A 57,671-nucleotide genomic window follows, 5' to 3' on the forward strand; every position below is an offset into this window, starting at 1 on the left:
CTGCTGTTTCCGCTATTCCGAATTGTGGAAAAGGAATGTTATTCTCTAATAACATTTTAGAAAAATGTCCTCTATCTTCCGCTAAATCTAAAGCAGCAAAACTAGTTCCTATAATTTTAATACCGTATTTCTCTAATTTCTCAGCAAGTTTAAGTGCTGTCTGCCCTCCTAGCTGTACAATAACACCTTCTGGCTTTTCATGAAGAATAATGTCATAAATATGCTCCCAGAATACAGGCTCAAAATAAAGTTTATCTGCAGTATCAAAATCTGTTGATACTGTTTCTGGGTTACAGTTAATCATAATTGTTTCGTAACCGCACTCTGCAGCTGCTAACACGCCATGTACACAACAATAATCAAACTCTATACCTTGTCCTATTCTGTTTGGTCCTGAACCTAAAACTACTATTTTCTTTTTATCAGTAACAACACTATCGTTAGCTACGTAGCGCTTTCCGTCGGCTGTTTCTATTTCTTCTTCAAAAGTAGAATAATAGTAAGGTGTCATAGCTTTAAATTCAGCAGCACAAGTATCTACCAATTTAAAAACTCTATTGATATTTAACGTTGTTCTTTTATTATGAACTTCACTTTCATAACAATCTAACATATGAGCTATCTGTCTATCGGCAAAACCTTTTTGCTTAGCCTCTAGTAACATATCTTTTGGTAAAGTCTCTATCGTATATGTTTCTATTTCTTTCTCTAAAACATGTAATTCTTCGTATTGCTTTAAGAACCACATATCAATTTTAGTAATTTCGTGAATTCTACTTAATGGAATACCTAATTGTATTGCATCATAAATGATAAAAACACGATCCCAACTAGGTATTGTTAGTTTACTTATAATTTTATCGTAATCTTTTAATCCTTTTCCGTCTGCTCCTAAGCCGTTTCTTTTAATTTCTAAAGATTGTGTTGCTTTATGAAGGGCTTCTTGAAAAGAACGACCAATACCCATTACTTCACCTACAGATTTCATTTGTAAGCCTAAAGTTCTATCTGATCCTTCGAACTTATCGAAATTCCAACGTGGTATTTTTACAATTACATAATCTAATGTTGGCTCAAATAAAGCTGATGTAGATTTTGTAATTTGATTATCCAACTCATCAAGGTTGTAACCTATAGCTAACTTTGTTGCAACTTTTGCAATAGGGTAGCCTGTTGCTTTTGAAGCAAGTGCAGATGAACGCGATACTCTTGGGTTAATTTCTATAGCGATAATATCTTCATTTTCATCAGGGCTTACAGCAAACTGAACGTTACATCCTCCTGCAAAATCACCAATACTACGCATCATATGTATCGCCAAATCACGCATTTTCTGATATGTTCTATCAGATAAGGTCATTGCTGGTGCTACTGTTATTGAATCTCCTGTATGAATACCCATCGGGTCCATGTTTTCAATAGCACATATTATTACTACATTATCATTTTTATCACGTAATAACTCTAATTCGTATTCTTTCCAACCCATTAGGGCTTTATCAATCATTACCTCATGTATAGGAGAAATTTCCAAACCACGACTTAATAATTCATCAAAATCTTCTGGCTTATATACTATTGAAGCTCCTGCTCCACCTAAAGTATATGAAGCTCTAATTACCAAAGGAAAACCAAATTCCTGCGCAATTTCTTTTCCTTTTAAGAATGAAGTTGCTGTGGCTTGTGGTGCCATCGGAACACCAATTTTCAACATCAACTCACGAAACTTCTCACGATCTTCCGTAATATTGATGGCATCAATATCAACACCTATAAGTTCTACTCCAAAATCTTTCCAAATACCTTTTTCATCAGCTTCAATACATAAATTTAATGCTGTTTGCCCTCCCATAGTAGGTAAAACTGCATCAATATTTGGATGTTTCTTTAAAATCTCTATAATAGATTTTGTCGTTAAAGGCTTTAAATACACATGATCTGCCATACTAGGATCAGTCATTATAGTTGCCGGATTACTATTTATTAAAATAGTTTCTATTCCATCTTCACGTAATGAACGTAAAGATTGTGAACCTGCATAATCAAATTCACATGCTTGACCTATAACAATTGGACCAGACCCAATTAATAAAACAGACTTTAAACTTTCTTTTTTTGGCATTGTAATCGTATTATATAGTGTGACTTTTTTCTAAATTAGGCAAAAAAAAAGGTGTTACTTAAAAAAAAGTAACACCTAATCTATTGAAAATCATTTCAATCATTATTTTTTATGTCTAGTTTCTGAAGATACAGTTAACTTCTTTCTTCCTTTTGCTCTTCTTCTAGCAATAACTTTTCTTCCATTTACAGACGCCATGCGTTCTCTAAAACCATGTTTATTTCTTCTTTTACGCTTTGATGGCTGATATGTTCTTTTTTGTCCGGGCATCTTATAATATCTTTAGTATCCTTTAATTCTATTCTATTTTAGTTTGGCCGATGGCTCGTCCAAAACTGGGCGCAAATATACAAAGAGTTTTTGCTTTCGCAAATCTAATTTAAAAAATATTTTAGATTGTTTTTATTACTTTTGCCAAATTCTAATTTACAAATATAAATTTATCCTTATAACACTCATAAAAATTAACTAAAAACATGTTTAATAAAATCTTTAAATTAATAATTGCTGGATTAATAATTGCATACGCTGTATACCAATTTACAGAAGGAAATATAGGTAATGGTATATTTTTAATTCTGTTTTCTTTAATTTTTATTTTTCTATACTTTAGAAACGAAATTATCTTACTTGCCTTTTTAAGAATGAGAAAGCAAGATTTAGCTGGTACAGAAAAATGGTTGTCTAAAATTAAAAACCCTGAAGCTGCTTTAACATTAAAGCAACAAGGATACTTTAACTACCTGCATGGTATTATATTTTCGCAAACAAACCTTACTACAGCTGAGAAGTACTTTAAGAAAGCCTTAAAACTAGGTTTAACGATGGATTATGATGTAGCAATGGCTAAATTAAGCTTAGCTGGTATCGCGATGCAAAAAAGAAGAAAGAGAGAAGCTACTATGTTACTTAATGAAGCTAAGAAATTAGATAAACAGAACATGCTTTCTGATCAGATTAAAATGATGAAAGAGCAAATGAAGAAAATATAAGCTTCATCTATAAAACAAAAAAAAAGCTTTAGCGAATGCTAAAGCTTTTTTTTGTTTTATTGTTTTGTGTATTGATAATAACCTTTATTCGGAATTTCAACAATATATTTTTTTCGAGAGTTATTGTTTAGGTGTGGCTCACGCAACCAAGGGTTGTGACGCTTTAGTATCTTATAATTAATTTCATATTCTTTTGCAAAATCTGCAAAATTTGTAACTGGCACATCTACTTCTACATTAAATGTTGGCACTTGCGTGTACATATCTTCTTTTGCTATATCAAAACCATATTTAGCTGGGTGAGAAAGAATTTCTTTTATGGCTAAAATTCTAAATACATAACGTCCTGTCTCCTGCCCTAACAATAAATCGTAATACGCAGCAACATCTTGTGCATTCATATATTTCTGTATACCATAAGATCCAGCATTGTATGAAGCAGCAGCCAATGTCCAATTACCAAACTTTTCTTTTGACTTTTTTAAGTACTCACAAGCAACCTCAGTAGCTTTTTCAATATGATAACGCTCATCAACATTATCATTAACTTCTAAACCATATTCTCTACCTGTTGTTTTCATTATTTGCCAAAACCCAGAAGCTCCTGCTGGAGATCTTACATTCTCTAAACCACTTTCTGCAACAGCTAAATATTTGAAATCATCTGGAATACCATTTTTTGCAAGTATAGGCTCAATAATTGGAAAATATTTATGAGCACGTTTCATTAATAAAAGTGCATTTGATTGCCAATATGTATTTACTAAAAATTCACGATCTACACGCTCCATAATTTCAGGATCTTCAAAAGGAACAGCTTCACCTGCAAAATTTAAATCTGCAGGGATATCTATAGCAGAAATTTTATAACCACCTGATTGTTGTGTTGTTGTTTTTTCTTCACTTGAAGGCTGACTCTCATCAGTAGTTTCTTGGACTGCAAATATCAATGTGCTTCCAACGAAAAGCACCCCTAAAAGCATTAATGTATTTTTCAAAAATTTCATAGCTACCATAATTTTGTGTACCAAAGATATTAAATAGAACTTGTATTTTTTAAAATAATTGTGGGAAGATGCTCATTAAACCATTTGTATCTATGAATAATCATAGTATGTGTACCCTTTGGTACTTTTATGCAGTTTTCTATGTTTTTTATAGGAAAAACAGGATCGTTATCTCCATGAATGTGGATTAAATTAAAATTATTCTTTTTCTCTTTCCAATTTACAATAATCTCAATAGACCAATCTATATATGCTTTATCTCTAACAGATAAATACTTTTCATACAAAGCCAATCGCTTAGGTACTGTTTCGCCAAATGCATACTTAGCAAGCAACTCTACATTATTGACTAAGCCTGTAGGCAGTAATTTATAAACCTTAGTCAAACTAGCAAATTTCATTCGCATAGGAAGCTCTTTTTGTAATTTTACGCTAGATATAATAATAACTTTTTTAGTCTCTATATGCATAGCCATTTCCTGTACCAACATGCCCCCAAAAGACACTCCAATCAAAACAGGATTTTTCTCTTTTATTTGTTTGCACATTTTTTTTGCATAAGCCTCAAATGATTCTCCTTTACCAGGAGCAAACCACTCTAAAAAATGCACATCGAATAGCTCTGGATCTAAAATCACGTATTGGAATATAGAAGATGCTGCTGCCAAGCCTGGCATAAAATAAACTGTAGTTTTTAAATTCATCATTTTAAGTAAACATAAGAAAACTAGGAAATTAGCAATAAAAAATGTAATTTTATGCTCTTGTTTTTTTTAAAATTATTATCTAATAAAAACTTTTACAACCCGAGAACCTGTACTTGTTTTAATTTAAAAAAACTAAAATCAAAACTATATGAATGAAGTTGAAATTAAAGACAATAGTTTTTTACGTCAGTATGAAACTAGTGTCGATAGTCATTTGGCTATAATTGAGTACTCTTCACAAGAACGTAAAGTATTCTTAACAAAGTTAATTATCCCTGAACAAATTACAAAAGAAGGTTTTAAAGAACAATTTATTGAAGCTGTTCTTGCTAATATTCAAGAAAAAAATATGCGTGTTGTACCAACGAGTCCAGAAATCGCAGGTTTTCTAAGAAAGAATAGCAGATATAAAGATATGCTTCCTGTCGGAATCAGAATCTAAAAAAATTAAAACCTCTCTTAAAGAGAGGTTTTTTTTATATTTTAATATTTTCTTCTACAAAAGAAAACCTAACAATGCCATCTTCATCAATCTCAGTAAGCTCCACTTCTTTTAATTGATTTACTAAATCTGGATTCCAAGGAGATCTTACTTTTACATAATTTTCTGTAAAACCATGTATATAACCTTCTTTATTTTCTCCTTCAAATAAAACTGTTCTCGTACTCCCTAATTGACTTTCATAAAAAGCTCTTCTCTTTTTAACTGATAAACCCCTTAGCATCTTACTTCGCTTACTACGTACATTTTGAGGCACAACATCTCCCATATCTGCAGCAACGGTATTATCTCGTTCTGAATATGTAAAAACATGCAAATATGAAATATCTAACTCATTTAAAAAATGGTATGTTTTCAAGAATAATTCATCTGTTTCTCCTGGAAAGCCAACAATAACATCAACACCAATGCACGCATGTGGCATTATTTCCTTAATTCTAGCCACTCTATCAACATAAAGCCCGCTTAAGTACCTTCTGCGCATTAATTTCAAAATCTCATCACTACCACTCTGTAATGGAATGTGAAAATGCGGTACAAAAGAATTACTTTGAGCTACAAAGTCTATTGTTTTATTTTTTAAAAGATTGGGCTCTATTGATGAAATTCTCAACCTATGTATACCTTCAATCTTATCAAGGGCTTCTACCAAATCATAAAAAGTATGTTCATGCTTTTTATTGCCGAACTCACCTTTACCATAATCTCCAATATTTACACCCGTAAGTACTATTTCTTTAATATCTTGAGCTGAAATTTCAGCTGCATTTTTTAAAACATTTTCTAAAGTATCACTTCGTGATATTCCTCTAGCAAGCGGTATTGTACAATACGTACACTTATAATCGCAACCATCTTGCACCTTTAAAAAAGCACGAGTTCTATCACCAATAGCATAACTACCTACATAAAAATCAGCATCTTCTATTTCGCAAGAGTGCACTTCTCCAAAATCATTTTTAGAAAGATCATTTATATAATCGGTAATTTTAAATTTTTCAGTTGCTCCTAAAACTAAGTCAACACCATGTACAGATGCCAACTCTTCTGGCTTCAATTGCGCATAACACCCCACAGCTGCTACAAACGCATCTGGATTTACTTTTTGAGCCTGCTTTACTATGTTTTTAAAGCGTTTATCAGCATTTTCTGTAACAGAACATGTGTTTATCACATACATATCAGCGTGTTCAGAAAAATCTACACGATCAAAACCTTCTTCTTGAAAATTTCTTGCAATTGTAGATGTTTCAGAAAAATTTAATTTACACCCTAAAGTATAAAATGCAACCTTCTTTTTCATTTTTACTCTTTTCTCCACTTTTTTGTTTCTTCAAAAACGTGTGTTAAAATTGCTTGTTCTTGAGTATCAAATTCAATTTCGCGTCTTGACATTACTATTCTGATAGTCTCAAAAGCTTTATTTTCTAAATATGTACTAAATCCAGAAGCTCCTCCCCAACTAAAACTAGGAATAAAATTTCTTGGAAAACCACCACCAAATATATTTGCACTCACCCCCACAACAGTACCCGTATTAAACATGGTGTTAATTCCACATTTACTATGGTCTCCCATCATTAAACCACAAAATTGAAGTCCTGTTTTGGCAAAACCTTCTGTTTCATAGCTCCACAAGCGAACTTCGTCGTAGTTATTTTTTAAATTCGAGTTATTTGTATCAGCTCCTAAATTACACCATTCTCCCAAAACAGCATTTCCTAAATAACCATCATGGCCTTTGTTAGAATATCCAAAAAGCACTGAATTATTAACTTCTCCTCCTATTTTTGAATACGGCCCTACAGTTGTAGCTCCGTAAATTTTAGCTCCCATTTTAACAGTAGAATAATCACATAAGGCAAAACCACCTCTTATCATAGATCCTTCCATCACCTCTGCCCCTACACCTATGTAAATAGGGCCATTAGTAGCATTTAAAATACTGCACTCTACTTTAGCTCCTTCTTCAAGAAATATATTTTGTGCATTAATTACTGAATTTGTTTCAGAAATAGGTTGACTTTCTCTTCCTTCTGTAATAAAATCAAAATCAGCCTGCAAGGCAACTGCATTTTTAGAAAAAATATCCCAAGTGTTTTCTATACGAATAACTTGACCAGAGAACTCTATAGCCTCATAAGTGTTTAAATCTACCTCTTCTTGTGTATCTTTTGAATAAAAAGCAATTACTTCATCTTCTAAAAAAATAGCTTGATTATCTGTTAACTCAGAAATCAAAGCCACCAACTCTTCATTTGGTAAAAAAGAAGCGTTAATAAGTACGTTCTCTTCCATTTCTACCATTGGGTATTTTTCCGAAAGATATTCTTCTGTAATTGTAGTTGTAGTACTTTTTAAAAAATTCTCCCACTTTTCTCTAATTGTAAATATTCCTACTCGAATATCAGCAACAGGTCTTGTGAAGGTAAATGGTAAAAGAGAATTACGAACGGTACCGTCAAAAAGTATATAATTCATTTAATCAAATTTTCTTGTAAAAATAAAAAAAGTCACACTCCGCATATTAACAGAGTGTGACTTTATTGCTAATAAAAGCGAATATTATTATTTTTCGAACTTCTTGTACTTGTTCTTAAATTTATCAATACGACCTGCAGTATCAACTAATTTAGCTTTACCAGTGTAAAAAGGATGAGATGTTCTTGAAATTTCCAATTTTATTAATGGATACTCCACACCATCAACCTCTAATGTTTCTTTTGTATCAGCCGTAGATTTTGTAAGAAAAACGTCTTCATTAGACATATCCTTAAATGCAACTAATCTATAATTCTGTGGGTGTATATCTTTTCTCATTTGTAAAAAACTTTGTAACGTGTATTTTTAGAGGTGCAAATTTAAGTTTTTTTCTTAAACCTACAATTTTTATTACTAAAAAAATACAAAAAAATAAAAACTCTACTTCTATAGAAGTAATTAAAGGCTATTTTTGCGCATTCAATCACAAAAATAAGCAGAAATTGGAAACAAATAATTCATCTTCTATTAAAAGTTTAGTAATACCATTTGCAATTATAGCAGGAATAGCTAGGGTTATATTAGATGTGTTGCCAAAAGTACTCTCATCAGGATCATTATTTTACTATTCGACCTTTTTAATTGCTTTTTTACTTGAAATAGTTGCTATCGTTTTTTTAATAAAAAAATACAAAGCTTTAAGTAATGGAGAGTTATCACTTAAAGACGCCATAAGTGTTGGATTAACTTTTATGCTTATCGTTGGTATTTTCTTTGCTACAAGTTCATATATATATGATACTTACATAGATACTGATTTTCAAATAAACACAGCTTTAGAATGGGCTGAACGTTACGGGAAAACACAAGAAGTGCAAGAAAAAATTAATGGCGATCCTGACAAAAACGGAGCTATCTTTGGTATTTTCACTAGCATACTAATGTTTTCTTTTATTGGTTTTGTTGTTTCAATACTTGCAGGAAGCATATTTAGAACTAAATAAAATTCCAATACTCAAAAAATTATATTCAATTTTAACGTTTACTAGAACAATAGTAAAATTAAATTAATTAAAAAGTAAAAGCACTCCATGTTAGATTTCAAATTTAACGAGTATAATCTTAAATTTGAGATTATACCATTACCCTTATTCATGGATTAATTATGAAGAAAGAAAACACCAGTATTTAAGCTCAAAATTGTATTTTTGAATATATTTTCAGAAGTTATACATGAATTTATCGATTATCATACCCCTTCTTAACGAAGAAGAATCATTGAATGAACTACACAATTGGATTGTTTCTGTAATGGAAAGCAACAATTTGACCTATGAAATTATTTTTATAGACGATGGTAGTACTGATAATTCATGGCAAGAAGTAGAAGAACTCTCTAACACCAACCCTTTTGTAAAAGGTATCCGTTTTTTAAAAAACTTTGGTAAATCTCAAGCTCTACATGCTGGTTTTAAAAAAGCTGAAGGTGATGTCGTAATTACGATGGATGCAGATTTACAGGACAATCCTGACGAAATTCCAGAATTATACCGATTAATTAAGGACGAAAAATATGATTTAGTTTCTGGTTGGAAGAAAAAAAGATACGATTCTATCTTAAGTAAAAACATGCCTTCTAAGTTATTTAACTGGGCTGCACGTAAAACATCAGGTGTCAATCTAAACGATTTTAATTGCGGCCTAAAAGCCTTCAATAAAATAGTTGTAAAAAATATAGAGGTATCTGGTGAAATGCATCGTTATATACCTGTACTTGCTAAAAATGCTGGTTTTTCAAAAATAGGAGAAAAAGTAGTCCTTCATCAAGCTCGAAAATATGGCAAAACAAAATTTGGAATGGAACGTTTCATTAACGGTTTTCTAGATTTAATTACCATCTGGTTTATTTCTAAATTCGGAAAGCGCCCTATGCATTTATTTGGTGCACTTGGTGTTGTTATGTTTTTGATAGGGTTCGGTTTTTCTATCTACTTAGGAATAGATAAATTAGCAATTAATAAAACAGGTCGATTAATTACTGATAGACCTCAATTTTTCTTAGCCTTAATAGCAATGCTTATGGGTTCTCAATTATTCTTAGCTGGCTTTTTAGGAGAAATTATGGTTCGATCTAGAAAAAATGAAACTCGTTATAAAATATCAGAAGAAATAAACATTTCTACTTTAGAAAATCAAATTTCTTTTTAAACTAATTATAAATATTACAATTTTAAGCTACACGTATGGACAATATTTTAAACACTGCTAAAACCTGGTTAACTGATTTTTTTGATAAAGACGTTAGAGAAGAAGTTCAAGACCTTATCGATAACAATACTGAAGAACTAAAAGATAGGTTCTATAAAAATATGGAATTTGGTACAGGTGGTATGCGTGGCGTTATGGGCGCAGGTACTAACCGAATTAACAAATATACTTTAGGTAAAAGTACACAAGGCTTAAGTAACTATTTAAATCAAACATATAAAGGTGAAGAAGTAAAAGTTGTTATTGCTTTCGATTGTCGCCATAATAGTGACACACTAGCAAAAACAGTTGCAGAGGTATTTTCCGCTAATGGAATTAAAGTTTTCTTATTTTCAGAATTAAGAACAACTCCTGAGCTTTCTTTTGCTGTCAGACATTTAAACTGCCACGCAGGTATTGTACTTACCGCATCTCATAACCCACCAGAATATAATGGTTATAAAGTATATTGGACAGATGGCGGACAAATTGTACCACCACAAGATGGAAAAATTGTTGCAGAAATAAACTCACTTTCTTTTGAAGATATAAATTTCACTGCCAATCCTGATTTAATCGAATTGATAGATAAGGAAGTTGATGAAGCTTTTATTTCTGAATCTGTTGCTAGAGGTAGTTTCAATGCAAAAGATAAAGATAATTTTAAAATAGTTTTCACATCACTACACGGTACTTCAATTACAGCCATACCTCAAGTTTTAAAACGTGCTGGATACAAAAATGTAACTATAATTGAAGAACAAGCTGTACCAAATGGTGATTTCCCTACAGTAAAATCACCTAACCCTGAAGAGCCTGAAGCACTTTCAATAGCAATTGCTAAAGCTGAAGAAATTGGAGCTGATATGGTAGTTGGTACTGACCCTGATAGTGACAGATTAGGTGTTGCTGTTAGAAACCTTGATGGTAAAATGGAAATTTTAAATGGTAACCAAACTATGGTTCAAATGACAAAATTTTTATTAGATAATGAAAAAGAAAAAGGATTTAAAGGCAATGAATTCATCGCTTCAACTATAGTTTCTACACCTATGATGGAGGCTATGGCTAATACATATGGCGTAGAATATAAAACAGCCCTTACTGGCTTTAAATGGATTGGTAAAATGATTAAAGACTTCCCGAATCAAAAATTTATTGGTGGAGGCGAAGAAAGTTTTGGTTTTATGGTTGGAGACTTTGTTAGAGATAAAGATGCTGTTACCTCTACCCTACTTGCCTGTGAAATTGCAGCAAATGCAAAAGCAAACGGCAGCTCTTTCTATAAAGATCTAATTGATTCTTATGTTGCATATGGCTTTTACAAAGAAAAATTAATCTCATTGACTAAAAAAGGTATGCAAGGTGCTGAAGAAATCAAACAAATGATGATTGATTTTAAAGAAAATCCTGTATTAAGCATCGATGGTTCAAAAGTTATTATTGTAGATGACTACAACACATCCACATCTAAAAACCTTAATACTGGTGAAGTTTCTACAATTGACATCCCTAAATCTAATGTGTTAATTTACACTACAGAAGATGGTACTAAAATGGCTGCTAGACCAAGTGGAACAGAGCCTAAAATAAAATTTTACTTCAGCATCAATACAACATTAGATAAAGCTGAAAACTTTAAAGAAGTTGATGCTAAATTAGAAGCTAAAATTGACCGTATTTTGAGTGAACTCAAATTAAATTAATGAATTATTTTAAAAAAATTATTCGCTATGCGAAACCATACCGTAAGTATGGATATTTAAATGTATTTTTTAATATTCTTTACGCTTTATTTAGCGCTTTATCTTTTGCAGCATTAATGCCTATGCTTAATGTACTTTTTGATAAAGGTAAAGCGCTATATGTAGCACCAGAGTACAAAGGCATAAGTAAGCTTAATGATTTCTTTTTAGATTATATGAACTATCGGGTAACAATATACTCTGATGGTGATAAAATGAAAGGACTTGTACTAGTAATCGGACTTGTTATTACTTTATTTCTATTAAAGAACATTGTTAACTATTTAGCAATGTATTTTATTACCTTTTTGAGAAATGGTGTTTTAAAAGATATTAGAAATGCTATGTATAATAAAATAACAAGCTTGCCTATTTCTTTTTACTCAGAAAAGAAAAAAGGTGATGTTTTATCTAGAATAACTACTGATGTTTTAGAAATTCAACATTCTTTTCTTTCTGTATTAGAACTAGTTGTTCGTGAACCCCTTACAATTGTTTTCACAATTGCTGTAATGTTTATTATTAGTGCTAAGCTAACTATTTTTGTATTTATTTTTATTCCTTTATCTGGTTTTATAATTTCTTTAATCGGAAAATCTTTAAAGAAAAAATCAGATGATGTTCAAAGAGAACAAGGAGAATTTTTATCTATTGTTGAAGAAACATTAGGTGGCTTAAGAGTCATTAAATCTTTTAATTCGGAATCTAGATTTTTTAAAAGCTTTTCTGCATCAACAAAACGTTTTTTTAAATTCAGCAATAAACTTTTAAATAGACAAAACCTAGCATCACCTTCTGGAGAGTTTTTAGGTATATTAACTATTGGTGTTTTATTATGGTTTGGTGGTAAAATGGTTTTGGTTGAAAAAACTTTAGATGCTACAGCTTTTATAACCTATATGACTTTGGCTTATGGAGTTTTAACACCTGCTAAAGCTATAAGTAAAGCATCTTACGGTGTAAAAAAAGGTAATGCCGCTGCTGAGCGTGTTTTAGAAATTTTAGAAACTAAAAATCCTATTACCGAGAAGTCTGATGCTATAACTAAAGCTACTTTTGATTCTAGCGTTCAACTTAAAAATATCTCTTTTAAGTATGAAGATGAGTATGTATTAAAGAACTTTAATTTAACTGTTCCTAAAGGTCATACAGTGGCACTTGTAGGTCAATCTGGTAGCGGAAAAAGCACTATAGCTAACCTTGTTACTCGCTTTTATGACGTTAACGAAGGTTTTATTAGTATCGACGATATTGATATCAAAGATTTTACAAAACACTCTTTACGCAACCTATTAGGCTTAGTTACTCAAGATTCTATTTTGTTTAATGAAACAGTTAAAAACAACATAAGTTTAGGTAAAGAAAATGCAACTGATGAAGAAATTATTGAAGCGGCAAAAATTGCAAATGCTCATGATTTTATTTCTGAATTACCTAACGGTTACGATACTAATATTGGAGATAGTGGTAATAAATTAAGTGGCGGACAAAAACAACGTTTATCAATCGCTAGGGCTGTTTTAAAAAACCCACCGATTATGATCTTAGATGAAGCTACTTCTGCACTAGATACTGAAAGCGAACGATTAGTGCAAGATGCTTTAGAAAAAATGATGCGTAATAGAACATCTATCGTTATAGCCCATCGTTTATCAACAATACAAAATGCAGATACAATTGTAGTTTTACAAAAAGGTGAAATTGTAGAGCAAGGTTCTCATGAACAGCTTTTAGCTGCGAATGGTGCTTACCGAAAATTAGTTGAAATGCAATCTTTAGACTAAACGTTTACATCAACTTAATAACCTTTCTTAATTTTGGTTTTTTTAATTAAATTTTAATTTCGAATTGATTTTGACATCATTCTCAAAATCAATTCGGAATATTATAGAATTGCATAATAACGTGATATAGCATTATTAATCACAATTAAAAATAGTTAATTCTAGCTCTTTACTTCATAAATTTTAACAATTTCACCCATTACAATTAAACCTTTTTATAAATTTAGAGTCATAGGTACAACTAAGGCATTAAAATTTGATAGAAGAAGCTCTCTTAGTAGAACAATTACAGACGCCTAATACACAAGCGCGTGCTTTTGAGTTGTTGGTAAACACCTACAAAGAAAAACTCTATTGGCATGTTAGACGAATTGTTTTAGACCATGATGATGCGGATGATGTTTTGCAAAATACATTTATAAAAGTTTTCAAAAGTATCAATGGATTTAAAGGAGATAGCAAATTATACTCTTGGATGTATAGAATTGCAACTAATGAAGCTCTTTCTTTTATAAAAATAAAAACTAGAAAACTAGGCTTAAATAATAATGATTTTCATGAAAAGATAGCTGACAATCTTGAATCTGACGTATATTTTGAAGGAGATCATATTCAATTAATGTTACAAAAAGCTATTGCTGTTTTACCAGAAAAGCAAAAACTTGTTTTTAATATGAAATATTATGATGACTTAAAGTATGAAGAAATTTCAGAAATATTAGAAACATCTGTAGGCGCACTAAAAGCATCATACCACTTAGCTACTAAAAAAATAGAGGCATTTTTAAAAGAGGATTAAACCTATTAACAAATTGATAGTCAAACAATAAAATGAAAAAAGCAGGTAATAGTTTCAAGGTTCCAGAAGGTTATTTTGATAGCTTCACTGATAAATTAATTAATAATTTACAGGAAGAAGCAACTAATATACCTAAAAATGAAGGTTTTAAAATTCCTGAAGGATATTTTGATACACTTAACAAAGAAATAAAACAGAAACTAAAGGTTAAAGAGCCTAAGGTTATCGCTTTAAAATCTTATAAAAAATATTATTACGCTGCAGCATCAATAGTAGCGATTATTACAGTAGTCATTGGTTTAAATATAAATAAAACGCCTGAATTAAGTTTTGATGATTTAGCAGATATAGATATCGAAAACTATTTTGAAAACAATGAATCTAGTTTAAGTAGTTATGACATTGCAGAGTTTATACCTGTAAATGAATTAGAAGTTTATGATGTGATAGACAACTATTTGAATGATGACAATGTAATGGATTATCTAGAAAATAATATTGATGACTTTGATGAATTAAATATAAACAGCAATGAATAATTTAAAAAAAATAATTCCCTTAGCCCTACTTATGCTTACTTTTTCGCTTTCATTCGGGCAAAAAAATGCTGATTGGGATAAAATAAAAACATTAAAAATAGCTTTTATAACAGAACGCTTAGACCTTTCAAGTAAAGAAGCAGAGGTGTTTTGGCCTATTTATAATGAATACCAAGCAAAAAGAGAAGAGCTACATATAAAAGGTCGTAAAGAGATTAGACAGAAAATTGATGAATCTGAAAAATTATCAGAAAATGATTCTGCCAAACTTTTAGATAAATATCTATTGTATGAAAAAGAAGAAGAAGAATTAGAGCAAACATATCTAAAGAAAATTCAAAAAGTTATCTCTGCAAATAAAACATTATTACTGATTAGATCTGAAGGAGACTTTAAACGAAAACTTATCAAACAGTATCGTGACAAACATAAAGATAATAAGTAAATAAAATTTAAAGATCCGTTACACAACAATGTAATGGATCTTTAAATTTAGAACTATTTGGTTTACTTTTAATCTATTTAAATGAATTTTAATAGCTTATTTATTTAAAAATTAATTCTGAAACTCTTCCTTTTCCTGCTGCATAAGCGATAGTATCATTTTTAAAACGAAGTGTAAAAAATCCCTCATCAGATAACTTTCTCCAAGTATTACCCATATCACTTGAATAACTTATTCCTGTAAAACCTACAGCTACCAATCCTTTTCCGCCTGAATTAGGTACAAATTGCACACAGCTTTTATAATTAGGTTCAGCTGTATCTGCAATCAAACGCCATGTTTTTCCTCCATCTGTAGTAATCGCTTTGTTTTCATTATTACTTTCTGGTTGTGTATAATCTCCACCAATAGCAAAACCTAAAGTATCATTATAAAAATCAATAGAGTAAATACCTTGTGTCGCTTCTGTATTTATAATTGGAGTTTTAGTTACTGTCCAAGTTTTAGCCTTGTCTTCAGAATAATAAATACGTCCGCTAGTAGTTGCAACCCATGTTTTGCTACCAATAACTTTTATATTGGTATTACTAGCAGCAAAAGCTCCTTCCCCTTCAATTCCTTCAGGTAAAGATGAGCACTCTTGCTTAACCCATGTTTCTCCGCCATCTCTAGTAACTATTAATGATAAACAACCATTCATACTATCTCCTACTGCAATTCCTTCTTTATCATTCCAAAATGTCATAGCATCATAAAAAACATTTTCATCTTCTTCTTTATATACCAATTCTAGTTCACCTTTATCTCCTGTTTTATATAATAAGGCAGGGTTACCGACTGATAATACAAAAACATCTTTCGATGTATGCGCTATAGATCTAAACTCAGGTAGTATAGAATCGTATTTTTGATTTTTAGCAAAAACTTTTCCTGTTGCTAAATCAATTGTACCAATAAATCCATTATTTGCACCTATTGCAACACTAGAACCAATTATTTCTATAGCTCTTATACTTAGTGAATCTTCATAAAGAGTCTCTATTTCGACAGTTTTAAAAGGAGTATATTTAACTTCTTCACTACAAGAAATGATAACAAAAAACAGTGTAAATACAAATAAGTACTTCATAATGATAAATTTCATTCAAAAATAAAGGGAATAACTTCTAATACAATACCTTTGCACCCTTAAATTTTAAATGATTCTATCAAAAAATATTTTCATTAAAGTTTAATTTTCAATAAATAATAAAGAGTAAGAAGTATGAAACTACATAGAAATTTGGTGTTTGCCGTTGTTGATGCCTTAAACCTAATTTTTAATGAGGGTGAATATGCTGATAAAGTAGTTCAGAAAGTATTAAAATTTGATAAGCGATGGGGAGCTCGTGATAGAGGCTTTATTGCCGAAACTACCTATGAAATAGTTCGTTACAAACGTTTATATACTGAAATAGCAGAAGTAAAAGCACCTTTTAGCAGACCTAATTGTTTTAGATTGTTTGCTGTTTGGGCTGTTTTAAGAGGTATTGAATTACCAGATTGGAAACAAATTGAAACTGTACCTACAAGAAAAATTAAAGGAAGGTTTGATGAATTAACTAAGATTAGAAAGTTCAAAGAATCTATTCCTGATTGGATTGATGAATTAGGAGAAAAATCTTTAGGAGACAAACGTTGGACTAAAGAGATACATGCTTTAAACCAACAAGCAGATGTTATTTTAAGAGCAAATACTTTAAAAACGACTAAAGAAGAGTTAAGAAAAATTCTTCTCGAAAATGGAGTAGATTGTGAGCCTATAAAGGGATATAAAGATGCTTTAAAATTAGTTGAGCGTGGAAATGTTTTTAGAACTGATGCTTTTCAAAACGGCTTTTTTGAAGTTCAAGATGCTTCATCTCAATTAGTTGCTGAATACTTAGATGTACAACCAGGCCAAAGAGTTATAGATACTTGTGCTGGTGCAGGAGGTAAAACATTACATATTGCTGCTTTAATGGAAAATAAAGGGCAATTGATTGCAATGGATATTTATGAAAATAAATTGAAAGAGTTAAAGCGTAGAGCTAAACGTAATGGTGCTTTTAATATAGAACCAAGAGTAATAGACTCTACCAAAGTAATTAAAAAATTAACAGGCAAAGCAGATCGTATTTTAATTGATGCTCCATGTACTGGTTTAGGTGTTTTACGAAGAAACCCTGACGCTAAATGGAAATTGCAACCTGAATTTTTAGAAAAAATAAAAGCTACTCAGCAAGAAATTTTGAGAAGCTATAGCAGAATGCTTAAACCAGAAGGTAAAATGGTTTATGCTACTTGTTCTGTTCTTCCTCAAGAAAATAATGACCAAGTAAAATCATTTTTAGCTTCAGAAGAAGGTAGAGATTTTAGACTTGTTAAAGAGAATAAAGTATCGGCTGCAGAAAGTGGCTATGATGGTTTTTACATGGCTCTTTTAGAAAAAATTCCTGCTAAAGCATAAATTTAAAATTGATTACTTTTCTTTTATAGACTTACAAAAGAAAAGTAATCAACAATTAATACTAAAACTGTTAATTATTCTCGAAAAAATATCGCTGAAAAAAATGTAAATTTGTGCTTTCTTAAAACGAACAATAAGACCACACATGATTCACTTTTTCGGGGATGCAACCAGTAAAGTTTTTGTAGTACAAACCAAAAACGAACTTTCAGAAGAAAACATAACAAAACTATCTTGGTTATTTGGCAACCAATCTAAAATAAATGCGGCGTCTCTTGACGCCTTTTTTGTTGGCCCAAGAGCTGCTATGATTACTCCATGGAGTACAAATGCGACTGAAATTACTCAGAATATGGGTATTGAAGGCATTATTAGAATTGAAGAATTTAAAGCTTCTACGGAGACTGCTACAGATTTCGATCCAATGCTTTTGCAAAAATTTAACGGTTTAAATCAAGATATTTTTACCATTGCAATAACTCCTGAAGCTATTCTTGAAATTGAAGATATAGCAGCATATAATCAAAAAGAAGGATTAGCTTTAAATGATGAAGAGGTTGACTACCTTAATCAACTAGCTAAAAAATTAGGTCGTAAACTTACAGATTCTGAAGTTTTTGGTTTTAGTCAAGTAAACTCAGAACACTGTCGTCATAAAATTTTCAACGGTACTTTTGTTATTGATGGAAAAGAAATGCCTTCTTCACTTTTCAAATTGATTAAGAAAACATCAATAGAAAACCATAACGATATTATATCGGCGTATAAAGATAATGTTGCTTTTGTAAAAGGACCAAAAGTGGTTCAATTTGCGCCAATAAGTGCTGATAAGCCAGATTTTTATCAAGAAAAAGACTTTGATTCTGTTATTTCTTTAAAAGCAGAAACTCACAATTTCCCGACAACGGTTGAGCCTTTTAATGGTGCAGCTACAGGTGCTGGCGGAGAAATTAGAGACAGATTAGCTGGTGGAAAAGGTTCTTTACCTTTAGCTGGTACAGCAGTGTACATGACTGCCTATTCTCGTTTAGAAGAAAATAGAAAATGGGAAAACGGAATGCCAGAGCGTGAATGGTTGTACCAAACACCAATGGATATTTTAATAAAAGCATCAAATGGAGCTTCTGATTTTGGAAACAAATTCGGACAGCCATTAATTACTGGTTCTGTATTAACTTTTGAACATAATGAAACTTCTACTAATAACAGAAGAAGATTGGGTTACGATAAAGTAATTATGCAAGCTGGTGGTATTGGGTACGGTAAAGCTGACCAAGCTATAAAAGACAAACCTGAAGCCGGTGATAAAATTGTAATACTTGGTGGTGATAATTATAGAATAGGAATGGGTGGTGCAGCAGTATCTAGTGCTGATACTGGTGAATTTAGCGCTGCTATAGAGTTGAATGCCGTTCAACGTTCTAACCCTGAAATGCAAAAACGAGCAGCAAATGCTGTTCGTGGAATGGTTGAAAGTGATAAAAACACTATTGTTTCTATCCACGATCACGGTGCTGGTGGTCATTTAAATTGTTTATCTGAATTAGTTGAAGAAACTGGTGGAAAAATAGATTTAGATAAATTACCTGTTGGTGACCCAACACTTTCTGCAAAAGAAATTATTGGTAACGAATCTCAAGAACGTATGGGGTTGGTTATTGGTAAAAAAGATATTGATTTATTATCTCGTATTGCAGATCGTGAGCGCTCTCCTATGTATGAAGTTGGTGATGTAACTGGTGATGATAGATTTACTTTTGAATCTAAAACAACTGGAGAAAAACCAATGGATTTGGCTTTAGAGGATATGTTTGGTAGCTCTCCGAAAACAATAATGACAGATAAAACTGTAGCAAGAAACTATGATAACCCTGAATATTCATTAGAATTTTTTCATGATTATCTAGATCAAGTTTTACAATTAGAAGCTGTTGCTAGTAAAGACTGGTTAACAAATAAAGTTGACCGTTGCGTTGGTGGTAAAGTTGCCAAACAACAATGCGCTGGCCCATTACAATTACCATTAAATAACTGTGGTGTAATGGCCTTAGATTATAAAGGAAAAGAAGGTATTGCTACATCAATTGGCCACTCCCCTATTTCTGGATTGATTGACCCTGCTGCTGGTAGTAAAAACAGTATCACAGAAGCTCTTACAAATCTTATATGGGCACCTTTAAAAGAAGGTTTGAAATCAGTTTCATTATCTGCAAACTGGATGTGGCCCTGTAAAAATGAAGGTGAAGACGCTCGTTTATATGAAGCTGTACAAGCTGTTTCTGATTTTTCAATTGCGTTAGGTATTAATGTACCTACAGGAAAGGATTCTCTTTCTATGAAGCAAAAATATAAAGATGGTGATGTCATATCTCCAGGTACTGTAATAATTTCTGCTGCAGGTAATTGCGATGATATTACTAAGGTTGTAGAACCTGTTTTACAAAAAAGTGGTGGTTCTATCTATTACATCAACTTATCAAAAGACAACTATAAATTAGGAGGTTCATCCTTTTCTCAAACTTTAAATAAAATAGGTAATGAAGCACCTACCGTTACTGATGCTTCTTATTTAAAAAATACATTTAACACTATTCAATCTTTAATTAGAGACGGACAAATAGTTGCTGGTCATGATGTTGCTTCTGGTGGTTTAATTACTACTCTTTTAGAGCTATGTTTTGCTGATGTAAATTTAGGTGCTAATTTAAACCTAACTGATTTAGGTGAAGAAGATACTATAAAATTACTTTTCTCTGAAAATGCAGGTATCGTTTTTCAAGCAAAAAACGATACTATCGAAAGTGTTTTAAAAGAGGCTCTAATCGATTTTAAAAAAATAGGAACTGTTGTTACTGAAAGTACATTAACCATTAAAAATAATGGAATGGAAATGGGATTAAACGTTTCTACTTTGCGTGATACTTGGTTTAAAACATCTTACTTATTAGACAATAAGCAAACTGCAAATGGTTTAGCTAAAGATCGTTTTGAAAATTATAAAAACCAGGCTTTAACGTATAAATTCCCAAATGAATTTAATGGTAAATTACCTGAATTTAAAGGAACAAAGCCTAAAGCTGCTATTTTAAGAGAAAAAGGTAGTAACTCAGAACGAGAAATGGCAAATGCTATGTACTTAGCCGGTTTTGACGTAAAAGATGTTCACATGACTGATTTAATTTCTGGTCGCGAAACTTTAGAAGACATTCAGTTTATTGGTGCTGTTGGTGGTTTTTCTAATTCAGATGTTTTAGGAAGCGCTAAAGGTTGGGCTGGAGCTTTTAAATACAATGAAAAAGCTAACACTGCATTGAAAAATTTCTTTGCAAGACCTGATACTTTATCTGTTGGTATTTGTAATGGTTGTCAATTATTTATGGAGTTAGATCTTATAAATCCTGAACACCATACACATGGTAAAATGACGTATAACGATTCTAACAAACACGAAAGTAACTTTACATCTGTAGAAATTCAACAAAACAATTCTGTTATGCTTTCATCTCTTGAAGGTTTAAAATTAGGAGTTTGGATTTCTCATGGTGAAGGAAAGTTTAATTTACCGCTTTCAGAATCAGATTATTCAATTGTAGCCAAATATGGTTATGATAGCTATCCTGCTAACCCAAATGGTAGCGATTTTAATACTGCTATGCTATGTGATAAAACTGGAAGACATTTAGTTACAATGCCTCATTTTGAACGCTCTACATTCCCTTGGAATTGGGCTCACTACCCAACTGATAGAAATGATGAAGTATCACCTTGGTTACAAGCTTTTGTAAATGCAAGAATATGGATTGAGGATCAGAAATAATACGATTATTGAAAAACTAATAAGACCACTTGTTTCCAAGTGGTCTTCTCTTTCATAGCAAAGTATAATTAATCAATGCTTCTTATTTAACAATAATTTTTCCGCTCCATATTTGATTAGAACTACTTGCTAATTTGTAAAAATAAATTCCAGGAGATAAATTCTTTCTCTGAATTAAAATTTCATTGGCTCCCTCTAAATATTCTCCTGATATACTATGATTACTCAATAACATACCACTTAAAGTAAAGAAATCTAAAGTGTAACTACCTTGGTTTTCGGTAGAGAAATATAATTTTGTTTCTGCGACCAAAGGGTTCGGATATACTAAAGCTTTAGTATTTAATTTTTCTTTTACAATTGGTTTATCAACTATTTCGGATCTATTATTAAAATCAATTTCTGATATTGTTATTTCTTTTTCTTGCATTGTTCCGTCTGAGGAAGATATATTAAACAAAAGTACTTTCAGATCTGCAAAGTCAGTCTCAACTCCTGCTTCATTTTTAAAGTCAGTTGCTAACATTTCAATCTCTTTAATCTCTTCTGTTAAATTCACCTTACTTGTGTAATACGATCCATTTCCTTTTAATATTTTTACCTCTAAAGTACCTGAACCTGAAGCCATAAAGTTCATTTTTTTATATTTAGATAAATCAACAGCCTTAAAACGAGGAGTTAATGCTCTATAAACACCTAGATAAGAAGACGTATTTCCTTTCAAATAAACGTTACGCTCTACCCTATAGCCGCTATAAGCATAACTTTCATTATTCTGTAAAACTTCATAACTTTCAATGGTAGTATTTTCAGCCGAATTGTCTAATCCCCAAGGAGCATCAGCAACGAATAAATCATCCGGTGTATCTCCTTTTTCATTCTGAATTCTAAATCCAAAATCAAATAAAGGACCTGTTTCGACAGATAATGACTCTAACCTACTATTAATTTCAGTAGATAAACTTAAATTATTTGTAGAGCTTGTCTCTGTTTTCTTCATTCCGCCTTCTAAAGTAATCAAATTACTATTGTTATTATTTATTAATTCTAAGTTGATATTTCCTTTTTGATAACTAGCACTTTTAATAAATACAGGAGGCGGTGTTGAGCTTTTATATTGTTTAATAGGGTTATTTACTTCTAAAAGATTTAAAATTTCTTCACCTAATTTATATAAATCATCTACAGAATTTGACCAAATTTGAAAATTATAAAACGATGAATCTTTCTCGTAAGCATCAATATTCCAATGAGATTCTACAATAAATTCATTTGCTTCGTTCATACGAACAGAAAATGTTAATGCAAATTCGGTATTACCATCAGCCTGTTTAATTATCGATTTTATAAAATTATTTTCTCTTATTTGAATATTTGAAACAGATAACAACTCTGCTCCTAAAAAACGATCACAAATAAATTTACTGTGTTCGTAAACTTTATTTTCTGTTTTAATTATCATCAATGCACTTACTGTCTCTGTATCTTTTAAGTAATCAACAGAAAAAATATCAGATGCATTTGTTAATTCAATTAAATCCGCTGGCGAAGATTCTATTGTAGAAGATTCTCCTATGATACCTAATGGAACTAAAGTTGATAAAGGAATTTCTTTACTCGAAAAGCCTCCTTTTCTCTTGTAGTTAAAACTCTTTTTTATTGCTTTAGCACTCAGTTTATCAAACTTATAATTGGTACTTGCTCTATTAAAATTCCTCTTATTTATTAAATTTGAAAGTCTATCATTACTTTCTAAACCTCCATCATTACCTCCAGATGTAGTAGTTACTGTAGGACAAAGACTGATGCCTGAACAAGATGGATCATCACAATCTACAAGACCATCACCATCATCATCAACTCCATTTCGACAATCCTCTTGTGGCACAGGTGCTGTTGGACATCTTGCACCGTCGTTGCTTGCACTAGCCGGTCCGAAAGCAAAAATATTAGATACCATTACGTTTAATCCTGCTAATTGTACATTATTAATTTTGTAAACTGACCCTGTTTGGTTTGCTGATACATAAAAATTACCATCGATATCAAAATAAACTGCTCCATATGTATAACTAAAACCAGCTAATATAGGAACAAGACCTAAATCTTCAACCTCCCCAGTTTCAGCTGTGATTCTATATAAATGATTTGTGTTTTTTTCAACAGAATAAAGTTTTCCATCTACAGCATTAAATGCCCAATCATGAATACTGATATTTTTATTTAATGTATAAGATCCTATAAATTCTAAATAAGAATTAGATTCTGGATTTAAATCAATAGCATAATATGTAGTTCCACCTGAGCGTAAATAATATATTCCATCTATGGTAATATCACCAACATATTTGTTATTAGTATTTGGAATTTCTGGAATTGTATAAATTTCTGGTTCATAATTTTTTCCAATTCTTACTATAGATTTTGATGGAGAAGATAAATATCCCCAAATATAACCATCTGCACTGTTATAAGCTGCTGCATTAATATTGCCTTCAGTAATATTTTCAGCAACCAAATATGACCCCCCAGAAGCAAGGTCTAATGCATAAATATCATTATATTGAAATAAATAAGCATTAAAATCACATTCAAACGGCTCTGATTGTGCTTGAATTGAATTACTTATCATTAATAAAATAACAAATATCAATTTATTAACATCTAATAAAAAGGTAATAGGTAAGTAAAATTGTTTCATTGATTCGGGAATAAAATTATTTTCAAGCTAAAATTACAAAACAAAAAGAAAGATTTTTCTTACAAAATGATATAATGAAATTATAACACGTTAAATAACAGTTTATTGTAGATAAGCTGTTAAATTCTAAGATTATAATATAATTATGACTCAAATAATAAAATTCTCAAAGAATTGTTATTATTTTTGTCAATCTGATTTTATAATACCCTTTTTTTCTTAATTTGCAGTTCAAATCCTTAAACTAATTATGCAAAATATTACCAGACTTTTTGATTTTCCTTATTATCAATTAGAAAAATATAACCTTGAGAATTCACTTTCTACAAAGTATGGTGATAAATGGGTTTCGACATCTACTAAAGAATATATTGATAAAGCAAACACCATAAGTAGAGCTTTATTACGCTTAGGCATAAAAGCTGATGATAAAATTGCTTTGATTTCTTTAACAAATAGAACGGAGTGGAATATAATGGATATTGGTATTTTGCAGTTAGGAGCTCAAAATGTTCCAATATACCCTACCATTTCTGAAGAAGATTATGCTTATGTTTTAAATCATTCAGAAGCTAAATATTGCTTTATATCTTGCGCTGAAGTCTATGAAAAAATAATAGCTATAAAAGATCAAGTTCCCTCTTTAATTGAAGTCTATTCTTTTGACGAACTTTCTACATGTAAAAATTGGACTGAACTTTTAGAACTAGGAGAAGATACTTCTAACCAGGATGAAGTTGAAAAAAGAAAAAATGATGTAAAAACTGAAGATTTAGCAACTATAATATATACATCTGGTACTACTGGTAGACCAAAAGGTGTAATGCTATCTCATGAAAATCTTGTAAGTAATGCTTTAGAAAGCTTTAAAAGAATACCTATTAAATTAGGTACTTCTAAATCGCTTAGTTTTTTACCTGTTTGTCATGTATATGAGCGCATGCTTATTTATTTATATCAATATTGCGGAGCAAGCATTCACTATGCTCCTATTGATAAAATAAGTGAATTTGCGCAAGAGGTAAAACCAAATGTAATGACCGCTGTACCTAGACTTTTAGAAAAAGTTTATGATAAAATAATAGCGAAAGGAGCTGATTTAACTGGAATTAAGAAAAAACTATTCTTTTGGGCTGTTGATGTTGGCTTAAAATATGAACCATATGGTCAAAATGGGTGGTGGTATGAACAAAAGCTTGCTTTAGCAAACAAACTTATTTTTAGTAAATGGAAAGCTGCTTTAGGCGGCGAATTATCAGTAATGGCATCAGGTAGTGCTGCATTACAACCTCGCTTAGCTCGTGTATTTAACGCGGCTCGTTTTGGTGTAATGGAAGGTTATGGACTTACTGAAACATCACCTGTAGTATCTGTTAACGATATGCGTAAAGGTGGGTTTAAAATTGGTACTGTTGGCAAACCTTTAGAGCGTACCGAAGTTAAAATAGCTGATGATGGTGAGATTTGCATAAAAGGCCCTCAAGTAATGATGGGATATTACAAAGATGATGTTAAAACAGCTGAAGTTCTTAAAAATGGATATTTTCATACAGGTGACATTGGAGAAATTGATGCTGATGGTTTCTTAAAAATTACGGATCGTAAAAAAGAAATGTTTAAAACATCGGGTGGTAAATATGTTGCCCCTCAATTATTAGAAAACAGATTTAAACAATCTCGTTTCATTGATCAGATTATGGTCGTTGGAGAAGGTGAAAAAATGCCAGCTGCATTTATTCAACCAGATTTTGATTTTGTTAGAGAATGGGCTAAACGATATAAAATTGAAATTACTACTAATCAAGATTTAGTTACTAATGAAAAAGTAATTGCACGTTTACAAGAAGAAGTAGAAGCTGCAAACGAAAGTTTTGCTAAATGGGAAAAAGTAAAACAATTCAGACTTACTCCTGATGTGTGGAGTATCGAAAGTGAGCACTTAACGCCTACTATGAAATTGCGTCGAAAAATTGTAAAACAAAAATATATCGAGCTTTATAATGATATATACGAGCATTAAAATATATAATTTCATATTAAATTATTTTATATACTACTAAGAACAAAACCTTTACATTTTACAATTTAAAGTTATGTGTTCATTTGGTCCTTAATTTTTATGTAAATTTATTATGCATGCATAATAAATTTTATTATATTTGGTAGCATATAAAAATTTATGAAGGAGCTTACGATAGATTATGCTTTAAGAGCGACGTGGCAAGCAGTTGCTAGGTTGTATAATGAAGAAGCTAAAAATTTTGATACAACAATGGCTGTTGGCTTTACTTTATTAAGTATAGATCCTAAAACAGGAACACCTTCAACAGCACTTGGCCCTAAAATGGGGATGGAAGCAACGAGCCTTTCTAGAATACTTAAAAGTATGGAAGAAAAAGGCTTGATTATAAGAAAGCCTAACCCTAAAGATGGGCGTGGCGTACTCATACATTTAACTGATTTTGGCTTATTAAAAAGAAAAGACTCAAAAGATGTCGTTTTAATATTTAATGAAGTCATTAAAGAAAATGTACCAGAAGAAAAATTAAATTCTTTTTTTGAAGTAATTGAAACTATAAACAAGTTAGTTGCTGATAAGAAAATTTACACAAAAAAATAAAAACTAATTAATCGTAATGAAATCGATGAATAAGCATATTAAAAAAGTAGCAGTTATCGGCTCAGGAATAATGGGAAGTGGCATAGCGTGTCATTTTGCAAATATCGGAGTTGAAGTTTTATTATTAGATATCGTACCTAGAGAGCTTGATGAAAAAGAAAAAGCTAAAGGGTTAACCTTACAAGATAAGGCTGTACGTAATCGATTAGTTAATAACTCTTTAGTTACTGCTTTAAAATCTAAACCATCCCCTATCTATCACCAGAAATTTGCTGATAGAATTACTACTGGTAATTTAGAAGATGATATTTCTAAAGTATCTAAAGTAGATTGGATTATTGAGGTTGTAGTAGAAAGATTAGATATTAAAAAGATTGTTTTTGAAAATCTTGAAAAACATAGAACACCTGGTACTCTTATAACATCAAACACATCAGGCATTCCTATACATTTTATGAGCGAAGGTCGCAGTGAAGATTTCCAGAAACATTTCTGTGGAACTCACTTTTTTAACCCCGCTCGTTATTTAAAACTTTTTGAAATTATCCCTGGTCCCAAAACTTCGCCCGAAGTATTAGACTTTTTAAATGGGTACGGAGAGCAATTCTTAGGTAAAACTTCGGTAATTGCTAAAGATACTCCTGCATTTATAGGTAACAGAATAGGAATTTTTAGTATTCAAAGTCTTTTCCATATGGTAAAAGATATGGGTATGACTGTTGAAGAAGTAGACAAGCTAACAGGACCTGTAATTGGTCGTCCAAAATCTGCAACCTTTAGAACAGTCGATGTTGTTGGTTTAGATACATTAGTGCATGTTGCTAATGGTATTGCTGATAATTGTAAGGACGATGAAAAATTAGACCTATTTAAACTACCAGCCTTCATCAATACTATGATGGAAAATAAATGGTTGGGAAGTAAAACAGGGCAAGGTTTTTATAAGAAATCAAAAGATGCTAAAGGGAAAACAGAAATCTTAACGCTAGATTTAGATACGATGGAGTATCGTTCTAGTAAGAGAGCAAGTTTTGCTACATTAGAACTAACAAAGACTATAGATAAAGTAGCTGACCGTTTCAAAGTTTTAGTAGCTGGAAAAGATAAGGCTGGCGAATTTTACAGGAAAAGTTTTGCTGCATTATTTGCTTACGTTTCTCATAGAATTCCTGAAATAACTGATGAGCTTTACAAGATTGATGATGCGATGAAAGCTGGTTTCGGCTGGGAACATGGTCCTTTTCAAATTTGGGATGCAATTGGTATCGAAAAAGGGTTAGAAATTATAAAAGCTGAAGGTGAAACTCCTGCTGTTTGGGTTAATGAAATGGTGGCTGCCGGTAACAAATCTTTTTACTCAGTAAAAGAAGGTGCATCATATTATTATGATATTCCTAAAAAATCAGTAGAAAAAATACCTGGACAAGATTCATTTATCATTTTAGATAATATTAGAAAATCAAAAGAGGTATTTAAAAATAGTGGTGTTGTTGTTGAAGATTTAGGTGATGGAATTTTAAATGTAGAGTTCCAATCTAAAATGAATACAATTGGAGGAGATGTTCTTGCGGGATTAAATAAAGCAATTGATATTGCTGAGAAAGATTTTCAAGGTTTGGTTGTTGGAAATCAAGCTCCAAACTTTTCAGTTGGTGCTAATATCGGAATGATATTTATGATGGCCGTTGAGCAAGAATATGATGAATTGAACATGGCTATCAAAATGTTTCAAGACACTATGATGCGTATGCGCTACTCTGCAATACCAACAGTTTCTGCACCACATGGGATGGCTTTAGGTGGTGGTTGTGAATTGTCTTTACATGCCGATAAAGTTGTTGCTGCCGCTGAAACCTATATTGGTTTAGTTGAATTCGGAGTTGGTGTTATCCCTGGTGGTGGTGGCTCTAAAGAATTTGCTTTGAGAGCTCAAGATTTATTTCACAAAAATGATGTAGAGTTAAACGTACTTCAAGAGTACTTTTTAACAATTGGTATGGCTAAAGTTTCTACTTCAGCTTACGAAGCTTTTGACTTAGGAATACTAAAACATGGTAAAGATATTGTTGTTGTAAATAAAGATCGCCAGATAGCGACAGCTAAAGCTCATGCTAAATTAATGGCTGAAGCGGGTTATACCCAACCTGTTAAAAGAAAAGATATTAAAGTACTTGGGAAGCAAGCCTTAGGTATGTTTTTGGTGGGTACTGACTCTATGGAGGACAGTAAATATATAAGTGAGCATGATAAGAAAATTGCAAACAAGTTGGCATATGTAATGGCTGGTGGTGATTTATCTGAACCTACGTTGGTTACTGAGCAATATTTATTGGATTTAGAGCGTGAAGCTTTTTTATCGCTTTGTACTGAACGTAAAACGTTAGAAAGAATTCAACACATGTTAAAAACAGGTAAACCTTTAAGAAACTAGAAAAAGATGAAAACAGCATATATAGTAAAAGCATATAGAACAGCAGTAGGAAAAGCACCTAAGGGAGTTTTTCGTTTTAAAAGAGCTGATGAATTAGCTGCTGAAACCATTCAGCATATGATAAGTGAAGTACCTCAACTAGACAAAAAACGTATTGATGATGTTATCGTTGGTAACGCAATGCCTGAAGGTTCTCAAGGATTAAATATGGCTCGATTAATCTCACTTATGGGATTAGATATCGTAGATGTACCCGGTGTAACAGTTAACCGTTTTTGTTCTTCTGGAATTGAAACTATTGGTATAGCAACAGCTAAAATTCAATCTGGTATGGCCGATTGTATTATTGCTGGTGGTGCAGAAAGCATGAGCTCAGTTCCTATGACAGGAAATAAACCTGAACTAAATTATGATTTAGTAAAATCTGGTCATGAAGATTATTACTGGGGAATGGGAAACACTGCTGAAGCAGTTGCTAACCAATTTAAAGTATCAAGAGAAGACCAAGATGAGTTTGCTTACAACTCACATATGAAAGCTTTAAAGGCACAAGCAGAAGATCGTTTTCAAGATCAGATTGTTCCTATAAAAGTAGATCAAACCTATGTAGATGAAAATGGTAAAAAAGCAACAAAAAGCTATACCGTTAATAAAGATGAAGGCCCTAGAAAAGGAACTAGTAAAGAAGCTTTAGCAGGTTTAAGAGCTGTTTTTGCTGCAGGCGGTAGTGTTACTGCTGGTAATTCATCTCAAATGAGTGATGGTGCTGCTTTTGTTTTAATCATGAGTGAAGAAATGGTTAAAGAGTTGAATATTGAACCAATTGCTCGTTTAGTTAATTACGCTGCTGCTGGTGTAGAGCCACGTATTATGGGAATTGGTCCTGTAAAGGCTATTCCGAAAGCATTAAAACAAGCAGGATTAAAACAAGAAGATATTGAGCTTATAGAATTGAATGAAGCCTTTGCTTCACAATCTTTAGCAGTAATGCGTGAGTTAAATTTAAATCAAGACATCGTTAACGTAAATGGTGGTGCTATTGCTTTAGGACACCCATTAGGTTGTACTGGTGCTAAACTTTCTGTTCAATTATTTGATGAAATGCGTAAGCGTAGCATGCAAGGTAAATACGGAATGGTAACCATGTGCGTAGGTACGGGGCAGGGTGCTGCTGGTATTTTTGAATTTTTAAAATAATAATCCCAATTAAATCTTTCCTTTTGGAAGGCTTTTTAAATATAAAAAAGTAAAAATCTTAACTTAAAATAACAGATCTCAATTCCCTTTCTTTTATAAGGGAAAGGGAAAAGAAAAATTATAGCAATGGCAGAAAAAGAAATACTTAGAGGTGGTCAATTCCTTGTTAAGGAAACAAATTGTGAAGACATTTTTACTCTTGAAGATTTATCTGAAGAGCAAAAAATGATGCGTGATAGTACTAAGGAGTTTGTAGACCGCGAACTTTGGGCGCATTGGGAACGTTTCGAGAAAAAAGATTATGCATATACTGAAGAAACCATGCGTAAAGCTGGTGAGTTAGGTTTACTAAGTGTAGCTGTACCTGAATCTTATGGAGGAATGGGAATGGGCTTTGTTTCAACAATGTTAGTGTGTGATTATATTTCTGGAGCAACTGGTTCTTTCAGTACTGCTTTTGGTGCTCATACAGGAATTGGGACAATGCCAATTACACTTTATGGTACTGAAGAACAGAAACAAAAATATGTACCTAAATTAGCTTCTGGTGAGTGGTTTGGTGCATATTGTTTAACTGAGCCTGGTGCTGGATCAGATGCTAATTCAGGAAAAACAAAAGCTGTTTTATCTGATGATGGTAAGCACTATAGTATTACTGGTCAAAAAATGTGGATTTCAAATGCAGGTTTCTGCAGTGTTTTTATAGTTTTTGCTAGAATTGGTGATGATAAAAATATTACAGGATTTATTGTAGAGAATGATCCTTCTAACGGTATTTCTTTAGGTGATGAAGAAAAGAAATTAGGAATCCATTCTTCTTCTACACGCCAAGTTTTCTTTAATGAAACAAAAGTTTCTGTTGAAAATATGCTTTCAGATAGAGGTAATGGCTTTAAAATAGCTATGAATGCACTTAATGTTGGTAGAATTAAATTGGCTGCTGCCTGTTTAGATGCACAACGTCGTGTAATTGGTGAGGCTACTAAATATGCAAATGAGCGTATTCAATTTAAAACACCAATAATGAATTTTGGTGCTATAAAAGCTAAAATAGCAAATATGGCTACTAATATTTATGCTGATGAATCTGCTGCATATAGAGCTGCTAAAAATATTGAAGATAGAATTGCAATGCGTGAAGCTGCAGGAAACTCTCATCAAGAGGCGGAACTAAAAGGTGTTGAAGAATATGCTATCGAATGTTCTATTTTAAAAGTAGCTGTGTCTGAAGATTGCCAAAGTACTACCGATGAAGGTATTCAAATTTTTGGAGGAATGGGCTTTAGCGCAGATACTCCAATGGAATCTGCTTGGAGAGATTCTCGTATCGCTCGTATTTACGAAGGTACAAATGAGATTAACCGTATGTTAGCTGTAGGTATGCTTGTTAAAAAAGCAATGAAAGGTCATGTTGATCTTTTAGGTCCTGCAACTAAAGTTGGTGAAGAATTAATGGGTATACCTTCTTTCGACGCTCCTGATTTTTCTGAGCTTTTTGCTGAAGAAAAAGACTTAATAGCTAGATTGAAAAAAGTATTTTTAATGGTAGCTGGTTCTGCTGTTCAAAAATATGGTCCTGAATTAGAAAATCACCAACAATTGATGATGTCAGCTTCTGATATATTAATTGAAATATACATGGCAGAATCTACCATATTAAGAACTGAGAAAAATGCAAAACGATTTGGAGAAACTGAACAAGCTACACAAATTGCAATGTCTAAATTATACTTATATACCGCTGTAGATACTGTTATACAAAAAGGAAAAGAAGCTGTAGTTTCTTTTGCTGAAGGAGATGAGCAACGTATGATGTTAATGGGACTTAAACGTTTTACAAAATACACCAATAACCCTAACGTAGTAGCTTTACGCACACAAATTGCGGATAAAGTAGCTGCAGATAACGGTTATACCTTTGACTAATTCCGATTACGTTTTTACCTGATAGTAGGTAAAACAGAAAAGCCACTCTAATTTAGAGTGGCTTTTTATTTTAAACGTTATTTTATTTTAATCTCTCATAGATTCTAATACATTCTCTTCTGCACCTTTTTTAGAAAAATTAATAGCACACTCTATTAACGCCAAATGAGAATATGCTTGCGGGAAATTACCTAACAATCTTTTTGTCTTAAAATCAATATCTTCACTAAATAAGCCTAAATGATTGCTATAACTTAAAAGTTGTTCAAAATGTTTTAAAGCTTTTTCCTCTTGCCCTATTTTAAATAAGCTGTTAATAAACCAGAATGTACAAATTGTAAATGATGACGAAGGCTCTCCAAAATCATCTTCGTTTTTATAACGATACATAAGGCCATCATTACATAAATCTTTTTCTACAGCTAATACTGTACTCACAAATTTAGGATCTTTTGCATCAATAAAGCCATAAGACTCCATTAAAAGTACAGAAGCATCCATATGTTTAGAACCATACGATTGTGTAAATGCCTGCTTTTCTTCGTTCCAAGCGTTTTCCATTATATCTTTTCTGATTTTTTCTTCCAATGGTTTCCACTTTTCTATTTTATGCTGTTTGTTCAACATTTCAGCAACCTTAATTGCTCTATCAATTGCCGTCCAACATAAAACTTTTGAAAACGTAAAATGCCGATCCTCTGATCTAAATTCCCAAATTCCTTTATCAGGTTCTTGCCAGTGCTTTTCTACAATCCAAACAATACCTTTCGTTATTCCCCAAAGTTCTTCTCCATTTTGGATATCTATACTGTATTGTGATATTAGTTCATGAATAACATCCATCAAAATACCATAAATATCGTTCTGTACTTGCTCGTAAGCAGCATTACCTATCCTCACTGGTTTAGAGCCTTTATAGCCGCTTAAATGCTCTAAGGTTTCTTCTGTAAGCTTCTTTTCTTTATTAATACCATACATGATTTGGAGCTTCTCATCTTTATCTGGTATTAAATCTATTATAAATTGCAAATATCTTTTAGCTATATTTTTATGACCAAGTTCTGATACTACTTTTATAACCATTGAAGCATCTCTTATCCAACAAAAACGGTAATCCCAATTTCTAACCTCACCTATAGTTTCTGGTAAAGATGTTGTTGCGGCCGCTAATACAGCTCCAGACTTATCATAACTTAAAAGCTTAAGAGTTAAAGCACTACGCTTTATTTCTTTATCAAATTTACTATATGTTGGTGTTTTTAATGACCAATCCATCCAATAAATACGTGTTCTTTCTAAATCTAAAAAAACTCTCTCTACTGTTGGTAAAAATATCTTTTCATTATATGCTAAAAGAAAAAATGCATTTTCTTTTAATTCAATTTCTTCTCCGCTTAATACTTTCTCTTTATCAAAAGATGTATATAAAAAAACAGTATCGAACTTTATATCGTGTGTAAGACTCGCTATAAAATCTTTTTTAATAAAAGATTTTGTTTCCCCTTGTGCATATTCCAACTTCGGATCATATACAATTTTAAATTTAGGGGCTCCTGAAATTAGTTTTATATATCTAATTAATTCTGGTGGAGAAAAATAAGTGTCATCATCTTTGTAATAACGAGGCATAAAATCATGTATTTCAAAACAATCTTCACCTGAAGTAAATTTTGTAATTAAAATAGCTGTCTCGGCATCATAAGCTTGGTTAATTTTATAAGTATCATCAACAGTAAAACCGAAGCTCCCTCCTATTTTTTCATCTAATAAACTAGCAAAAACCGATGGTGAATCAAATTCTGGTAAACAACACCAGTCTATTGAACCATTCTTAGAAACTAATGCCGCACTTCTACAATTTCCTATTATTCCGTAATCTAAATTATCCATATCAATAAATCGTTAACTCAAAAAGCTAATAATATTGCATTTGCTCTTCTTTTTCACGAAATTTAGAGAAATTAATTCTAAAAAAAGCCAAAATATAACTAATTATGAGCAAAACTATCATAATCTCAAATAGACTACCAGTACAATTACAAATTCACAATGGAAATATTAATGCAGTGCCAAGTGTAGGTGGTTTAGCTACAGGAATGAAATCTGTTCATTCTGGTGGAGATAGTCTTTGGATTGGTTGGAGTGGCTTGACAGATGAAGAAATACCTGAAGAATTAGCAGGTGACATTGATAAAGCTTTAGCTGAGCATGGCTCCTCAAAAGTAAATTTAACTGCTGAAGAAGTAAACGGTTTTTATTTTGGTTTTAGTAATAGAACCATATGGCCTTTATTCCATTATTTCTTACAGTATTCTGAATTTGAATTAGATTATTGGGAAACATACAAAGCTGCTAATCAAAAATTTGCAGATGCAATTATAGAAAAGGCTAATTCTGATGATACGATTTGGGTACACGATTACCAATTAATGTTAGTTCCACAAATGGTTAAAGAAAAAATGCCAGATGTATCTATAGGTTTCTTTTTACATATTCCCTTTCCTTCTTATGAAATATTTAGAACACTGCCTTGGCGTACAGAAATTCTAAGAGGGTTACTTGGTGCAGATTTAATTGGTTTTCACACCTATGATTACGAACGTCATTTTTTAAGCTCCGTTAGGCGTTTGTTAGGCTTAGAAGTAAGTTTCAATGATATATACCTTGAAGACAGAATTATAAAAGTAGATTCTTTTCCAATGGGAATCGATTACAAAAAATTTAGTGATGCAGCCAAAGAACATTTAAATAGAAAACCTGAAGAGCTTTCTGAACTTCAGAAAAGATTAAACGCTCACAAAGTTTCTAATCCAGAAGCTAAATTCTTATTATCAATAGATCGTTTAGATTACTCTAAAGGAATCGCCAAACGTTTAAATGCATTTGAATACTTTTTAAACAAATACCCTCAATATAAAGAAAAGGTAAGATTGATAATTCTTGCCGTACCTTCAAGAAGTAATGTCCCCCAATACAAACTTCTTAAAAGAGAAGTTGATGAGTTAGTGGGACGTATTAATGGAGAATTTTCAACTGTTAGTTGGACTCCCATTTGGTATTTCTACAGATCTATGCCTTTTGATAATTTAATAGATTTATATACCTCTTCAGATATTGCTTGGTTGACACCTATTAGAGATGGGATGAACCTAGTCGCTAAAGAATACATTGCTACGAGAACTGACAAAACAGGGGTTTTAATACTTAGTGAGATGGCAGGTTCGGCTAATGAAATGAATGAATCTTTACTAATAAACCCTAATAATTTTGAGCAAATAGCTGATACTATTAAAGAGGCTATAAATATGCCAATTGAAGAGCAGAAAGAAAGAAACGGAATTTTACAAAAACGATTAGAACGCTACAATGTAGAAAGATGGGCTAATGATTTTATGAGTTCTTTAGAAATTCAAAAAGAAAGTAGCAATGTTTATGTTTCTAGAAAATTATCAGAAAAACTAATTAACTCTGTAGAGAAAGAATATAAAAAAGCAAAAAAACGTTTGGTCTTTTTAGATTACGACGGCACACTTGCTGCATTTCATAATGACCCACAAAAAGCAAGTCCTGATGATGAACTTTATCAATTATTAGACGCTATTTCTTCTCAAGAAAATACAGATATGTATTTAATTAGTGGTCGTGATAAAGAAACATTTGCCAAATGGTTTTTGCCTAAAAAATATAATATGATTGTTGAGCATGGCGTTTGGATATCTAAAAATGGAAATGAATTTTCTATGTTAGAAAACGTAAAGAAAGATTGGATGGAAAAAATTCTTCCTGTATTAGAGTCTTTTGTTGATAGAACACCAGGGAGTTTCATTGAAGAGAAAAACTATTCTTTAGCATGGCATTATAGAAAAACGGATCCTGATTTTGGTCAAAAAAGAGCTACAGAACTAAATACCGTATTAACAAGTTTAATTGCAAATGACGATTTAAGTGTTTTAAATGGTAATAAGGTAATTGAAATAAAAAGTAGTAATGTAAATAAAGGGCGTGCAGCCATGCGTGTTTATAACGAAGCAGATTATGATTTTGTTTTTGCTATTGGAGATGATTGGACTGATGAATTTATGTTTCAAGAATTACCTGAATCTTCAACAACAGTAAAAGTTGGTTTACAAAAAACAAGCGCTAAATACTATGTAGATGGAACTAAAGACGTTCGTGAAATTTTAAAACGTTTTATTATTAATTAGTTTTTGATGTTTATAACGACTAACGTGATTAATATCTAGATTCATTGAAATATAAATCGCATATTTTACCTGTACTAATACTAGCACAATTTGCCTGCACATCTTTATGGTTTGCAGGTAATGCAATTGTTAATGAACTTGCCCTAAAGACAGGGCTAGGATCCGAAATAATTGGATATGTTTTATCGTCTGTTCAATTAGGTTTTATAGCTGGCACTCTAGTTTTTGCCCTAATGATGATTGCAGATAGGTTTTCACCTTCTAAAGTATTTGCAATATGCGCGCTTTTAGCAGCTTTATGTAATGCATCCTTAGTAGCAGAAGACACTAGTAAATGGCATTTACTAGTCGCCCGTTTTGGAACAGGTTTTTTTTTAGCAGGAATTTATCCTGTCGGAATGAAAATAGCTGCCGATTACTATAAAGATGGTTTAGGAAAAGCCTTGGGTTTATTAGTCGGAGCTTTAGTTTTAGGTACAGCTTTCCCTTATTTAATTAGTAGCTTTAAACTTGTTAGTAGTTCTAATTTTATTTTAATAACCACATCATTATTATCTTTGATTGGAGGTGCTTTTATTTTATTATTAGTACCAAATGGACCTTATCGTAAAGAAAATAAAAAATTAGAAATAAAAGCAGGCCTTTCTCTTTTTAAGATTGCTGATTTTAGAAAAGCTTCTTTTGGTTATTTTGGTCACATGTGGGAGCTTTATGCTTTTTGGGCTTTTACACCTTTTGCTTTAGATACATATAATTCAATGTATCAAAAAACATTATCTGTTCCTTTATGGACATTTATTATTATTGCATTGGGTGCATTATCTTGTGCGCTGGGAGGTTTTATTTCTGAAAAAATAGGCAGTTACAAAGTTGCTTTATATGCTCTTTTATTATCTGGTTTATTTTGCATTGTATCGCCTTTTCTCTTTCTACTCCCTTCTACTTTTTTTATATTAGCGTGGTGTTTATGGGGTATGGCAGTAACTGCAGATTCTCCTCAATTTTCAAGTTTAATTGCAAATGCTGCTCCTATTAATTTGAAGGGAACTGGTTTAACATTAGTAAACTGTATTGGTTTTGCCGTTACTATTATAAGCATACAGCTTTTGTCTTTTTTATCTTTAAAAGTAGATGCTACTTTAATTTTTATATTTTTATCCTTTGGTCCTATTTTAGGTCTATATCACTTGCTAAAGAAAAAGAATTGATTATGAAAAAAATCCTCCTTTTAATTCCTGTTTTAATTTTCACCACATTTACTTCTGCTCAAACAGATGTTAGAATTTATGATATTATAGACGCTATTTCTGCTGATAGAATAAAACAAGATATTACTACATTAACTGAATTTGGAACTCGAAATACTTTTAGCGATACTATTTCAGAAACACGTGGTATTGGAGCTGCAAGAAGATGGATAAAATCTGAATTTGATAACATATCTAAAAATTGTGAAAGCTGTTTGAATGTTTTTTATCAGAAGGATTTTGTTACAAAAGAAATGAGTACTAGAGTACCAAAAGATGCTTGGGTCGTAAATGTTGTAGCAATACAAAAAGGAACAAAATATCCGAACAGATTTATTATAATGAGTGGCGATATAGATTCTCGTGCTAGTGACACAATGGACTTTACAACTGATGCACCTGGAGCTAATGACAATGCAACCGGTATGGCTGGCACTATTGAAGCTGCTCGTGTTTTATCAAAATACAAATTTGAAAATAGTATTATATATGTAGGCTTATCAGGTGAAGAACAAGGTCTTTTTGGCGGTGGTGGTCTAGCAAAATATGCTAAAGAGCAAGATTGGGATGTTATCGGTATATTAAATAACGATATGATTGGTAATATTACTGGTGTAGACGGTGTTACTAGCAATCGCGACTTTAGAATTTTCTCTGAAGCTGTATCTACGACTGAAACTGATAAAGAACGACAAATGAGACGCTTTTACGGTGGCGAAGTTGATGGTATTTCTCGTCAATTAGCACGCTACATTCATAAAAACGTAAAAATTTACATGCCTGAAATGAATCCGATGATGATTTATCGTTTAGATCGTTTTGGTAGAGGTGGCCATCACAGACCATTTAATGATGCTGGTTTTGCTGGCATTAGAATTATGGAAGCTCATGAAAACTACACACAACAGCATCAAAACATTAGAACCGAAAACGGAATAAATTACGGTGATATTTTAGAACATGTTAATTTTGAATATGCAAAAAAACTAACTGCTGTAAATGCAATAAATTTAGCTTCTATTGCTTGGGCACCACCTGCACCAAAAGAGGTGAAAATTGGTGGTATTGTAGAGCCAGCCGCTAAATTTCAATGGAGCAAAGTTGATGGCGCTATAGGTTATAAAATTTATTGGCGTGATACTACCTCTCCAACTTGGGATCATAGTAGGTATGTAGGTAATGTAACTGAGTTTATTTTAAATGGTATTGTTATAGATAATTACTTTTTCGGAATTTCATCTGTAGGGAAAGATGGATTTGAAAGCCCTGTTGTTTTCCCAAATGCAATCATAAGATAATAATAGCCACAAACTAATTAAATTAAAATATGAAAATACTATTAACCTCTCTATTCCTTGCTTTATCATGCACAACTTTATTCTCTCAAGGATTAATGTCTGATAAAGATAAATTTACTCAACAAGATACATTAAGAGGTACAATAACGCCTGAACGCGCCTGGTGGGATTTGAATTTTTATCACTTAGATATTGAAGTAAAACCTGACGAAAAATTTATTACAGGTAGTAACACTATTAGGTATAAAGTACTGGAGGAAAATCAAGTATTGCAAGTAGATTTGCAGCCACCTCTAAAAATAGAAAAAGTAACACAAGATGGTGAGCAACTAGAAGTTAATTCTAATACCAATGCTCATTATATCACCTTAAAAAAACCTCAAATAAAAGATGAATTTAACGAAATTATAGTCCATTATTCTGGCAAGCCTAAAGAAGCTATTCGCGCACCTTGGGATGGTGGCTTTTCTTGGAAAAAGGATAAAAATGGGAAAGATTTTATTGCGACATCATGTCAAGGTTTGGGTGCTAGTGTTTGGTGGCCAAATAAAGACCATATGTATGATGAGGTTGATAGTATGGCAATAAGTGTAAAAGTACCTAAAGGATTAATGAACATTTCAAACGGCAGACTCAAATCTATTGATGAGGGAGAAAGTACAACTACATATAATTGGTTTGTTGCTAACCCTATCAACAACTATGGTGTTAATGTAAATATTGGAGATTACGTACATTTTGGAGAAAAGTACGACGGAGAAAAAGGAGTTTTAGATATGGATTATTATGTATTAAAAGACAACCTTGAAACTGCTAAAACCCACTTTAAAGATGCTGCTAGATTAATGGAAGCTTTTGAGCATTGGTTTGGTCCCTACCCTTTTTATGAAGATAGTTATAAACTAGTTGAAGTTCCGTATTTAGGAATGGAACACCAGAGTTCTGTTACATACGGTAACAAATACATGAAAGGTTATTTAGGAAGAGATTTATCTGGTACTGGCTGGGGCTTAAAATTTGATTACATATTAATACATGAATCTGGACACGAGTGGTTTGCTAATAACATCACATATAAAGACATTGCTGATATGTGGATACATGAAAGCTTTACTACATATTCTGAAAATTTGTTTGTAGATTATTTCTATGGTAAAGAAGCCTCTTCAGAATACGTTATCGGAACTCGTAAAAGTATTATAAATGATAAACCTATTATAGGTAATTATAATGTAAATAACGAAGGTAGTAGAGACATGTATTTTAAAGGTGCTAATATCATACACACCATCCGTCAATTAGTCAATGATGATGAAAAATGGAGACAGATACTAAGAGGCTTAAATGAACAATTTTATCATAAAACAGTTACAACAAATGAAATTGAAAACTATGTTAGTAAAGAGTCTGGAATTGATTTAAAACCTTTTTTCAATCAATATTTACGTAGTATAAAAATACCCATTTTAGAATATAGAACAGAAGGTAAAACACTTATTTACCGTTACACAAATATTGTAGATGGTTTTAATATGCCTGTTCGATTATTTTTAAATGAAAACCCTGTTTGGATATCACCTACCGCTGAATGGAAAAAAGAAAAAATAAAAGGCTTAAACTCTAATATTATAATAGATAAGAATTTTTATATAGATACTAAAAAAACAGAGTAATTATACTATCTAACTTATTGAGTTGCCCTTCAATTATAGAAATATAAAATAAACTTATCTTTGCTGTAATCATTTTAAGAAGTGAACTAAGCTAGCGTGTTTCCGTTATTAGTTTTTCTTCTTAAAATGATCTTCAAATGTCCAAACTACCTTCAAAAAACCAATTTTTAGATCTTTCTGATTATGGAAGACCATTTGCTCGGTTTATAGCACAATCATTAAAAAACACATCATTCACTCCTATTCATGTAACTATTGGCTTTGTCATATCAGGCTTAATAGCCATTGCTTGTATTTTTCATGAGTATTATTGGGCCACTGCTTTCTTTTTAATACTAAAATCTATTTTAGATGCTGCTGATGGAGAATTGGCTAGAATAAAAAAAACACCATCATATACCGGCAGATATTTAGATTCGCTTTCAGATATTATTTTAAACTTTATTTTACTAGCTACTATTTGGCATGTTACTAATGGCAAAATAACTTATACAATTCTCGCTTTTATTAGTATTCAATTACAAGGCACATTATATAATTATTACTATGTGATTTTGAGAAATAAACACAACGGAGATACGACAAGTCGTGTTTTTGAAGATAATACACCTAAGGCTTTACCTGGCGAAAAACAACGTACTGTAAATATATTATTTATACTCTATAAAGTATGTTACGGAATTTTTGATAAAATTATTTATAAAATGGATAAGAATGCTGTTTCTAGTAAAAAGCTTCCTAACTGGCTAATGACAGCTGTTTCAACATTTGGACTTGGTTTTCAGTTACTGATTATATCAATAATGTTTGTGTTGAATTTAAAAGATTTTATAGTTCCTTTTTTTATTGCTTTTTCTGGTTTAATTTTTATTTTTATTGCTATCCGAAGGTATATAAATCGATAAAAGTAATAATAGAAATTCAAATGTTTTAATAGCTTTTCAAGCTAAATATGCATATTTTTAAATAAACGCCTTCTATAACAGGTAGTTTATAAAACACATTATATGAGTCCACTACTTCGAAATATTATGGCAGTTTTAGTAGGTTTATTGATTGGTAGCGTTGTTAACATGGGTATTATTATGGTCAGCAGTTCTATTATTCCTCCTCCGAATGGTGTTAATACAACCACAATGGAAGGTCTAAAAGAAGCTATGCATTTGTTTCAACCCAAACATTATATAATGCCTTTTTTGGCTCATGCAATAGGTACATTCGCAGCTGCTTTTATTAGTGTTAAAATTGCTGTTACACACAAACTTAAAATTGCATTTTCAATTGGAATATTATTTTTAATAGGTGGTATTACTAATGTTTTTTTATTACCATCTCCTATATGGTTTGCTATTACTGACGTTGTTATCGCATATATACCTATGGCTTGGATAGGAAGTAAAATTGGAACTAAAAAATGATCACAAAAAAAGAAGAAGTTTATTGGAGCCAACGCTATAAAGAACAAAACACGGGTTGGGATATTGGTTACCCCTCTACTCCAATTAAAAACTATATAGATCAGCTTAAAGATAAAAGCTTACATATTCTTATACCTGGAGCTGGTAACGCTTATGAGGCTGAATACTTATTAAAAAATGGTTTTACAAATGTTTCTATTTTAGATATTTCTGAAATTCCGCTTAAAGAATTTAAAAAAAGAAATCCTAATTTTCCTAAAAATCAATTAATTCATGCTAATTTTTTTGAACATATAGGAGCTTATGATTTGATTATTGAGCAAACATTTTTCTGCTCATTTATACCTTCAATTGAAAATAGAACTTCTTATGCTAAAAAAATGGCATCTATATTAAAAACGAATGGAAAACTAGTTGGCTTGTGGTTTGACATTCCCTTATCTGGTAATCTTAAAAAAAGACCATTCGGAGGTAATAAATCTTCTTACCTAAAGTATTTAGAAACTCATTTTAAAACAATAACATTTGAAGCTTCGTATAACTCTATACCCGCAAGACAAGGGAATGAACTATTCGGAATTTTTATAAAAAAATAATATTACAAACTATAGTTTTAAAAGCTTCCTTAACATCCTTTTAAGATTTGTCTGTATAGTTTTTGGTATTTTTAGGGCGACTAATTAACCTCTAATTAAAATAATGAAAAATTTACTTTCCCTAGTACTACTATTTGGGTTCTTCCAAGTAGTAGCACAAGATTTTGATATGAATCTTGTACAAGATTTAAAACCAAGAAACATAGGACCCGGCGGAATGAGTGGCCGTGTAACGAGCATAGATGCTGTACATTCAAACCCTGAAATAATATATGTTGGCACAGCTTCTGGCGGCCTATGGAAATCTACCTCTGGTGGTATAAAATGGGAACCCATTTTTGATAAAGAAGTTACAGCTTCTGTTGGAGCTGTTGCTATACAACAAAGCAACCCTTCTGTTATATGGGTTGGCACAGGCGAAGGCAACCCTAGAAATAGTTTAAATGGTGGCTACGGTATTTACAAATCATTAGATGGTGGTAAAAGCTGGAAATCTATGGGTTTAGAAAAAACAAGACACATTCATCGCATTGTTATTGACCCTACAAATCCAAATATTATATATGCTGCCGCAATAGGTTCTCCATGGGGAGAGCATCCTGAACGTGGCGTATTTAAAACTATTGATGGAGGAGAAACTTGGAAAAAAATACTATTTACCAATAACAAATCTGGCGCTGCTGATTTGGTGATGGACCCTAAAAACCCTAACAAACTAATTGCTACCATGTGGGAGCATAAAAGAGATCCTTGGTTTTTTAAATCAGGTGGTGAAGGTAGCGGTTTATATATAACACATGATGGTGGAAAAAATTGGAAAAAACTTTCTGATAAAGATGGCTTACCTAGTGGAGAATTAGGGAGAATTGGCGTTGCTATCGCTCCTGGGAAACCAGATATTGTTTACGCTTTAATTGAAGCTAAAAAAAATGCATTATACAAATCTGAAGATGGTGGTTTTAAATGGAAAAAGATTAATGAAAAAGAAGGTATTGGCAACCGCCCTTTTTACTATTCTGAAATATATGTAGATCCACAAAATGAAAACCGTATTTACTCAGTCTTTACTTATATAAATGTATCTGAAGATGGAGGTAAAAACTTTACACAACTAATGCCTGCTTACCGTGCAGATAACGGAGTACACCCTGATCATCATGCATGGTGGATTCACCCTAAAAATGGCCAGTTCATGATGGATGGGAATGATGGTGGAATGAATATTACTAAAGATGGTGGAAAATCTTGGCGTTTTGTTGGCAATATACCTGTTGCCCAATTCTACCATATAAATACTGATAACGAATACCCTTATAATGTATATGGTGGTATGCAAGATAATGGATCTTGGCGTGGTCCTGCTTATGTTTGGAAAGCCCAAGGTATAAGAAACAGCTATTGGCAAGAAATTGCTTTTGGTGATGGTTTTGACGTAGTACCTGACAAAGAAAATTCTAGATTTGGTTACGCAATGAGTCAGCAAGGTAATGTCTCAAGATACGATCATATAACAGGTAATAATTACATTGTACGCCCTACACCTCCCGATGCAAAAACTAAATTACGTTTTAATTGGAATGCGGCTATTGGCCAAGATCCTTTCAATAATAGTACCGTTTATTTTGGTAGTCAATTTGTTCATAAGAGCACCGACAAAGGCTTGACTTGGGAAATAATTTCTCCTGACTTATCTACAAACGACCCCGAAAAACAAAAACAAGGCGATAGTGGAGGTTTAACGATGGATGCTACTGGTGCTGAAAATCATTGTACTATTTTAGTTATAGAACCATCTACGCTTGAAAAAAATATGCTTTGGGTAGCTACTGATGACGGACGAGTACATTATACACAAAATAATGGAAATACTTGGGTTGATGTTACTCAAAATATTAAAGGCCTACCTAAAGGAAGTTGGATTCCACAGATAAAAGCTTCTAATAAAAATAAAGGTGAAGCTTTATTAATTGCAAATGATTATAGAAGGTTTAATTACACACCATATGCTTATAGAACAACAAATTATGGTAAAACCTGGGAACGCATTGTTGATGCTACTGATGTAAAAAGCTATACATTATCTATAATTGAAGATCTTGAAAACCCTAATCTTTTATTTTTAGGAACTGATGATGGTTTGTATATATCTTTTAATGCAGGTACTAAATGGCAAAAATGGACAGAAGGTTTCCCTACTGTGTCTACAAAAGATTTGGTTATTCACCCAAGAGAGCATGATTTAGTAATAGGTACTTTTGGCCGTGCTGCATGGGTTTTAGATGATATTCGACCTTTAAGAGCCCTAGCTTCAGATTATACTATATTACAAAAAGATGCTAAACTATTTACACCTCCTACAGCATACCAAGCAGCGTATCAACAACCAACGGGTAGCAGGTTTGGTGCTGATGCTATATTCAACGCTGAAAATAAAAAATCAGGAGCCATGATAACCTATTTCTTGAAAGAGGGAAAAGCTAAAAAATTGGATACTGAAACAAAATCAAATAAAAATGACGCTTCTAATACAAATTTAACTGAAGCAAATAATGTTGGGTTAACAGGTGTTCAGAAAAAAGATTCTATTCAGTTTGATATTTATGACGGAGAAAGACATATACGAACTCTTAAATATAAAACACCTGAGAAAGCTGGGTTTCACCGAGTATATTGGAAAATGGATGAAAAAGGTGCTGATTCTCCTTCAAGAAAAATTAGTAAGATTAAAAAAGAACAAGGTGGTGTGGATGTAAAACCTGGTTTTTACACTATTAAAATGTCATATGACACTATATCTGAAAAAACTCAAATCGAAGTAAAATCAGACCCTAGATTAGATATTTCTGAAACTAATATTAATGAAGTTTATGCTACATCTAAAAAAATAGAAAACTTAACACAAATAGCTGCCGATGCTGTACTGCAGTTAGTAACATCTAAAAATATTGCTATAAAATATCAGAAAGAATTAAAAGAAATTGATAAAGAAAAATACCAAGATGCTATTAAATTATCAACTGAAATAATTAAAAAAATTGATAAAGAAATAGCTTTATACTTAGGTAAAGATGACAAACGACAAGGTATTACTCGTAATCCTGAAATTACCGTTATGCAAAGGATAGGTAACGCTCGTTACTATAGTTCTACAAGACAAACAGGAATAACATCAACAGAAAAAAACCTCATTCGTTTTGCTGAACAAGAATTAAAACAAGCTGTAGAGAAAACAAATATCTTTTTTGATTCTGAATGGAAAACATACAGAACATCTATAGAAAATTTAAATAGCACACCTTTTAAAGAAACAAAAACGATTAAATTTTAATCCATGAAAAAAATTGCCTTTTTAATTGCCCTTAGCTTTTTATCAATCAGTAATGCCCAAGAAACCGGAGAAGATAATTGGGGTGCTTGGTATATGTATTTTGGTACTAATAAAATATCAGAGAAATTAAGTATACACACCGAAGCTCAATTTAGATACTATGAAACTTCTAATAATTTTAACCAAATGCTTTTACGTACAGGTTTAAATTATCATATAAACCCTAATGCAATTGCAACAATTGGCTATGGTTATATTAGTACCGATGGTACTTTTGATGAGTTACCTGATGAAGAAAATAGTAATGAAAATAGAATTTTTGAACAATTTATACTTAAAAATAAATTAGGCAATGTTTTATTTGAACATCGTTATAGATTAGAGCAACGTTTTTTATCAAACCAAAACACAACTGACACACAACATAGAGCTCGATATCGATTACAAGTTACACTACCATTAACTGATATTTTCTTTTTGAATTTTTATGACGAAGTGTTTTTAAATTTACAAGATGATGTTTTTGGACAAAATCGTTTATACGCGGCCTTAGGTGTTAATGTAACTGAAAACTTAGCGCTACAAACTGGATATTTAAAAAACCACTTTTCGAACGCCAATTTTGATAGAATACAAATCGGAGTTTTTTACAACCCCGACTTAAGAAAAAAGAAATAGATTAAGGTTATATACCATTGATTGCAATTAAAATAAACGTAATTTTATACTTACTTATAAAACAATAAAAATGAAAAAGACATTATTAGTATTATCATTAGTTATTGCTGGATTAACTTACAGTTGTAAAGAAACTAAAAAAGATAACAGTGCTGCTGCAAAAACTGAAACTGTAGAAGAGCCGTTTTCATTAATTAAAGATTCTACAAAAGTTAGTTTCACGGCATATAAAACAACAGATAAAATACCAGTTGGAGGTATTTTTAAAACAATTAATATTAAAAACGAAGGAACAGGTGCTACAGCTTTAGAAGCTATGGATGGTACTGAATTTAGTATACCCGTTTCTAGTTTATTTACTAATGATGGTACTGGCACGAGAGATCCTAAATTATTAGAATTCTTTTTTGGCGTTATGGATAATACTGAATTAATTTCTGGTATTTTTAATGTAGATGGTGATGCATGTTCTTTAGAAATTACCTTAAATGGAGAAACTGGAACTATTGCATTAGAAACTCTAAAAAATTCTGAAACTAAATACACTTTTACAGGAGTATTGAAATTAGGGGACTGGAATGCTTTAGATGCTGTTGCTTCGATAAATAAAGCTTGTGAAGCATTGCACACTGGACCAGATGGTGTTAGTAAAACATGGGAAGATGTTGCTATAGAAGGTGTAGTTGTTTTTGAAAAAAAATAATCACATTTTAGGGATTGAGTTAACAATAAACTCTGATAAGCGCATTTCTTTTTAAGCTCTTTTATACTTTTAGTGTTAATTATAAATAACAAAAAACACTACTATGAAAAATACAATATTTCTTTTATCTATTACAGCATTAAGCTTTTCTTACGGCTGTAAAGATGCAAAAAAAGAAACAAAAGAAATGAATTCTGAAGTTGAAGCTACTATTATGGATGTAGAATCAGAAAAAGAGTCTAAATCTATTACTATAACGCTAGAACCTAAAAGTGAAAGTGATGTCAAGGGAGAGGTAACTTTTACGCAAGATGGAGAAACTGTTGCAATGATGGCTACTCTATCTGGCTTAAGCGAAGGTGAACATGCCATACACATTCACGAAACTGCAGATTGTTCATCTGCAGATGGTAAATCGGCTGGCGGACACTGGAACCCAACATTTCAACCACATGGAAAATGGGGTACTGAAGAAGGTTATCATAAAGGAGATATTGGTAATTTTGCTGCTGATGTAGATGGAAATGCTACGGTTGAATTTAGTACTGACGAATGGTGTATTGATTGTGACGATGAAACAAAAAACATACTAGAAAAAGGTGTTATAGTTCACCAAGGTACTGATGATTATACATCGCAACCAAGTGGCGATGCTGGAGCTAGAGTTAGTTGTGCTGGTATAATTCAATAAATTAAAATATAAACAAATTAAAAACTGCCTTTAGTGCAGTTTTTTTTTATCTTACATTATTAAATTCATTCTATGGAATTAGAACTTTTAGTTGACAATTTTCGGAATAAAGACCAAAAAGCTTTTGAAAAGCTATATGGTATGTATTCTGATAATATCTGCGGCGTTATTAATACAATCGTAAAAAATAATGATATCGCTGAAGAAATTTGTCAAGATGTTTTTGTGAAGGCTTGGAATAACTGTGAAAGTTACAATTCTTCAAAAGGACGATTTTTTACTTGGATATTAAATATTGCTAGAAATGCAGCTATTGATCAAGTACGTTCAAAAGCACATAAAAATAGTAAACAAAACCTATCCTCTGATTTTTTCGTAAATATACTTGAAGACAGTAATGACCTTAATACTGAGGTTGATACAATAGGATTAAAGAGTTTACTTAAGAATTTAAAAGAAAAATGTGTTCAAATTATAGATTTACTATATTTTCAGGGCTATACACAAAAAGAAGCCTCTGAAGAATTAGAAATTCCGATAGGAACCGTTAAAACAAGAAATAGGAGTTGTATCTCTCAAATTCGAAGCAATATAGCAATATAGCATGGATATAGAAAAATACATAGAGACAGGAGTTTTGGAGCTTTACGTAGCTGGCATACTTTCAGAAAAAGAAAATCTGGAAGTGGTCGATAATGCTAAACAATATCCAGAAATTAAAAAAGAAATTGTAGCTATTGAAGCTTCTATATTAGCACTATCAAAAGCTGCTGCACCAAAATCTCGTTCTTTTGAAAAAGAATTTATAGGTGTAAAAAATAGAATTCAAAAAGCATTTGAATCTAAGGTTATTGAAATGCCTTCTGAAAAATCATCTAATTGGTCATCATACCTTGGTTGGGCTGCATCTGTTATTTTAGCAGCAAGCTTACTTTGGATGTATTCTGAAAACAATTCATTAAAGTCAGAAATCAATGTAGCTTCTCAAAATAATGAAACTTTAGAAATTCAAATTGAAGAAGCTAAAATTTCTCTAGAAAAATCTAAAGACCTTTTAACTACGATTAGAGATAAAGACATACAAGTAGTCGCTTTAGGCGGGCAAGCTGTTGACCCTGACTCTTATGCAAAAGCATATTGGAATAAGAAAGAACAAAAAGTATTTATTGATGCTCAAGGTTTACCAGAACCACCAGATGGAATGGTTTACCAAGTATGGTCTTTAAAATTAGACCCACTTACACCTACGAGTATGGGATTATTAGAGGATTTTATATCTGATGATAATAAGGTTTTTGCCTTAGCTAACCCTAATGAATCTGAAGCATTCGGAATTACATTAGAGCCAGCTGGAGGTAGTGAATCTCCTAACCTAGAACAACTTTATACTTTAGGAGCTGTAAATTCTTAAAATAGAATCTAAACATTAAAAAAGCCGCTGAATTATTTCAGCGGCTTTTTATTTTTAATATCTTTTTATTTTATAAATCGCTTTTTACACGATGTACTTGCATTGCTCTTATGAGCCATTTAGATAAAGGTTTGAATGGGTCTCTTTTTTTCAAATCAATATAAATACCTAGCTTTTTCAATATTGGTACTTTATGAGTTTCTACAAACTCAATTAATGTACCATCTGGATCTTCAATATAACTAAAATGTCCTGCAGCGTCTCCCATATCAAAACTATCTGCACTATCTACTGTAAACGGAAAATTTAATCTTTTTGCTTCATTTCTAAAGGTTTTCATTCCGTTAATATCAAAACAAAGGTGAATATACCCTAAGTCACCCCATAAACGATCTTTATAAATTTTGTTAGGCTTACGGTCTAAAACTTGTATTAATTCTATTTCTGTCGGACCTAATAATTCACCAAAACCTCCAACTTTTCTAGCGCTATGCTTCAAAATAATTCTTCTGAACGAATTTTCACCACCTGGCACACCTTTAAAATCATCTTGAACTCCTATTTTATCAGAAACTAAAATATCGTACCCTAAAAGTTTTTGATAAAAAAGTAGAGACTTATCCATATCTGCAACACCAATTACAGTTCCTAAAACACCTCCGTTACTTACGTTGCAATTAATATAATTATAATCATCTTTTACCACTTGAACTAAGTTATCCCAAGGGTCAGCAAATATAAAACGATCTTCTTTTTCAAAATTTTCACTCAAAAAAGGTATGCTAATTTTATTTAATTTTTGATGAACTACAGTTGTATCTTTAGCTCTAATTTTCATTATATTAATTCCTAAATCGCCGAGTAAAAAAATATTTTTATTCGCTTTAGGAATCCTATCTTTAAATTGCCAAATTTCTAACCCTCCCCCTCCTACTAAGTTTAAGGCCAATAACGCATGACGTTTTTGAACAACATCATTTGTGTATTGAGTCATTAAATTTGCGCTAGCTACATCTTCGAAAACTAAAATATCAAAGCCTAAGTACTCTCTATACCAATTAAATACAGATTTTGCATTAGCAACTCCAATACCTATTTGTTGAATGCCATTAATAATTTTACTCATAAAAACAATGTTATTTTGTGCTATATGGCATCTTTAATAATTTACTATGTAAACTTTTTAATTTGTTTGCAGGATATCCGAGATTAAATAATACAACCATTACAAGGTTTGATATATTTACTTTTAGATATGAGTTTGTTTCATATTTACGTGCTGAAACAATAAGATTGTTTTTTATAATTTTATAGTTGACTTTTTCTTTTTTCATTCTCTTGAAAAATTCAAAATCTTCCATGATTACTTGTGCTTCATTAAATTTCCCTAATTGAAAAAAAACATCTTTTTTAATAAAAAGACATTGATCACCACCCCCTGTAAAAATGCCATCTTTTGCTGTAAATGAAGAATTGATATTTAAAAAAAAACTTTCTTTATCAAATTTATAAGAGAAAAACCCTGCTTCATATTTATTATTAATGGTAGCCTTTATATCTTCAATAAAATTAATTGGCGGTATTACATCTGCATGTAAAAAAACTAAAATATCTCCCTTTGCTTTATTTGCTGCATAATTCATTTGAATTGCACGGCCATTTGTTGGACATTTATAAAAAATAATTTTAGAATTTAATTTCTCGAAAGCTGTACAATCTGAATTTGATGCCGATATAGAAATAAGAATTTCTGTATCATCAACTTTTATAAGCTCTTGTAAATAAGGAAGTAACTTATCTAAATTTTGCTTCTCATTATGTGCTGGTATAATAATAGATATCATAAAAAAATGCAGTCTATATTTTATTTAATATAATTAACTAACTTTAATAAATACGTAATTTTATAAGAAAGGGTTCATAAATAATTACGACCAAACCATCTAACTTCTAAAACCGTATATAATAATATACGATACTAATAAAGATATTATGATAACACGTTCGATTAAGTTAAACTTACTATTGATTCTTACATTTTTTGTCTCTTTTTCTATCTCTTCTCAAGACAACAAAAGTAATGGTTCTAATTTCAATAAACTATCTGAAGAGTTTTTAATAAAAATTAAAAATGGAGAAAACACAGAAGCTATAAGAGAGCAACTTGCCTCAACAACCATAGAGGAATTAGAGGATGGTTTACAAACTGATACTCAAAAATTAGCATTTTGGCTTAATATATATAACGGTTATATTCAATTTATTTTACAAGAAAACCCTGATTCATATAGCGATAGAGGTTCTTTCTTCAAAAAAGAACAAATTAAAATTGCTGGCACCACTATTGCTTTTGAAAAAATAGAGCATGGTATTATTCGTAAATCGCAATGGCCATTAGGTTTAGGAATGATCAGAAAATGGTTTCCTAATAAGTTAGAAAGAAAATTGAGAGTTGAGGAAAGAGATTACAGGGTGCATTTTGCTTTAAACTGTGGTGCTAAAGATTGCCCACCTGTTGCTATTTATTACGCTGAAAAATTAGATGAACAATTAGATTTAGGAACCAAAAAATATTTAACTCAAACTACGGTATATAATAAAGAAGAAAATACAGTAAGCGTTACTCCTTTATTTAGTTGGTTTAGAGGTGATTTTGGCTGTAAAAAAGGAGTTAAAGAAATTTTGAAAGCTCACAACATTGTAGATGACACAAAAGGTCTTGATATTACATACAAAGGTTACGATTGGACTTTAGATTTAGACAATTGGATTAAATTATAACAATCTATATTTGCTAAGTTTTTATTAGGGTACAGATATATTTTATGCAAAAAATTTTAGCGTTTAAAAAAGTAATACTTGTCTGCTTTTTGTTTTTAGCAATTGGTTCTTGTTTTTTAATCAGTAATTTAAAATTCGCTTTCGATTTTAATCAATTTTTTCCAACGGGGGATAAAGATCTAATTTTTTACGAAAAATTTGTAGAAGATTTTTCTACTGATGATAACTTTTTACTTATCGCGGTTGAAAATGACTCAACTGTTTTCAACAAAGAGTTTTTAAGCAAAATTAATTCGCTTTCTGAAGATGCTAAAAAATTGCCTTATGTAACTGAAGTCAGTTCTTTAACAACACTATCATACCCATTAAAAACATCTTTTGGTTATACAAAAATTCCCGTTTTACACTGGGACGATAAAACCCAATATCAAAAAGATTGGTCTAAAATTAAAGAAGATGGTCTTTTCATCAATTCATTTATTGATGAAAAAGCCACCTCTTTAATTATCGTTTTAGAAACTGATGATAATTTAGATTATAAACAATCAATAGCACTACTAACCAGTACTCGTAATTTATTAGAAGGTAAAGATTTAAAAGAATACCATTTAATGGGTCGAAGCTTTTTTTATGAAGCTTTGGTTAATATGCAAAAACGAGAGCTAATAGTAACTTCTATTATTTCACTTATACTTGTACTTATTGTTCTGTTTATAATATATAGGCGTGGTGTCATTATTTTTATAACACTGATATCTATATTTATAGCGCTATTAATATTTCTAGGAACATTATCATTATTAGGTAAAGAACTTAGTGTTTTAGCAGCCCTATATCCTATTTTAATGCTTATCGTAGGTACATCTGATGTAATACATATTCTAGATAATTATCTAGAGAAGTTAAAACAAGGTATTGAACAAATAACAGCAATTACAAGTACTTTAAAAGAAGTTGGCCTATCAACCCTTTTAACATCAATAACTACGGCCATTGGCTTTTTATCTTTACTGTTCTCAAAGCTTGTTGGTATCAGAGATTTTGGAGTAAATTCAGCAATAGGAGTACTAATAGCCTATTTTACTGTTATATTTTTCACAAGCTCACTTCTTTTAATTTTCAAAAACAAAACACTTTTATCCGATAAAAAAGATAGCTCTTTTTGGGAAGAAAAATTACTAAAAATAAATAGAATTACTTTTTTACACCCTAAAAAAATATTGATTTTCACTCTTATTTTTGGACTATTTTGTTTTTGGGGTGCAAGCTTAGTTAATACTAACTATAAGTTTAAAACTAGTTTACCAAACAAAAGCGCTATTTCGAGTGATTTTGATTTTTTTCAAAAAAATTATTTTGGTTTTAGATCATTAGAACTAGCCGTAACTAGTAAAGAAAATTTTAAAATTACCGATTTTGAAATTGCGAATGAGATTGAAAAAGTAACTCAAAATTTAGAAAAAATAAATACTATAAAAAATGTTCAGTCTGTAAACTTAATTCCTAAAGCTTTTAATAAAGCCAATAACCTTAACAAGGCTGATTTTTTTGTTTTACCACAAGATAAAAAAACCTTTAATACGTATAAAAAAGATGCTAATAGGTATGCTAGAAAACAACTTAATAAATTTATGGATACCTCTAAAACAAAATCTAGAATCATTTCTAAAATTTTAGATATTGGTACCGATAGTTTAAATACAACATACAGTAGAATTAATACATTTATTGCTAAAAATACAGACACTACAATAGTAAACTTCAAAATTACAGGAAAAGGCTTTTTAATGGATAAAAATGCCGAATACATACAGCTTAGTCTTTTTCAAGGTTTAGCTATGGGGTTATTATTAGTTGGTATTATTATGGGATTGTTGTATAAAAATATTAAGCTCGTTATTATATCTATGATTCCTAATTTATTGCCTTTAGTATTTGCGGGAGCCTTATTAGGGTTTTTAAAAATACCGTTAGATGCACCTACAAGTATTGTATTTGCAATTGTATTTGGCATAGCGGTAGATGACACTATTCACTTTTTAGGAAAATTTAAAATAATGCTATCTAAAGGTTATTCTAAAGAAGAAGCCATAAAGGTTACCTTTTTAGAAACAGGAAGAGCACTTATAATTACCACTTTAGTTCTATTTTTTGGTTTTATGGTTTTGTTATTTTCAATACACAACCCGAGTGTTATCATAGGTCTTTTAATTAGCTCAACACTAGTTACCGCTCTAATTTTAGACTTATTACTATTACCTGTATTACTCCGAAAATTTATGTGATTTGTTGCTTAAAACGCTTCTAATATTGTAAAACTGATGTTACCTCCTTCTTTTGAGTAGCCATAATCTGCTCTAAGGCGAACACCATCTCTTTTATTAATTATATAACGTAAACCTGCACCACCAGAGTTTTTTAAAGGAGAAGAAAATAAGTCTTTAAAATTTGGTGCAACAGTACTTGTTGATCCAAAAACAGCAGCGCCAAACCTACCACTTATATGAAAACGATATTCGAGTGCTAATGAAGCTTCTGCGTTATCTTGAAACCTACGACTGCTAAAACCTCTAGTACGTTTCCCTCCGATATAGAATTGATCTAAAAAAGGTGTACCACTTGAGCTACTTCCAAAGAAAAGGTTTGTAGCTATTATTTTACGCTTACCAACCTTTTTATAATATCTACTATCTAAATTGAATTTAGAATATTTAAATGATGAACCTAAAAAATTTGAAGAAGTAAAAAAGTTACCTTGAATAAAAAATCCTTTAGTCGGGTAAAAAATATCATCACGAGTATCATAAAATGCTAAAAGTCCAACATTAGATACCATACCACCATCTTTACCAATTACGGTTGAATTAGCGAGTAAGCCATCTTCCTCTTCTTTTAAATTCGTGAAATTATCTAATTGATACCCTAATCCTACTGAAAAATCAGGCAATACTTCTCTTAAAACTGACATACGTAATCTAGGAAAAGTAACTTCGTAATTCTCGCTATCTTCTTCTAAACTAGTAATTCCTTGCCCATAATAATTATAAACGTATTTATAATAACCTAGCTCACCAATAACACGCCATTTTTCGTTATCAGAATAAATCTCAAAAGGAAAATATAATAAAAATTGGTTTTTAGTTGTATAACTTACTCCCAATTGAACTGATGATGACCGTGTTGATCTTTTTTCGCCATGTAACCAAAAGCTTGCAATACCTAATGCTCCAAAACCAAAATCTGTTTCTGGAGTATAAAAAGCTACCGGAAATAATGTGATATCTAAGTTTTTTGTAGAATCTTTCTTAACTTCTTCTTGTGCTTTCAAAGCAAAAGAGAATAGTATACTTAAAATATATAAAACCTTTTTTAAATTCATTTTTAAAAATTAAATCACAAATCGAAATATTAAAAAAAAATATGACAATTTGTAATGTGGATAGTTATTGTACTGCAAAATACTCAACTTAATTAAGTATTATTTTATGAATAAAAAGATTAAAATATTGTTATAAAAAGCTATTTTTTTTGCTTTTCATAAAGCGAATTACATTCTTCAGTCTCTTTATGCAGTCTATGCAAGGCTAAATATACTATTATACATACATGTAACATAACATAAAACCAAACTCCTAATAAAAAATAAGTCATAATTAAAAGGTTTAGATTAAAAACTAAAGTATTTATGCCATAATACCTTAGTTTGTAATACCTACGAAAAAAAAACGAAGTAGGTTTTACCTTGTTAATTTAATTTAACATATTTTCAAAAAAAAAGCACCGTAGTACCACTACTACGGTGCAAACAACCTAAAAACAAAAAAACAACCACTTGCTTCTTTTCTATTGAGGACTAAAAAGTGAATGTGATATTACCTTTTATAAAAAATGGTGTCCCTGGTATAAAATGAATTTCTTCTACCGATGCTGTTTCATTTTGCAAACGTGATTCTGTTGCAAATTGAGTCTCATTCCATTCCGTATCGAATAAATTTTCGATAGAAATTCCTAAATCTAAATTTTTTGAAAGCTTATAATTAGCATTCATATCTGTTACAAAATATCCTGCTGCTACAATAGAATTATCTTCATTAGCAGGTCTATCTCCTATATATCGGTATTTTATACCACCCGAAAATCTTCCTAAATCTAATACGTTTAAACCACCTGCCAGTGTAAAGTCAGGTGCTAATGGTATATAATCTGATCCATTTTCTTCTTCTATACTTCGTGCATTTGTATATGTTGCATCTGTATTAAAAAATAACCAGTCTGTTACTTGATATCTAACACCTAAGTCTAAACCTAAACGGCGTGTTTTTCCACTAGGTTCTACAATACCTGCATCACCTACATAAACAAACTCTTGCTCTAAGTAAAGATACCATGCTGCTGCGTTTACAAATACTTTTGAAAAAGGTCTCCAAATAGTTCCTAAATCTGCTCCGTAAGAAGCTGGCAAGATGTCTTCACCTTGCTGTGCTACAACAACTCTAGCATCATTAGAATGAAAACCTATACCTGTTTTTAAGAATAACTGTAAATCAGGACTGCTACTATATAATATATTCAATTTAGGTGATATTGTTGTTTTAGATTCTGATAGGTTTGTATATTCTTCTTGCAAAGCATCTACATAACCAAAATTAAAATTATCAACTCTAATACCTGGTATTATAGACCATTTGTCTTTTTTATAATCTAAACTAGCGTATCCAAAAACAGAAGTTTCTTGTACATCTCCTAATTGTATGTTGTTTATTGTAGTTTTTCTATTTAAGGTATGAGAAAGCTCTACATCATCAACATTATCTGTTCTAAAACCTGCGCCAGCTTTTAAAATAACATCTGCACTGCCCCATTTCATACTTTTATTTAATTCGGTATTAAAACCAAATATATCACGTTCTTCTTGTTGCTTTATTTGATCTCCATTTGTAGGGTCATCTAAAAAGAATGTAAAATTAGAGTACAACTCAAAATTATAATTAGAATAAAAAACATTAGACTTTACAAACGTATTATCATCAATAATTTTCAACAACGATGCATTTATATTTGTTCTTCCTGTTGTACCTCCTTCAGTATCATC

Annotated in this window: 45 protein-coding genes (2 of these 45 running past the window's edge); 31 read left to right on the top strand and 14 right to left on the bottom strand. The window is 31.4% G+C overall.

The genetic code is table 11. The features are described from left to right. Positions 1–2,122, bottom strand: partial view of a carbamoyl-phosphate synthase large subunit gene (gene carB, locus H0I23_RS07680; protein WP_216785873.1) — the 5' portion only. The gene continues 731 nt to the left of window position 1, outside the view; 2,122 of the gene's 2,853 nt are visible here — the first part of the coding sequence; the start codon lies at positions 2,120–2,122; the stop codon falls past the left edge of the window. A 102-nt stretch (positions 2,123–2,224) separates the two neighbouring features. Beyond that, complete coding sequence (gene rpmH / locus H0I23_RS07685) at positions 2,225–2,392, bottom strand: 50S ribosomal protein L34 (protein ID WP_013548937.1); 168 nt, start codon at positions 2,390–2,392, stop codon at positions 2,225–2,227. Positions 2,393–2,598: 206 nt separating this feature from the next. On the opposite strand from rpmH, the gene H0I23_RS07690 reads away from it, so the two are divergent. Continuing rightward, a complete protein-coding gene (locus H0I23_RS07690) occupies positions 2,599–3,114 on the top strand; it encodes a DUF2892 domain-containing protein (RefSeq protein WP_216785874.1) in 516 nt (171 codons plus the stop codon). A gap of 56 nt (positions 3,115–3,170) precedes the next feature. Here H0I23_RS07690 and H0I23_RS07695 read toward each other — a convergent pair whose 3' ends face one another. Both H0I23_RS07695 and H0I23_RS07700 read right to left on the bottom strand, forming a co-directional pair. Beyond that, positions 3,171–4,121, bottom strand: coding sequence for a lytic transglycosylase domain-containing protein (locus H0I23_RS07695; protein WP_216785875.1), 951 nt, complete (start codon positions 4,119–4,121; stop codon positions 3,171–3,173). 29 nt (positions 4,122–4,150) lie between these two features. After that, positions 4,151–4,828, bottom strand: a complete 678-nt coding sequence (locus tag H0I23_RS07700; protein ID WP_216785876.1) for an alpha/beta hydrolase — start codon at positions 4,826–4,828, stop codon at positions 4,151–4,153. A 148-nt stretch (positions 4,829–4,976) separates the two neighbouring features. Between H0I23_RS07700 and H0I23_RS07705 the strand changes: the two genes are divergently transcribed. Beyond that, entirely contained in the window at positions 4,977–5,270 is a 294-nt protein-coding gene (locus H0I23_RS07705; RefSeq protein ID WP_216785877.1) for a GNAT family N-acetyltransferase, read from the top strand. 34 nt (positions 5,271–5,304) lie between these two features. Here H0I23_RS07705 and mtaB read toward each other — a convergent pair whose 3' ends face one another. The 3 genes from mtaB to H0I23_RS07720 form a co-directional block, all read right to left on the bottom strand. Continuing rightward, complete coding sequence (gene mtaB, locus H0I23_RS07710; RefSeq protein WP_216785878.1) at positions 5,305–6,633, bottom strand: tRNA (N(6)-L-threonylcarbamoyladenosine(37)-C(2))-methylthiotransferase MtaB; 1,329 nt, start codon at positions 6,631–6,633, stop codon at positions 5,305–5,307. A 2-nt stretch (positions 6,634–6,635) separates the two neighbouring features. Beyond that, positions 6,636–7,811 (bottom strand): GlmU family protein, encoded by a 1,176-nt coding sequence (locus tag H0I23_RS07715; protein WP_216785879.1) that lies wholly within the window; start codon positions 7,809–7,811, stop codon positions 6,636–6,638. Between the two features lie 87 nt (positions 7,812–7,898). Then, positions 7,899–8,150: a type B 50S ribosomal protein L31 gene (locus H0I23_RS07720; RefSeq protein WP_216785880.1), complete on the bottom strand. Its 252-nt coding sequence runs from the start codon at positions 8,148–8,150 to the stop codon at positions 7,899–7,901. Between the two features lie 164 nt (positions 8,151–8,314). Here H0I23_RS07720 and H0I23_RS07725 point away from each other — a divergent pair, with 164 nt between their 5' ends. The 7 genes from H0I23_RS07725 (at position 8,315) to H0I23_RS07755 (ending at position 15,370) form a co-directional block, all read left to right on the top strand. Beyond that, positions 8,315–8,815 carry a DUF4199 domain-containing protein gene (locus tag H0I23_RS07725; protein ID WP_216785881.1) on the top strand — a complete coding sequence of 167 codons (501 nt, stop codon included), beginning with the start codon at positions 8,315–8,317 and terminating at the stop codon, positions 8,813–8,815. 229 nt (positions 8,816–9,044) lie between these two features. Beyond that, positions 9,045–10,019: a glycosyltransferase family 2 protein gene (locus H0I23_RS07730; protein WP_216785882.1), complete on the top strand. Its 975-nt coding sequence runs from the start codon at positions 9,045–9,047 to the stop codon at positions 10,017–10,019. Between the two features lie 35 nt (positions 10,020–10,054). Continuing rightward, entirely contained in the window at positions 10,055–11,764 is a 1,710-nt protein-coding gene (locus tag H0I23_RS07735) for a phospho-sugar mutase (RefSeq protein WP_216785883.1), read from the top strand. Further along, entirely contained in the window at positions 11,764–13,587 is a 1,824-nt protein-coding gene (locus tag H0I23_RS07740) for an ABC transporter ATP-binding protein (RefSeq protein ID WP_216785884.1), read from the top strand. The genes H0I23_RS07735 and H0I23_RS07740 overlap by 1 nt, the downstream gene beginning before the upstream one ends. Positions 13,588–13,843: 256 nt before the next feature. Beyond that, positions 13,844–14,386 carry an RNA polymerase sigma factor gene (locus H0I23_RS07745; RefSeq protein WP_216785885.1) on the top strand — a complete coding sequence of 181 codons (543 nt, stop codon included), beginning with the start codon at positions 13,844–13,846 and terminating at the stop codon, positions 14,384–14,386. Between the two features lie 32 nt (positions 14,387–14,418). Continuing rightward, the gene (locus tag H0I23_RS07750; RefSeq protein ID WP_216785886.1) at positions 14,419–14,925 is read left to right on the top strand and encodes a hypothetical protein; all 507 of its coding nucleotides are present in this window, start codon (positions 14,419–14,421) and stop codon (positions 14,923–14,925) included. Beyond that, positions 14,918–15,370, top strand: coding sequence for a hypothetical protein (locus tag H0I23_RS07755; protein WP_216785887.1), 453 nt, complete (start codon positions 14,918–14,920; stop codon positions 15,368–15,370). The genes H0I23_RS07750 and H0I23_RS07755 overlap by 8 nt, the downstream gene beginning before the upstream one ends. A 100-nt stretch (positions 15,371–15,470) precedes the next feature. Here the strand turns inward: H0I23_RS07755 and H0I23_RS07760 are convergent, their stop codons facing one another. Further along, positions 15,471–16,499 carry an oxidoreductase gene (locus tag H0I23_RS07760; protein ID WP_216785888.1) on the bottom strand — a complete coding sequence of 343 codons (1,029 nt, stop codon included), beginning with the start codon at positions 16,497–16,499 and terminating at the stop codon, positions 15,471–15,473. A 135-nt stretch (positions 16,500–16,634) separates the two neighbouring features. Here H0I23_RS07760 and H0I23_RS07765 point away from each other — a divergent pair, with 135 nt between their 5' ends. Next, positions 16,635–17,858 (top strand): RsmB/NOP family class I SAM-dependent RNA methyltransferase, encoded by a 1,224-nt coding sequence (locus H0I23_RS07765; protein ID WP_216785889.1) that lies wholly within the window; start codon positions 16,635–16,637, stop codon positions 17,856–17,858. A 145-nt stretch (positions 17,859–18,003) separates the two neighbouring features. After that, complete coding sequence (gene purL, locus H0I23_RS07770) at positions 18,004–21,675, top strand: phosphoribosylformylglycinamidine synthase (protein ID WP_216785890.1); 3,672 nt, start codon at positions 18,004–18,006, stop codon at positions 21,673–21,675. Positions 21,676–21,757: 82 nt separating this feature from the next. Here purL and H0I23_RS07775 read toward each other — a convergent pair whose 3' ends face one another. After that, positions 21,758–24,376, bottom strand: coding sequence for a T9SS type A sorting domain-containing protein (locus H0I23_RS07775; RefSeq protein ID WP_216785891.1), 2,619 nt, complete (start codon positions 24,374–24,376; stop codon positions 21,758–21,760). A gap of 250 nt (positions 24,377–24,626) precedes the next feature. On the opposite strand from H0I23_RS07775, the gene H0I23_RS07780 reads away from it, so the two are divergent. The 5 genes from H0I23_RS07780 to H0I23_RS07800 all read left to right on the top strand — a co-directional run bounded on the left by H0I23_RS07780 (position 24,627) and on the right by H0I23_RS07800 (position 32,550). Beyond that, positions 24,627–26,396 carry a long-chain fatty acid--CoA ligase gene (locus H0I23_RS07780; protein WP_216785892.1) on the top strand — a complete coding sequence of 590 codons (1,770 nt, stop codon included), beginning with the start codon at positions 24,627–24,629 and terminating at the stop codon, positions 26,394–26,396. A gap of 159 nt (positions 26,397–26,555) precedes the next feature. Beyond that, positions 26,556–26,996 (top strand): MarR family winged helix-turn-helix transcriptional regulator, encoded by a 441-nt coding sequence (locus H0I23_RS07785; RefSeq protein WP_216785893.1) that lies wholly within the window; start codon positions 26,556–26,558, stop codon positions 26,994–26,996. A gap of 25 nt (positions 26,997–27,021) precedes the next feature. After that, positions 27,022–29,427, top strand: a complete 2,406-nt coding sequence (locus H0I23_RS07790; protein ID WP_216785894.1) for a 3-hydroxyacyl-CoA dehydrogenase/enoyl-CoA hydratase family protein — start codon at positions 27,022–27,024, stop codon at positions 29,425–29,427. Positions 29,428–29,433: 6 nt separating this feature from the next. After that, on the top strand, positions 29,434–30,624 hold the full coding sequence (locus H0I23_RS07795; protein ID WP_216785895.1) for an acetyl-CoA C-acyltransferase: 1,191 nt from the start codon (positions 29,434–29,436) through the stop codon (positions 30,622–30,624). Between the two features lie 126 nt (positions 30,625–30,750). Then, positions 30,751–32,550 carry an acyl-CoA dehydrogenase family protein gene (locus H0I23_RS07800; RefSeq protein WP_216785896.1) on the top strand — a complete coding sequence of 600 codons (1,800 nt, stop codon included), beginning with the start codon at positions 30,751–30,753 and terminating at the stop codon, positions 32,548–32,550. An 87-nt stretch (positions 32,551–32,637) separates the two neighbouring features. On the opposite strand, the gene H0I23_RS07805 is transcribed toward H0I23_RS07800, so the two are convergent. Continuing rightward, entirely contained in the window at positions 32,638–34,440 is a 1,803-nt protein-coding gene (locus tag H0I23_RS07805; protein ID WP_216785897.1) for a glycoside hydrolase family 15 protein, read from the bottom strand. A gap of 104 nt (positions 34,441–34,544) precedes the next feature. Between H0I23_RS07805 and H0I23_RS07810 the strand changes: the two genes are divergently transcribed. The 13 genes from H0I23_RS07810 to H0I23_RS07870 all read left to right on the top strand — a co-directional run bounded on the left by H0I23_RS07810 (position 34,545) and on the right by H0I23_RS07870 (position 49,798). Then, complete coding sequence (locus tag H0I23_RS07810; RefSeq protein ID WP_216785898.1) at positions 34,545–36,755, top strand: bifunctional alpha,alpha-trehalose-phosphate synthase (UDP-forming)/trehalose-phosphatase; 2,211 nt, start codon at positions 34,545–34,547, stop codon at positions 36,753–36,755. A 44-nt stretch (positions 36,756–36,799) separates the two neighbouring features. Then, positions 36,800–37,963 (top strand): nitrate/nitrite transporter, encoded by a 1,164-nt coding sequence (locus tag H0I23_RS07815; RefSeq protein WP_216785899.1) that lies wholly within the window; start codon positions 36,800–36,802, stop codon positions 37,961–37,963. A 2-nt stretch (positions 37,964–37,965) separates the two neighbouring features. Then, entirely contained in the window at positions 37,966–39,300 is a 1,335-nt protein-coding gene (locus tag H0I23_RS07820) for a M28 family peptidase (RefSeq protein ID WP_216785900.1), read from the top strand. Between the two features lie 29 nt (positions 39,301–39,329). Next, positions 39,330–40,973, top strand: a complete 1,644-nt coding sequence (locus tag H0I23_RS07825; RefSeq protein ID WP_216785901.1) for a M1 family metallopeptidase — start codon at positions 39,330–39,332, stop codon at positions 40,971–40,973. A 137-nt stretch (positions 40,974–41,110) separates the two neighbouring features. After that, the gene (locus H0I23_RS07830; protein WP_216785902.1) at positions 41,111–41,878 is read left to right on the top strand and encodes a CDP-alcohol phosphatidyltransferase family protein; all 768 of its coding nucleotides are present in this window, start codon (positions 41,111–41,113) and stop codon (positions 41,876–41,878) included. A gap of 102 nt (positions 41,879–41,980) precedes the next feature. Next, the gene (locus tag H0I23_RS07835; RefSeq protein ID WP_216785903.1) at positions 41,981–42,391 is read left to right on the top strand and encodes a hypothetical protein; all 411 of its coding nucleotides are present in this window, start codon (positions 41,981–41,983) and stop codon (positions 42,389–42,391) included. Further along, complete coding sequence (locus tag H0I23_RS07840) at positions 42,388–42,987, top strand: methyltransferase domain-containing protein (protein ID WP_216785904.1); 600 nt, start codon at positions 42,388–42,390, stop codon at positions 42,985–42,987. The genes H0I23_RS07835 and H0I23_RS07840 overlap by 4 nt, the downstream gene beginning before the upstream one ends. Positions 42,988–43,090: 103 nt before the next feature. After that, complete coding sequence (locus H0I23_RS07845) at positions 43,091–46,315, top strand: hypothetical protein (protein WP_216785905.1); 3,225 nt, start codon at positions 43,091–43,093, stop codon at positions 46,313–46,315. Positions 46,316–46,318: 3 nt separating this feature from the next. Beyond that, on the top strand, positions 46,319–46,993 hold the full coding sequence (locus H0I23_RS07850; protein ID WP_216785906.1) for a DUF2490 domain-containing protein: 675 nt from the start codon (positions 46,319–46,321) through the stop codon (positions 46,991–46,993). Positions 46,994–47,063: 70 nt separating this feature from the next. Further along, positions 47,064–47,696: a hypothetical protein gene (locus tag H0I23_RS07855; RefSeq protein WP_216785907.1), complete on the top strand. Its 633-nt coding sequence runs from the start codon at positions 47,064–47,066 to the stop codon at positions 47,694–47,696. A gap of 103 nt (positions 47,697–47,799) precedes the next feature. Then, the gene (locus tag H0I23_RS07860) at positions 47,800–48,387 is read left to right on the top strand and encodes a superoxide dismutase family protein (RefSeq protein ID WP_216785908.1); all 588 of its coding nucleotides are present in this window, start codon (positions 47,800–47,802) and stop codon (positions 48,385–48,387) included. A gap of 72 nt (positions 48,388–48,459) precedes the next feature. Continuing rightward, positions 48,460–48,990: an RNA polymerase sigma factor gene (locus H0I23_RS07865; RefSeq protein ID WP_216785909.1), complete on the top strand. Its 531-nt coding sequence runs from the start codon at positions 48,460–48,462 to the stop codon at positions 48,988–48,990. Position 48,991: 1 nt separating this feature from the next. Then, complete coding sequence (locus H0I23_RS07870) at positions 48,992–49,798, top strand: anti-sigma factor domain-containing protein (protein WP_216785910.1); 807 nt, start codon at positions 48,992–48,994, stop codon at positions 49,796–49,798. 70 nt (positions 49,799–49,868) lie between these two features. Here the strand turns inward: H0I23_RS07870 and H0I23_RS07875 are convergent, their stop codons facing one another. Together H0I23_RS07875 and H0I23_RS07880 are read right to left on the bottom strand one after the other, a co-directional pair. After that, a complete protein-coding gene (locus H0I23_RS07875) occupies positions 49,869–50,924 on the bottom strand; it encodes a VOC family protein (RefSeq protein ID WP_216785911.1) in 1,056 nt (351 codons plus the stop codon). Between the two features lie 10 nt (positions 50,925–50,934). After that, a complete protein-coding gene (locus H0I23_RS07880; protein ID WP_216785912.1) occupies positions 50,935–51,642 on the bottom strand; it encodes a TIGR04283 family arsenosugar biosynthesis glycosyltransferase in 708 nt (235 codons plus the stop codon). 181 nt (positions 51,643–51,823) lie between these two features. On the opposite strand from H0I23_RS07880, the gene H0I23_RS07885 reads away from it, so the two are divergent. Further along, a complete protein-coding gene (locus H0I23_RS07885) occupies positions 51,824–52,579 on the top strand; it encodes a DUF547 domain-containing protein (RefSeq protein WP_254073669.1) in 756 nt (251 codons plus the stop codon). A gap of 44 nt (positions 52,580–52,623) precedes the next feature. Beyond that, positions 52,624–54,864 (top strand): RND family transporter, encoded by a 2,241-nt coding sequence (locus H0I23_RS07890; protein ID WP_216785914.1) that lies wholly within the window; start codon positions 52,624–52,626, stop codon positions 54,862–54,864. Between the two features lie 8 nt (positions 54,865–54,872). Here the strand turns inward: H0I23_RS07890 and H0I23_RS07895 are convergent, their stop codons facing one another. Together H0I23_RS07895 and H0I23_RS07900 are read right to left on the bottom strand one after the other, a co-directional pair. Next, positions 54,873–55,958, bottom strand: a complete 1,086-nt coding sequence (locus H0I23_RS07895; protein WP_216785915.1) for a BamA/TamA family outer membrane protein — start codon at positions 55,956–55,958, stop codon at positions 54,873–54,875. A 474-nt stretch (positions 55,959–56,432) separates the two neighbouring features. Continuing rightward, positions 56,433–57,671 carry the 3' portion of a TonB-dependent receptor domain-containing protein gene (locus tag H0I23_RS07900; RefSeq protein ID WP_216785916.1) on the bottom strand. 993 nt of this gene lie beyond the right edge of the window, so only the last 1,239 of its 2,232 coding nucleotides appear in the window; the start codon falls outside the window, past its right edge; it ends in the stop codon at positions 56,433–56,435.

The sequence above is a fragment of the Cellulophaga sp. HaHaR_3_176 genome (assembly GCF_019021925.1).
Taxonomy (GTDB): domain Bacteria; phylum Bacteroidota; class Bacteroidia; order Flavobacteriales; family Flavobacteriaceae; genus Cellulophaga.

Excerpts from the sequence above, each read along its gene's own strand:
- H0I23_RS07855 (WP_216785907.1), top strand. The coding sequence starts at position 47,064 with ATGAAAAAGACATTATTAGTATTATCATTAGTTATTGCTGGATTAACT.
- H0I23_RS07695 (WP_216785875.1), bottom strand. The coding sequence starts at position 4,121 with ATGAAATTTTTGAAAAATACATTAATGCTTTTAGGGGTGCTTTTCGTT.
- H0I23_RS07750 (WP_216785886.1), top strand. The coding sequence starts at position 14,419 with ATGAAAAAAGCAGGTAATAGTTTCAAGGTTCCAGAAGGTTATTTTGAT.
- H0I23_RS07845 (WP_216785905.1), top strand. The coding sequence starts at position 43,091 with ATGAAAAATTTACTTTCCCTAGTACTACTATTTGGGTTCTTCCAAGTA.
- purL (WP_216785890.1), top strand. The coding sequence starts at position 18,004 with ATGATTCACTTTTTCGGGGATGCAACCAGTAAAGTTTTTGTAGTACAA.
- H0I23_RS07860 (WP_216785908.1), top strand. The coding sequence starts at position 47,800 with ATGAAAAATACAATATTTCTTTTATCTATTACAGCATTAAGCTTTTCT.
- H0I23_RS07875 (WP_216785911.1), bottom strand. The coding sequence starts at position 50,924 with ATGAGTAAAATTATTAATGGCATTCAACAAATAGGTATTGGAGTTGCT.
- H0I23_RS07700 (WP_216785876.1), bottom strand. The coding sequence starts at position 4,828 with ATGATGAATTTAAAAACTACAGTTTATTTTATGCCAGGCTTGGCAGCA.
- H0I23_RS07730 (WP_216785882.1), top strand. The coding sequence starts at position 9,045 with ATGAATTTATCGATTATCATACCCCTTCTTAACGAAGAAGAATCATTG.
- H0I23_RS07690 (WP_216785874.1), top strand. The coding sequence starts at position 2,599 with ATGTTTAATAAAATCTTTAAATTAATAATTGCTGGATTAATAATTGCA.
- H0I23_RS07705 (WP_216785877.1), top strand. The coding sequence starts at position 4,977 with ATGAATGAAGTTGAAATTAAAGACAATAGTTTTTTACGTCAGTATGAA.
- H0I23_RS07715 (WP_216785879.1), bottom strand. The coding sequence starts at position 7,811 with ATGAATTATATACTTTTTGACGGTACCGTTCGTAATTCTCTTTTACCA.
- H0I23_RS07795 (WP_216785895.1), top strand. The coding sequence starts at position 29,434 with ATGAAAACAGCATATATAGTAAAAGCATATAGAACAGCAGTAGGAAAA.
- H0I23_RS07825 (WP_216785901.1), top strand. The coding sequence starts at position 39,330 with ATGAAAATACTATTAACCTCTCTATTCCTTGCTTTATCATGCACAACT.
- H0I23_RS07780 (WP_216785892.1), top strand. The coding sequence starts at position 24,627 with ATGCAAAATATTACCAGACTTTTTGATTTTCCTTATTATCAATTAGAA.
- H0I23_RS07775 (WP_216785891.1), bottom strand. The coding sequence starts at position 24,376 with ATGAAACAATTTTACTTACCTATTACCTTTTTATTAGATGTTAATAAA.
- H0I23_RS07870 (WP_216785910.1), top strand. The coding sequence starts at position 48,992 with ATGGATATAGAAAAATACATAGAGACAGGAGTTTTGGAGCTTTACGTA.
- H0I23_RS07840 (WP_216785904.1), top strand. The coding sequence starts at position 42,388 with ATGATCACAAAAAAAGAAGAAGTTTATTGGAGCCAACGCTATAAAGAA.
- H0I23_RS07880 (WP_216785912.1), bottom strand. The coding sequence starts at position 51,642 with ATGATATCTATTATTATACCAGCACATAATGAGAAGCAAAATTTAGAT.
- H0I23_RS07835 (WP_216785903.1), top strand. The coding sequence starts at position 41,981 with ATGAGTCCACTACTTCGAAATATTATGGCAGTTTTAGTAGGTTTATTG.
- H0I23_RS07765 (WP_216785889.1), top strand. The coding sequence starts at position 16,635 with ATGAAACTACATAGAAATTTGGTGTTTGCCGTTGTTGATGCCTTAAAC.
- H0I23_RS07820 (WP_216785900.1), top strand. The coding sequence starts at position 37,966 with ATGAAAAAAATCCTCCTTTTAATTCCTGTTTTAATTTTCACCACATTT.
- H0I23_RS07760 (WP_216785888.1), bottom strand. The coding sequence starts at position 16,499 with ATGAAGTACTTATTTGTATTTACACTGTTTTTTGTTATCATTTCTTGT.
- H0I23_RS07720 (WP_216785880.1), bottom strand. The coding sequence starts at position 8,150 with ATGAGAAAAGATATACACCCACAGAATTATAGATTAGTTGCATTTAAG.
- rpmH (WP_013548937.1), bottom strand. The coding sequence starts at position 2,392 with ATGCCCGGACAAAAAAGAACATATCAGCCATCAAAGCGTAAAAGAAGA.
- mtaB (WP_216785878.1), bottom strand. The coding sequence starts at position 6,633 with ATGAAAAAGAAGGTTGCATTTTATACTTTAGGGTGTAAATTAAATTTT.
- H0I23_RS07740 (WP_216785884.1), top strand. The coding sequence starts at position 11,764 with ATGAATTATTTTAAAAAAATTATTCGCTATGCGAAACCATACCGTAAG.
- H0I23_RS07805 (WP_216785897.1), bottom strand. The coding sequence starts at position 34,440 with ATGGATAATTTAGATTACGGAATAATAGGAAATTGTAGAAGTGCGGCA.
- H0I23_RS07785 (WP_216785893.1), top strand. The coding sequence starts at position 26,556 with ATGAAGGAGCTTACGATAGATTATGCTTTAAGAGCGACGTGGCAAGCA.
- H0I23_RS07810 (WP_216785898.1), top strand. The coding sequence starts at position 34,545 with ATGAGCAAAACTATCATAATCTCAAATAGACTACCAGTACAATTACAA.
- H0I23_RS07890 (WP_216785914.1), top strand. The coding sequence starts at position 52,624 with ATGCAAAAAATTTTAGCGTTTAAAAAAGTAATACTTGTCTGCTTTTTG.
- H0I23_RS07830 (WP_216785902.1), top strand. The coding sequence starts at position 41,111 with ATGTCCAAACTACCTTCAAAAAACCAATTTTTAGATCTTTCTGATTAT.
- H0I23_RS07850 (WP_216785906.1), top strand. The coding sequence starts at position 46,319 with ATGAAAAAAATTGCCTTTTTAATTGCCCTTAGCTTTTTATCAATCAGT.
- H0I23_RS07865 (WP_216785909.1), top strand. The coding sequence starts at position 48,460 with ATGGAATTAGAACTTTTAGTTGACAATTTTCGGAATAAAGACCAAAAA.
- H0I23_RS07800 (WP_216785896.1), top strand. The coding sequence starts at position 30,751 with ATGGCAGAAAAAGAAATACTTAGAGGTGGTCAATTCCTTGTTAAGGAA.
- H0I23_RS07755 (WP_216785887.1), top strand. The coding sequence starts at position 14,918 with ATGAATAATTTAAAAAAAATAATTCCCTTAGCCCTACTTATGCTTACT.
- H0I23_RS07895 (WP_216785915.1), bottom strand. The coding sequence starts at position 55,958 with ATGAATTTAAAAAAGGTTTTATATATTTTAAGTATACTATTCTCTTTT.
- H0I23_RS07790 (WP_216785894.1), top strand. The coding sequence starts at position 27,022 with ATGAATAAGCATATTAAAAAAGTAGCAGTTATCGGCTCAGGAATAATG.
- H0I23_RS07735 (WP_216785883.1), top strand. The coding sequence starts at position 10,055 with ATGGACAATATTTTAAACACTGCTAAAACCTGGTTAACTGATTTTTTT.